The organism is Frateuria sp. YIM B11624 (assembly GCF_049727805.1).
Classification (GTDB): Bacteria; Pseudomonadota; Gammaproteobacteria; order Xanthomonadales; family Rhodanobacteraceae; genus Frateuria_A.
On sequence record NZ_JBCNYA010000019.1, the window covers coordinates 1 to 54,633 of the forward strand.

General features: G+C 68.6%; 56 protein-coding genes, 1 tRNA gene and 1 pseudogene (1 of these 58 only partly in view). 23 read left to right on the forward strand and 35 right to left on the reverse strand.

Annotation, left to right across the window (positions count from 1 at the left end; translation table 11 throughout):
• Positions 1-49: 49 nt before the first annotated feature.
• Complete coding sequence (gene nth / locus AAIL17_RS10920) at positions 50-691, reverse strand: endonuclease III (RefSeq protein ID WP_424682874.1); 642 nt, start codon at positions 689-691, stop codon at positions 50-52.
• Positions 688-1,302: an RnfABCDGE type electron transport complex subunit B gene (locus AAIL17_RS10925; RefSeq protein ID WP_424682875.1), complete on the reverse strand. Its 615-nt coding sequence runs from the start codon at positions 1,300-1,302 to the stop codon at positions 688-690. Before AAIL17_RS10925 ends, nth begins: the two co-directional genes overlap by 4 nt.
• Before the next feature lie 77 nt (positions 1,303-1,379).
• Here AAIL17_RS10925 and AAIL17_RS10930 point away from each other — a divergent pair, with 77 nt between their 5' ends.
• Positions 1,380-1,673 (forward strand): hypothetical protein, encoded by a 294-nt coding sequence (locus AAIL17_RS10930; RefSeq protein WP_424682876.1) that lies wholly within the window; start codon positions 1,380-1,382, stop codon positions 1,671-1,673.
• Positions 1,674-1,907: 234 nt separating this feature from the next.
• On the opposite strand, the gene metG is transcribed toward AAIL17_RS10930, so the two are convergent.
• Positions 1,908-3,995, reverse strand: a complete 2,088-nt coding sequence (metG, locus tag AAIL17_RS10935; RefSeq protein WP_424682877.1) for a methionine--tRNA ligase — start codon at positions 3,993-3,995, stop codon at positions 1,908-1,910.
• Positions 3,996-4,218: 223 nt separating this feature from the next.
• Here metG and panD point away from each other — a divergent pair, with 223 nt between their 5' ends.
• Both panD and pgi read left to right on the forward strand, forming a co-directional pair.
• The gene (gene panD / locus AAIL17_RS10940) at positions 4,219-4,605 is read left to right on the forward strand and encodes an aspartate 1-decarboxylase (protein WP_325165531.1); all 387 of its coding nucleotides are present in this window, start codon (positions 4,219-4,221) and stop codon (positions 4,603-4,605) included.
• A 275-nt stretch (positions 4,606-4,880) separates the two neighbouring features.
• Positions 4,881-6,509 carry a glucose-6-phosphate isomerase gene (gene pgi / locus AAIL17_RS10945; protein ID WP_424682878.1) on the forward strand — a complete coding sequence of 543 codons (1,629 nt, stop codon included), beginning with the start codon at positions 4,881-4,883 and terminating at the stop codon, positions 6,507-6,509.
• 65 nt (positions 6,510-6,574) lie between these two features.
• Here the strand turns inward: pgi and queG are convergent, their stop codons facing one another.
• Complete coding sequence (gene queG / locus AAIL17_RS10950; protein ID WP_424682879.1) at positions 6,575-7,648, reverse strand: tRNA epoxyqueuosine(34) reductase QueG; 1,074 nt, start codon at positions 7,646-7,648, stop codon at positions 6,575-6,577.
• 40 nt (positions 7,649-7,688) lie between these two features.
• On the opposite strand from queG, the gene AAIL17_RS10955 reads away from it, so the two are divergent.
• The 5 genes from AAIL17_RS10955 (at position 7,689) to AAIL17_RS10975 (ending at position 14,207) form a co-directional block, all read left to right on the forward strand.
• A complete protein-coding gene (locus AAIL17_RS10955) occupies positions 7,689-9,170 on the forward strand; it encodes an NAD(P)H-hydrate dehydratase (protein WP_424682880.1) in 1,482 nt (493 codons plus the stop codon).
• Positions 9,167-9,625: a tRNA (adenosine(37)-N6)-threonylcarbamoyltransferase complex ATPase subunit type 1 TsaE gene (tsaE, locus tag AAIL17_RS10960; protein WP_424682881.1), complete on the forward strand. Its 459-nt coding sequence runs from the start codon at positions 9,167-9,169 to the stop codon at positions 9,623-9,625. Before AAIL17_RS10955 ends, tsaE begins: the two co-directional genes overlap by 4 nt.
• A 161-nt stretch (positions 9,626-9,786) precedes the next feature.
• Entirely contained in the window at positions 9,787-11,256 is a 1,470-nt protein-coding gene (locus AAIL17_RS10965; RefSeq protein WP_424682882.1) for an N-acetylmuramoyl-L-alanine amidase, read from the forward strand.
• A 146-nt stretch (positions 11,257-11,402) separates the two neighbouring features.
• A complete protein-coding gene (mutL, locus tag AAIL17_RS10970) occupies positions 11,403-13,208 on the forward strand; it encodes a DNA mismatch repair endonuclease MutL (protein WP_424682883.1) in 1,806 nt (601 codons plus the stop codon).
• A gap of 84 nt (positions 13,209-13,292) precedes the next feature.
• A complete protein-coding gene (locus AAIL17_RS10975; RefSeq protein WP_424682884.1) occupies positions 13,293-14,207 on the forward strand; it encodes a DUF1684 domain-containing protein in 915 nt (304 codons plus the stop codon).
• 81 nt (positions 14,208-14,288) lie between these two features.
• Here the strand turns inward: AAIL17_RS10975 and AAIL17_RS10980 are convergent, their stop codons facing one another.
• Complete coding sequence (locus tag AAIL17_RS10980) at positions 14,289-15,071, reverse strand: enoyl-CoA hydratase/isomerase family protein (RefSeq protein ID WP_424682885.1); 783 nt, start codon at positions 15,069-15,071, stop codon at positions 14,289-14,291.
• A gap of 145 nt (positions 15,072-15,216) precedes the next feature.
• On the opposite strand from AAIL17_RS10980, the gene AAIL17_RS10985 reads away from it, so the two are divergent.
• From AAIL17_RS10985 to AAIL17_RS10995, 3 genes and pseudogenes are all read left to right on the forward strand, one after another.
• A complete protein-coding gene (locus AAIL17_RS10985) occupies positions 15,217-15,927 on the forward strand; it encodes an FKBP-type peptidyl-prolyl cis-trans isomerase (protein WP_424682886.1) in 711 nt (236 codons plus the stop codon).
• A 124-nt stretch (positions 15,928-16,051) separates the two neighbouring features.
• Positions 16,052-16,869: pseudogene (locus AAIL17_RS10990) on the forward strand (NUDIX hydrolase).
• Complete coding sequence (locus tag AAIL17_RS10995; protein ID WP_424682887.1) at positions 16,866-17,729, forward strand: sulfurtransferase; 864 nt, start codon at positions 16,866-16,868, stop codon at positions 17,727-17,729. Before AAIL17_RS10990 ends, AAIL17_RS10995 begins: the two are co-directional and overlap by 4 nt.
• A 15-nt stretch (positions 17,730-17,744) precedes the next feature.
• Here AAIL17_RS10995 and AAIL17_RS11000 read toward each other — a convergent pair whose 3' ends face one another.
• From AAIL17_RS11000 to uvrA, 4 genes are all read right to left on the reverse strand, one after another.
• Complete coding sequence (locus AAIL17_RS11000; protein ID WP_424682888.1) at positions 17,745-18,506, reverse strand: enoyl-CoA hydratase/isomerase family protein; 762 nt, start codon at positions 18,504-18,506, stop codon at positions 17,745-17,747.
• 230 nt (positions 18,507-18,736) lie between these two features.
• Positions 18,737-20,176: a DUF4139 domain-containing protein gene (locus tag AAIL17_RS11005; RefSeq protein WP_424682889.1), complete on the reverse strand. Its 1,440-nt coding sequence runs from the start codon at positions 20,174-20,176 to the stop codon at positions 18,737-18,739.
• Positions 20,177-20,292: 116 nt separating this feature from the next.
• Complete coding sequence (locus AAIL17_RS11010; RefSeq protein WP_424682890.1) at positions 20,293-20,763, reverse strand: acyl-CoA thioesterase; 471 nt, start codon at positions 20,761-20,763, stop codon at positions 20,293-20,295.
• Positions 20,760-23,696, reverse strand: coding sequence for an excinuclease ABC subunit UvrA (gene uvrA, locus AAIL17_RS11015; RefSeq protein ID WP_424682891.1), 2,937 nt, complete (start codon positions 23,694-23,696; stop codon positions 20,760-20,762). The genes AAIL17_RS11010 and uvrA overlap by 4 nt, the downstream gene beginning before the upstream one ends.
• Positions 23,697-23,828: 132 nt before the next feature.
• Here uvrA and AAIL17_RS11020 point away from each other — a divergent pair, with 132 nt between their 5' ends.
• The 5 genes from AAIL17_RS11020 to AAIL17_RS11040 all read left to right on the forward strand — a co-directional run bounded on the left by AAIL17_RS11020 (position 23,829) and on the right by AAIL17_RS11040 (position 27,569).
• The gene (locus tag AAIL17_RS11020; RefSeq protein WP_424682892.1) at positions 23,829-24,362 is read left to right on the forward strand and encodes a DUF2059 domain-containing protein; all 534 of its coding nucleotides are present in this window, start codon (positions 23,829-23,831) and stop codon (positions 24,360-24,362) included.
• Positions 24,363-24,476: 114 nt separating this feature from the next.
• Complete coding sequence (gene rplU / locus AAIL17_RS11025; protein WP_424682893.1) at positions 24,477-24,791, forward strand: 50S ribosomal protein L21; 315 nt, start codon at positions 24,477-24,479, stop codon at positions 24,789-24,791.
• A gap of 21 nt (positions 24,792-24,812) precedes the next feature.
• Complete coding sequence (rpmA, locus tag AAIL17_RS11030; RefSeq protein WP_291192566.1) at positions 24,813-25,070, forward strand: 50S ribosomal protein L27; 258 nt, start codon at positions 24,813-24,815, stop codon at positions 25,068-25,070.
• 171 nt (positions 25,071-25,241) lie between these two features.
• Positions 25,242-26,312, forward strand: coding sequence for an Obg family GTPase CgtA (gene cgtA, locus AAIL17_RS11035; protein WP_424682894.1), 1,071 nt, complete (start codon positions 25,242-25,244; stop codon positions 26,310-26,312).
• A gap of 216 nt (positions 26,313-26,528) precedes the next feature.
• Complete coding sequence (locus AAIL17_RS11040) at positions 26,529-27,569, forward strand: N(4)-(beta-N-acetylglucosaminyl)-L-asparaginase (protein WP_424682895.1); 1,041 nt, start codon at positions 26,529-26,531, stop codon at positions 27,567-27,569.
• A gap of 104 nt (positions 27,570-27,673) precedes the next feature.
• Here the strand turns inward: AAIL17_RS11040 and rpsT are convergent, their stop codons facing one another.
• Entirely contained in the window at positions 27,674-27,937 is a 264-nt protein-coding gene (rpsT, locus tag AAIL17_RS11045; RefSeq protein ID WP_008213299.1) for a 30S ribosomal protein S20, read from the reverse strand.
• Between the two features lie 198 nt (positions 27,938-28,135).
• Here rpsT and murJ point away from each other — a divergent pair, with 198 nt between their 5' ends.
• The 5 genes from murJ to ispH all read left to right on the forward strand — a co-directional run bounded on the left by murJ (position 28,136) and on the right by ispH (position 35,319).
• Positions 28,136-29,743 (forward strand): murein biosynthesis integral membrane protein MurJ, encoded by a 1,608-nt coding sequence (gene murJ, locus AAIL17_RS11050; protein ID WP_424682896.1) that lies wholly within the window; start codon positions 28,136-28,138, stop codon positions 29,741-29,743.
• Positions 29,744-29,813: 70 nt separating this feature from the next.
• Positions 29,814-30,767, forward strand: a complete 954-nt coding sequence (locus AAIL17_RS11055) for a bifunctional riboflavin kinase/FAD synthetase (protein ID WP_424682897.1) — start codon at positions 29,814-29,816, stop codon at positions 30,765-30,767.
• Between the two features lie 100 nt (positions 30,768-30,867).
• Positions 30,868-33,729 carry an isoleucine--tRNA ligase gene (gene ileS / locus AAIL17_RS11060; RefSeq protein ID WP_424682898.1) on the forward strand — a complete coding sequence of 954 codons (2,862 nt, stop codon included), beginning with the start codon at positions 30,868-30,870 and terminating at the stop codon, positions 33,727-33,729.
• Between the two features lie 113 nt (positions 33,730-33,842).
• The gene (gene lspA, locus AAIL17_RS11065; RefSeq protein ID WP_424682899.1) at positions 33,843-34,343 is read left to right on the forward strand and encodes a signal peptidase II; all 501 of its coding nucleotides are present in this window, start codon (positions 33,843-33,845) and stop codon (positions 34,341-34,343) included.
• Positions 34,344-34,356: 13 nt separating this feature from the next.
• Entirely contained in the window at positions 34,357-35,319 is a 963-nt protein-coding gene (gene ispH, locus AAIL17_RS11070; RefSeq protein ID WP_424682900.1) for a 4-hydroxy-3-methylbut-2-enyl diphosphate reductase, read from the forward strand.
• A gap of 55 nt (positions 35,320-35,374) precedes the next feature.
• Here the strand turns inward: ispH and AAIL17_RS11075 are convergent.
• The 4 genes from AAIL17_RS11075 to AAIL17_RS11090 form a co-directional block, all read right to left on the reverse strand.
• Positions 35,375-35,450: transfer RNA gene (locus AAIL17_RS11075), tRNA-Thr, on the reverse strand.
• A gap of 203 nt (positions 35,451-35,653) precedes the next feature.
• The gene (locus AAIL17_RS11080) at positions 35,654-35,950 is read right to left on the reverse strand and encodes a hypothetical protein (RefSeq protein ID WP_424682901.1); all 297 of its coding nucleotides are present in this window, start codon (positions 35,948-35,950) and stop codon (positions 35,654-35,656) included.
• A gap of 48 nt (positions 35,951-35,998) precedes the next feature.
• The gene (locus AAIL17_RS11085; protein ID WP_424682902.1) at positions 35,999-36,445 is read right to left on the reverse strand and encodes a hypothetical protein; all 447 of its coding nucleotides are present in this window, start codon (positions 36,443-36,445) and stop codon (positions 35,999-36,001) included.
• Between the two features lie 36 nt (positions 36,446-36,481).
• Positions 36,482-37,276, reverse strand: coding sequence for a DNA adenine methylase (locus AAIL17_RS11090; RefSeq protein WP_424682903.1), 795 nt, complete (start codon positions 37,274-37,276; stop codon positions 36,482-36,484).
• Positions 37,277-37,538: 262 nt separating this feature from the next.
• Between AAIL17_RS11090 and AAIL17_RS11095 the strand changes: the two genes are divergently transcribed.
• Positions 37,539-38,276: a 2OG-Fe(II) oxygenase gene (locus tag AAIL17_RS11095; RefSeq protein WP_424682904.1), complete on the forward strand. Its 738-nt coding sequence runs from the start codon at positions 37,539-37,541 to the stop codon at positions 38,274-38,276.
• Positions 38,277-38,298: 22 nt separating this feature from the next.
• Here the strand turns inward: AAIL17_RS11095 and AAIL17_RS11100 are convergent, their stop codons facing one another.
• From AAIL17_RS11100 to AAIL17_RS11135, 8 genes are read right to left on the reverse strand one after another with little or no spacing between them, the layout of a single operon-like run.
• The gene (locus AAIL17_RS11100; RefSeq protein WP_424682905.1) at positions 38,299-38,805 is read right to left on the reverse strand and encodes a hypothetical protein; all 507 of its coding nucleotides are present in this window, start codon (positions 38,803-38,805) and stop codon (positions 38,299-38,301) included.
• Between the two features lie 2 nt (positions 38,806-38,807).
• Entirely contained in the window at positions 38,808-39,410 is a 603-nt protein-coding gene (locus tag AAIL17_RS11105; RefSeq protein ID WP_424682906.1) for a gp53-like domain-containing protein, read from the reverse strand.
• A gap of 10 nt (positions 39,411-39,420) precedes the next feature.
• A complete protein-coding gene (locus AAIL17_RS11110) occupies positions 39,421-39,996 on the reverse strand; it encodes a YmfQ family protein (protein ID WP_424682907.1) in 576 nt (191 codons plus the stop codon).
• Positions 39,993-41,048: a baseplate J/gp47 family protein gene (locus AAIL17_RS11115; protein ID WP_424682908.1), complete on the reverse strand. Its 1,056-nt coding sequence runs from the start codon at positions 41,046-41,048 to the stop codon at positions 39,993-39,995. The genes AAIL17_RS11110 and AAIL17_RS11115 overlap by 4 nt, the downstream gene beginning before the upstream one ends.
• A complete protein-coding gene (locus tag AAIL17_RS11120) occupies positions 41,049-41,492 on the reverse strand; it encodes a phage GP46 family protein (protein ID WP_424682909.1) in 444 nt (147 codons plus the stop codon).
• The gene (locus AAIL17_RS11125; protein ID WP_424682910.1) at positions 41,489-42,031 is read right to left on the reverse strand and encodes a phage baseplate assembly protein V; all 543 of its coding nucleotides are present in this window, start codon (positions 42,029-42,031) and stop codon (positions 41,489-41,491) included. The genes AAIL17_RS11120 and AAIL17_RS11125 overlap by 4 nt, the downstream gene beginning before the upstream one ends.
• On the reverse strand, positions 42,028-43,068 hold the full coding sequence (locus AAIL17_RS11130; RefSeq protein WP_424682911.1) for a phage baseplate assembly protein: 1,041 nt from the start codon (positions 43,066-43,068) through the stop codon (positions 42,028-42,030). The genes AAIL17_RS11125 and AAIL17_RS11130 overlap by 4 nt, the downstream gene beginning before the upstream one ends.
• Entirely contained in the window at positions 43,061-44,320 is a 1,260-nt protein-coding gene (locus tag AAIL17_RS11135) for a DNA circularization protein (protein WP_424682912.1), read from the reverse strand. The genes AAIL17_RS11130 and AAIL17_RS11135 overlap by 8 nt, the downstream gene beginning before the upstream one ends.
• A gap of 52 nt (positions 44,321-44,372) precedes the next feature.
• Between AAIL17_RS11135 and AAIL17_RS11140 the strand changes: the two genes are divergently transcribed.
• Positions 44,373-44,744 carry a hypothetical protein gene (locus tag AAIL17_RS11140; RefSeq protein WP_424682913.1) on the forward strand — a complete coding sequence of 124 codons (372 nt, stop codon included), beginning with the start codon at positions 44,373-44,375 and terminating at the stop codon, positions 44,742-44,744.
• A gap of 2 nt (positions 44,745-44,746) precedes the next feature.
• Here the strand turns inward: AAIL17_RS11140 and AAIL17_RS11145 are convergent, their stop codons facing one another.
• The 13 genes from AAIL17_RS11145 to AAIL17_RS11205 form a co-directional block, all read right to left on the reverse strand.
• Entirely contained in the window at positions 44,747-46,672 is a 1,926-nt protein-coding gene (locus AAIL17_RS11145; RefSeq protein ID WP_424682914.1) for a phage tail tape measure protein, read from the reverse strand.
• 135 nt (positions 46,673-46,807) lie between these two features.
• A complete protein-coding gene (locus tag AAIL17_RS11150) occupies positions 46,808-47,107 on the reverse strand; it encodes a phage tail assembly protein (protein ID WP_424682915.1) in 300 nt (99 codons plus the stop codon).
• On the reverse strand, positions 47,104-47,466 hold the full coding sequence (locus AAIL17_RS11155) for a phage tail tube protein (RefSeq protein WP_424682916.1): 363 nt from the start codon (positions 47,464-47,466) through the stop codon (positions 47,104-47,106). Before AAIL17_RS11155 ends, AAIL17_RS11150 begins: the two co-directional genes overlap by 4 nt.
• A 15-nt stretch (positions 47,467-47,481) precedes the next feature.
• Positions 47,482-48,954 carry a phage tail sheath subtilisin-like domain-containing protein gene (locus AAIL17_RS11160; protein WP_424682917.1) on the reverse strand — a complete coding sequence of 491 codons (1,473 nt, stop codon included), beginning with the start codon at positions 48,952-48,954 and terminating at the stop codon, positions 47,482-47,484.
• Positions 48,954-49,157, reverse strand: coding sequence for a DUF2635 domain-containing protein (locus AAIL17_RS11165; RefSeq protein WP_424682918.1), 204 nt, complete (start codon positions 49,155-49,157; stop codon positions 48,954-48,956). Before AAIL17_RS11165 ends, AAIL17_RS11160 begins: the two co-directional genes overlap by 1 nt.
• Before the next feature lie 9 nt (positions 49,158-49,166).
• Positions 49,167-49,715 (reverse strand): phage protein Gp37, encoded by a 549-nt coding sequence (locus AAIL17_RS11170; RefSeq protein ID WP_424682919.1) that lies wholly within the window; start codon positions 49,713-49,715, stop codon positions 49,167-49,169.
• Positions 49,712-50,179: a phage virion morphogenesis protein gene (locus AAIL17_RS11175; protein WP_424682920.1), complete on the reverse strand. Its 468-nt coding sequence runs from the start codon at positions 50,177-50,179 to the stop codon at positions 49,712-49,714. Before AAIL17_RS11175 ends, AAIL17_RS11170 begins: the two co-directional genes overlap by 4 nt.
• Positions 50,176-50,586 carry a gp436 family protein gene (locus AAIL17_RS11180; protein WP_424682921.1) on the reverse strand — a complete coding sequence of 137 codons (411 nt, stop codon included), beginning with the start codon at positions 50,584-50,586 and terminating at the stop codon, positions 50,176-50,178. The genes AAIL17_RS11175 and AAIL17_RS11180 overlap by 4 nt, the downstream gene beginning before the upstream one ends.
• 9 nt (positions 50,587-50,595) lie before the next feature.
• Positions 50,596-50,925 (reverse strand): hypothetical protein, encoded by a 330-nt coding sequence (locus AAIL17_RS11185; protein ID WP_424682922.1) that lies wholly within the window; start codon positions 50,923-50,925, stop codon positions 50,596-50,598.
• Between the two features lie 115 nt (positions 50,926-51,040).
• Positions 51,041-51,961 carry a Mu-like prophage major head subunit gpT family protein gene (locus AAIL17_RS11190; RefSeq protein WP_424682923.1) on the reverse strand — a complete coding sequence of 307 codons (921 nt, stop codon included), beginning with the start codon at positions 51,959-51,961 and terminating at the stop codon, positions 51,041-51,043.
• Between the two features lie 11 nt (positions 51,962-51,972).
• Positions 51,973-52,374 (reverse strand): hypothetical protein, encoded by a 402-nt coding sequence (locus AAIL17_RS11195; protein ID WP_424682924.1) that lies wholly within the window; start codon positions 52,372-52,374, stop codon positions 51,973-51,975.
• A complete protein-coding gene (locus AAIL17_RS11200; RefSeq protein ID WP_424682925.1) occupies positions 52,374-53,390 on the reverse strand; it encodes a phage protease in 1,017 nt (338 codons plus the stop codon). The genes AAIL17_RS11195 and AAIL17_RS11200 overlap by 1 nt, the downstream gene beginning before the upstream one ends.
• 398 nt (positions 53,391-53,788) lie before the next feature.
• Positions 53,789-54,633, reverse strand: partial view of a phage minor head protein gene (locus AAIL17_RS11205; RefSeq protein ID WP_424682926.1) — the 3' portion only. It continues 529 nt past the right edge of the window; only the last 845 of its 1,374 coding nucleotides appear in the window; its start codon lies beyond the right edge, outside the window; the stop codon is at positions 53,789-53,791.

Consider the following 54,633-nt stretch of genomic DNA (forward strand, 5'->3'; position numbering starts at 1 on the left):
ACCGCTTCGACGGCACCCGAGAGCGGTGGGCTGAAGCCCACCCTACGTTTCACGCTGCCGGCGGCGTCTTGTGCTTGTAATGGCACAGGTCGCGAATCGGGCAGAGCGGGCAGTCGGGCTTGCGCGCCTTGCAAACGTAGCGGCCGTGCAGGATCAGCCAGTGGTGAGCGTCCTTCCTGAACTCGGCCGGCACCACTTTTTCCAGCTTGTCCTCGACCGCGCGCACGTCCTTGCCGGGCGCCAGGCCGGTGCGGTTGGCGACGCGGAAGATGTGCGTGTCCACCGCGATGGTGGGCTCGCCGAAGGCGGTGTTGAGCACGACGTTGGCGGTCTTGCGGCCCACGCCCGGCAGCGCTTCCAGCGCCTCGCGCGTACGCGGCACCTCGCCACCGTGCTGCTCGATGAGGATGCGGCACAGCGCGATCACGTTCTTCGCCTTGGCGTTGTACAGGCCGATGGTGCTGATGTAGCGCTTCAGGCCTTCCTCGCCCAGCGCCAGGATCGCCTGCGGCGTGCCGGCCTTGGGGAACAGCTTGCGCGTAGCCTTGTTGACGCCGACGTCGGTGGCCTGCGCCGAGAGCACCACGGCGACCAGCAACTGGAACGGCGTGCGGTATTCGAGCTCGGTGGTGGGATGCGGATTGAGTTCGCGCAGGCGCGTGAACAGTTCGACGATGTCGGCGCGCTTCATGCGGAGCCCTGTCTGGCGCGGGCGCGGGCGAGTGCGGCCAGCACCGGGTTCTGTGGGGTGGCGGTGGTGTCGACGGCCGCCTTGCGCGCGGCCAGCTCGGCCTCGCGTTCAGTGCGTTCGCGCGCCAGGCGGGCCTCGCGGCGCTGGAAGCGCGCGCGGGAGGCGTCGGCGTGCGCCGGGTCCTCTACCTGCGCCAGCGGCATGGGCTCGAGCACGATGCAGTCGACCGGGCAGGCCGGCACGCACAGCTCGCAGCCGGTGCAGTGGTCGGGCAGGACCGTGTGCATCAGCTTGGCGGCGCCGACGATCGCGTCCACCGGACAGGCCTGGATGCACTTGGTGCAGCCGATGCAGTCGGCCTCGACGATGCGCGCGAGCGTGCGCGGCTTCTCCACGCCATGCGCCGGATCGAGCGGCAAGGCGGGCGTGCCCAGCAGGGCCGCCAGCCTGGCGATGCCGGCCGTGCCGCCGGGTGGGCAGCGATTGATCGGCGCCTCGCCGCGCGCCATCGCTTCGGCGTACGGGCGGCAGCCGTGGAAGCCGCACTGCTCGCACTGCGTCTGCGGCAGCAGCGCATCGATGCGGGTGGCGAGATCGGTGACGTCGTTCATGGTGTTCCGGGCGCCGCGCCGGGAGGGCATCGGCATAATCGGCGCTCCATTGTCCCGCAACTCGACAGGAGCTTCACATGCCCTTCTTCCGCCCCTCCCTGCGCGCCGCCTCGCTGTTGCTGGCCGCGGCCGTCGGCATGGCCGGCACGCTGTTGCTCACCCATGCCACGCCGGCCCAGGCCGAGGCCGCGCCGGCCGACACCGTCACCGTGTTCGTCGACGCCACCCTGGGTTTCCGCAAGAACCACATGGCCCGCAAGCTGACCGAAACGCATGCCGAGTACGCCGCGCGCGGCTATCACGTGGTCGACCTGTCGGCGTACAACGAGAACGGCGACCTGGTGGGATTCTTCGTCACATACGCGCGCTGATGGTGGTTGCCCTCCTCCATCGGTGAAGGGAGCAGCACGATCAGGCCTTGGCGCGCGCCACTTGAGCCTTCCCCCGCGAATGCGGGGGAAGGTGCCGACAGGCGGATGGGGGCGCTCTGATGCGGGATGCCGGGCAGGCCCTTCGCAAGGTTTCCCCCATCCACCCTACGGGCACCTTCCCCCGCGAGCGGGGGAAGGACCACGATCACGGGCCCCGGGGGACGGTCCTGCGAATCAGCGCACGGTGGCGCCGGGTTTCGCGCCCTGGTCCGCGTCCAGCAGGAACAGGTCGCCGCCGCCTTCGCCGGCCGAGAGGATCATGCCCTCGGACAGACCGAAGCGCATCTTGCGCGGTGCCAGGTTGGCGATGAACACCACGTTGCGGCCGACCAGCTTTTGCGGCTCGCCGTAGGCGGCGCGGATGCCGGAGAAGATCTGCCGCGTACCCAGCGGGCCGGCATCCAGTTCGAAGCGCAGCAGCTTGTCCGAACCGTCCACGAATTCGCAGACGGTGACCTTGCCGATGCGCAGGTCGAGCTTCGAGAAGTCGTCGATGGAAATGGTGGCCGGAGTTTCGGTGGTGGATGCAGCAGGTTCGGTCATGGGCTTGCGGGCTTCCTTGGAAGGCTTGGGTGCGGCTGCCGGAGTGGGCGCGAGCGATTCCTTCGAGGCCTCGATCATCGCTTCGATACGCTTGGGATCGATGCGGCCGAGCAGCGGCTCGAACTGACCGATCGCGTGGTTGTGCAGTTCCGCGCGGGCGTCGTCGAAATCGGCGATTGGCGCGTTGAGGAACGCCTCGGCCGCGGCGACGGTGGCCGGCAGGATCGGCTTGAGCAAGCCGGCGAGCAGGCGGAACGCGGCGAGGGCGAACGAGCACACCTCGTGCAGTTCGGTGCGGCGCGCCTCGTCCTTGGCCATCGTCCAAGGCGCGGTGGCGGCGATGTGGCCGTTGACCAGGTCCGCCATCAGCACGAAGCGGCGCGTCACTTCGGCGAAGTCGCCGGCGTCGTAGAGCACATCGATGCCGTCGTAGTGCTCCAGCAGCGTGTTCCACAGCGCCTGCTCGGCGGTGCCGAAGCGCGTGGCCAGGCGGCCGTCGAAGAACTTGTGCACGAAGCCTGCGGTACGGCTGGCGATGTTCACCCACTTGCCGACCAGATGCGAGTTGACGCGCTCCTCGAAGGCCTTCAGGTCCAGGTCCACGTCGACCGGCGCGTCGTCCAGCATGCTGGCGAAGTAGTAGCGCAGAAACTCGGGATTGAGCCCCGCGTCGAGGTAGGTGCGCGCCTGGATGAAGGTGCCGCGCGACTTGGACATCTTCGCGCCATTGACGGTCAGGTAGCCGTTGACGTGCAGCGCGGTCGGCGTGCGGAAGCCCGCGCCGTGCAGCATCGCCGGCCAGAACAGGCCGTGGAAGTTGATGATGTCCTTGCCGATGAAGTGGTGCATCTCGGCGCGACTGGACGGCGCGAGGAAATCGTCGAACTTCAGGTTGGTGCGGTCGCACAGGGCCTTGAAGCTGGCCAGGTAGCCGACCGGCGCGTCCAGCCAGACGTAGAAGAACTTGCCCGGCGCGTCGGGGATCGGGAAACCGAAGTAGGGCGCGTCGCGCGAGATGTCCCAGTCCTTCAGGCCGCCGTCCAGCCACTCGCGCAGCTTGGCCGCGACGCCGGCGTTGGCCACCGGCCTGCCGTTGGTGTAGCGGCCGGCGAACCAGTCGCGCAGCAGCGCCTCGAACTTCGACAGCTCGAAGAAGTAATGCTCCGAATCGCGCAGCACGGGCGCGGCGCCGGAGACCACCGAGTAGGGCTCGAGCAGGTCGGTGGGCGCGTAGGTGGCACCGCAGTTCTCGCAGTTGTCGCCGTACTGGTCGGGCGTGCCGCAGCGCGGGCAGATGCCCTTGATGTAGCGGTCCGGCAGGAACATTTCCTTTTCCGGGTCGAACAGTTGCTTGATGTCGCGGCGCGCGATGAAGCCGCCGTCGCGCAGGCGCGTGTAGATCAGCGTCGCCAGCTCGCGGTTCTCTTCCGAATGGGTCGAGTGGTAGTGGTCGAAGTGCACGCCGAAGCCGGCGAAGTCCGCTTCGTGGCCCGCGCGGATGCCCTCGATGAAGGCCTCCGGCGTCATGCCGGCCTTCTGCGCAGCCAGCATGATGGGCGTGCCGTGGGCGTCGTCCGCGCAAACGTACGCGACCTCGCTGCCCGCCATGCGCTGCGCGCGCACCCAGATGTCGGCCTGGATGTAGCCCAGCAGGTGGCCCATGTGCAGCGGGCCGTTGGCGTAGGGCAGGGCGTTGGTGACGAGGAGACGGCGGGTCATGGGAGGCGGGCGCTGCGACGGGATCGCACATTATGGCATGCGATGGCCTTCGGCCCGGTGTTTGGATGGCCGAACGCAGACCCCATATGGAGAACGGCCCCGTGTGTGACGCGGTCCTGTGCGGAGTACCCCCTGAAGGGCCATCCGCGTTCATGTTGCGATGCAGCGTCAGGGGTTCGATAATTGGCAAACGCAGGCTGTTCCTGCCGGAAACACATCTGTCATGCACCTGAACATGCTCAAGGCCAAGATCCACCGCGCCACGGTGACCCACGCGGAGCTGCACTACGAGGGCTCGATCGCGATCGACGGCCTGCTGCTGGATGCCTCGGGCATCCGCGAGTACGAACAGATCCACGCGTGGAACATCAACAGCGGGCAGCGCTTCGTGACCTATGCGCTGCGCGCCGAGGAAGGCTCCGGGATCATCTCGGTCAACGGCAGCGCCGCGCGCAGCGCGCAGGCTGGCGACCTGATCATCATCGCCGCCTTCGTGCAGCTCAACGAGGCGGAGCTGGAGAAGTTCCAGCCGACGCTGGTGTACGTCGATGCGGCCAACCGCATCAGCCATACCAACCGCTCGATCCCCAAGCAGATGGCGGCGGCCTGACCGGATCCTTCCTCCGCGCTCGCGGAGCAGCCCAAGTCCTTCCCCCGCTTGCGGGGGAAGGTGCCCGAAGGGCGGATGGGGGAGGCCTTGCAAAAGACTGCCCCAAACATCCCGCCCCAAAAGCGCCCCCATCCGCCTGTCGGCACCTTCCCCCGCATTCGCGGGGGAAGGGTTCGTAGCTGGGCGCTGCGGCAGGAGTGTCTCCTGTGATCCGACGTGTTCGTAACGTTCGCTCGGCTTAAGATGCAAGGCTTCCCCAGCCGATGCGCCAGCCCATGCCCGCCAACGTCCCGACGTACGCCTCGCTGTTCGCCGACCATGCCCGTCGCCTGTCGCAGGCGCACCTGCGCACGCTGATCGCCGATCCGGCGCGCGGCGCGCGCCTGCGCCATCGTGCCGGGCCGCTGCTGCTCGACCTCAGCCGGCAGAAGCTGGACGTGCCGGGGCTCGATGCCTTGGGCGCGCAACTGGAAGCCAGCGGCTGGCAGGCGGCGCGCGACGCGATGTTCGCCGGTGAGCCGATCAACACGTCCGAAGGCCGCGCGGTGTTGCATACGGCGCTGCGTGCGGGCGGCTCGTCGCTGCCTTCGCCCGCGCCGGCCGAGGCGCAGCGCGAGATCGAGGCGACGCTCGCGCGCATCGGCGAACTGGTCGACGCCGTCCATGACGGCCGCCAGGAAGCGCTGGGCCTGCCCGGCACGGTCACCGACATCGTCAACATCGGCATCGGCGGCTCGGACCTGGGGCCGCGCCTGGCGGTCGCCGCGCTGGCGCCGTTCCGCACGCCGAAGGTGCGCAGCCACTTCCTCACCAACGTCGACGGCCAGGCCGCCTACGACCTGATCAACCGGCTCGATCCGAAGACCACGCTGGTGGTGATGGTCTCCAAGACCTTCACCACGCAGGAGACGCTGCTCAACGGCAACGTGCTGCGCGGCTGGATCTCGGACGCCTGCAACGGCGACGAGCGCGCGGTGGCGCGGCACTTCCTGGCGGTCAGCGCCAACACCGAGGTGGCCGGCAGCTGGGGCGTGCCGTTGAGGCAGATCTTCCCGATGTGGGATTTCGTTGGCGGGCGCTACTCGCTGTGGTCGGCGGTCGGGCTGTCGCTGGCGCTGGCGATCGGCATGGAAGGCTTTCGCGCGGTGCTGGCCGGCGGCGCGCGTATGGACGACCACTTCCGCAGCGCTCCCTGGCAGGAGAACCTGCCGGCGCTGCTGGCGCTCACCGAGATCTGGAACCGCGACGTGCTGGGTTTTCCCACGCGCGCCGTCGTGCCGTACGCCGACCTGCTCGGCGACCTGCCGAGCTACCTGCAGCAACTGGAGATGGAGAGCCTGGGCAAGTCGGTGACGCCAGAGGGCGCGGCCGTCGGCCAGCCGACCGTGCCGGTGGTGTGGGGCAGCGTAGGCACCAACGCCCAGCACGCCTACTTCCAGGCGCTGCACCAGGGTACCGAGGTGGTGCCGCTGGACCTGATCGGCATCGTCAACCCGGCGCATCCGCTGCACGGCAACCACGATGCGCTGCTGTCCAACCTGCTCGCGCAGGCGGCGGCGCTGGCACTGGGCAAGACCTTCGACGAGGCGCTGGCGGAGAATCCGGCCGGGGGCGACGTGCTGGCGGCGCAGCGCACCTTCCCGGGCGATCGCCCCAGTTCGGTGATCCTGCTCGACGCGCTCACGCCCGAGAGCCTGGGCGCGCTGATCGCGCTGTACGAGCACAAGGTGTTCCTGCTCGGCCACCTGTGGGGTATCAACGCGTTCGACCAGTGGGGCGTGGAACTGGGCAAGAGCATCGCCCGGCAGATCCTGCCGGCGCTGCGCGGCGAGTCGTCCGACGTGCCGCCGCTGGATGCGGCTACCTGTGCGTTGATCGGCGCGATCCGCGAACGCCGCAAGTAGCTGACGCAGGGTGGGCTTCAGCCCACCGCTCGTGGGTCCGATCGAGTGGTGGGCTGAAGCTCACCCTACAGGGACTGTTCGCCGTGCCGGGCCAGCGCCCAGGCCACGTGCTCGCGGACGATGGGCGAGGCGTGCCGTTCCCGCGCATGCAGGGCCGTCAGCACTTCCGCCGACGAAGGCGCATTGCCCAGCGCCACGGCGATGTTGCGCAGCCAGCCTTCGTAGCCGGTGCGCCGGATCGCCATGCCTTCGGTTCGCCGCAGGAAGTCCTCTTCGCTCCAGCTGAACAGCTCCACCAGCTTCGCCCCGTCCAGGCTGTGGCGCGGCGCGAAGTCCGGCTCCGTGGCGTCCTGCGCGAACTTGTTCCACGGGCACACCAGCTGGCAGTCGTCGCAGCCGAAGATGCGGTTGCCCATCGGCGCGCGCAGTTCCTCCGGGATCGAGCCCTTCAGCTCGATGGTGAGATAGGAAATGCAGCGCCGTGCGTCGAGCCGGTAGGGACCGAGGATCGCCTGCGTCGGGCAGACGTCGATGCAGCGCGTGCAACTGCCGCAGTGCGCGCTGGCCGGCGCGTCGACCGGTAGTGGCAGGTCGGTGTAGAGCTCGCCGAGGAAGAAGTAGGAGCCGGCGTCCTTGTTGATCAGCACGGTGTGCTTGCCGATCCAGCCCAGGCCTGCGTTGCGCGCCAGCGCCTTCTCCAGCACAGGAGCCGAATCGACGTAGGCGCGATAGCCGAACTCGCCGATGGCGCCGCGGATGCGCTCGGCCAGCTTCTGCAGGCGGTTGCGCATCAGCTTGTGGTAGTCGCGGCCCAGCGCGTAGCGCGCGACGTAGCCGGCCTCGCCGTCGCCGAGCACGTCCCAGGCGTGGCGCGTGCCGGGCGCGCGGTAGTCCATGCGCACGGAGATCACCCGCAACGTGCCCGGTTCCAGCTCCGCCGGGCGGCTGCGGCGCGTGCCGTGGCGGGCCATGTAGTCCATCTCGCCGTGCAGGCCTTCGCCCAGCCAATGCTCCAGGTGCGTCTCGTCCTCGCCCAGCTCCACGCCGCTGATCGCGGTTTCGGCGAAGCCGAATTCCCGCGCCCATTGCTTGATGTCGCGAGCCAGCGCAGCGTAGTCGGGAGAAGGAACGACGGACATGCCGCCATTGTAGGCGCCGGGCCGCTCCTATAATCGGCCGATGACCGCGCCGCATTGCCACGCCCTCTATACCGTCGCCCAGGTGCGCACGCTGGACCGGCGTGCGATCGAGACGCTGGGTATCCCCGGTTACGAGCTGATGCGCCGCGCGGCCGCCGCGGCCTTCGCCAGCCTGCGCCGGCGTTGGCCGGAGGCGCGCCGCGTCGCGGTGTATTGCGGGCCGGGCAACAACGGCGGCGACGGCTTCCTGCTGGCGCTGCTGGCGCATGAGGCAGGACTGGCTGCCGAAGTCCGGGCATTGGCCGAGGATGCGCGCGGGGACGCCGCGCAGGCGCGCGCGGCCTGCGAGCAGGGCGGCGTGCCGGTGCGGCGCTGGGACGAGACTTCCACCTTGCCGCCGGCCGACGTGCACGTGGACGCGCTCTACGGCACGGGTCTGAATCGCCCGCCGCCGCCGACGGTGGCGGCCCTGATCGAGCGCCTCGACGCCTGCGGCGCGCCCATCCTGTCGCTGGACGTGCCTTCGGGACTGAACGCCGACACGGGGCACTGCCCGGGCGCGGCGGTGCGCGCCAGCCTCACCGTGAGCTTCATCGCCGCCAAGCGGGGCCTGCACACCGGCCAGGCCGCTGCGCACACCGGACGCATCGAGCTGGCCACGCTGGGGCTGCCCGAAAGCCTGTGGCAGGAGGCGCCGGACGCGCGCCTGCTCGAGCCGGCCACGTTGCCGCCGCGCCCGCGCGATGTGCACAAGGGACGCAACGGCCATGTGCTCGCCATCGGCGGTGACCACGGCACCGCCGGCGCCATCCGCCTGTGCGGCGAGGCGGCGCTGCGCGGCGGCGGCGGCCTGGTCAGCGTGGCGACGCGCGCCGAGCACCTGGTCGCGCTCAACGCCGGCCGTCCCGAGCTGATGGCGCACGCGGTCAACGGCCCGCAGGCGCTGGAGCCACTGCTGGCCCGCGCCAGCGTGCTGGCGGTCGGCCCGGGCCTGGGGCAGGGCGCCTGGGGTCACGCCTTGTGGCTGACCGCGCTGGACAGCCCGCTGCCGCTGGTGCTGGATGCCGACGGGTTGAACCTGCTGGCGATCGAACCCAGGCGTTTCGATGCTTCGCGGCAGGTGGTGCTCACGCCTCACCCCGGCGAAGCCGCACGATTGCTGGGGTGCCCCGTTGCCGAAGTCGAACGCGACCGCTTCGCCGCCGTCCGCACGCTTGCGCAGCGCTTCGGCGCGGTCGTGGTGCTCAAGGGCGCCGGTTCGCTGGTAGCCGATCCGGATGGACGTCTGGACGTCTGTCCCTGGGGCAATCCCGGCATGGCCTCCGGCGGCATGGGCGACCTGCTCACCGGATTGATCGCCGCGCTGCTGGCGCAGGGTTGCCCTGCGCCGGACGCCGCGCGCCTGGGCGTGGGGCTGCACGCGCGCGCCGGCGACCGTGCCGCGCGCGAGGGCGAGCGGGGCATGATCGCCAGCGACCTGCTCGCCCCCCTGCGCCTCCTGCTCAACGGACCGGATGCATGAGCTACTGGACCCTTCCCGACGAAACCGCCACCACCGCACTGGCGCAACGCTTCGCGGCCGTGGTCGACGGCGGCCTGGTGCTTTACCTGCACGGCGACCTCGGTGCCGGCAAGACCAGTTTCGCCCGCGCGCTGCTTACCGCGCTGGGCGTGGGAGAGCGGGTCAAGAGCCCGACCTACAGCCTGGTCGAGTCCTATCGCGCCGGCGAGCTCGCCGCCTGGCACCTGGACCTCTACCGCATCGCCGATCCCGGCGAACTGGAATGGCTGGGGCTGGATGCGCTGGGCGATGCGTCCGCGCTCGTATTGGTGGAATGGCCCGAGCGCGGTGCCGGGGCGCTGCCGGCGCCGGACCTCGTCCTCGAGCTGGAACACGCCGGCAACGGCCGGCGCGCCCGTGCCGAACCGCGCAGTGATCGCGGCCGCGCCGTGCTGGATCGGTTGGGCGAATCCTAAGTTACGGTTCCGTAAGAAAAAACTTCGCCCGGCGTCGTTTTGCCGGCGGCGCGTGTCTGCCGACCAAACCTTGGGCCAGCATGACAAATGCGACGCAGGTTATGGATATCCAAGGAAAAAGCCCTTGCAATCGCGTTTTTGCTGGGTTTCAATGCGGCGCCATGACACGTACGTTCGCGCGCCTGGGTAGCCTCGGCCTGGTGGCTCTTGCCGCCGCGCTTCCGCTACGCCCCGCGCAGGCGGCCGACGTCAAGGCCGCGCGCGTCTGGGCCGGCCCCGAATACACCCGCGTGGTGTTCGACCTGTCCGGCCCGGCGAAGTACACGATCGGCCGCGACGGCAACGCCATCGAAGTCGAGCTCAGTGGCGGCGATCTCGCCGGCGGTTTCCGTGCGCCGGCAGCCCAAGGGCTCTTCAAGGGCCTGGACAGCCGCAAGAGCGGCGGTGACCTGCAGCTGCTTGCGCGCACCGCCGACGGCGCGCAGCCGAAGAGCTTCCTGCTCAAGCCGGCCGGCGAACATGGCTATCGCCTGGTGCTGGACCTCTACCCCGGCAAGGCTGCGGCGGTCGCGACCGAGGCGGATGACGACACGTCGCACGCGCTGGCCAGCATCAAGCCGACGCACAGCGTGGGCAAGGGTGCCAAACAGGCGGCGCTGCTGCTGGGCGGCGAGCGCAAGGTGATCGTCGCGGTCGACGCCGGCCACGGCGGCAAGGATCCCGGCTCGCACGGTCCCGGCGGTACCCAGGAAAAGAACGTCACCCTGGCGGTCGCGCGTGCCCTGGCCGACGAGATCAACAAGCAGCCCGGCATGAAGGCCGTGCTGACCCGCGACGGCGACTACTTCATTCCGCTCAAGCGCCGCTACCAGATCGCCCGCGAGCAGAACGCGGACATGTTCGTCTCGATCCATGCCGATGCGTTCACCAGCAGCGACGCCAAGGGCTCGTCGGTGTGGGTGCTGTCGCCGCGCGGCAAGACCTCCGAGGCGGCGCGCTGGCTGGCCGACCGCGAAAACCGCGCCGACCTGATCGGCGGCGTCTCGCTGGACGACAAGGATGACAGCCTCGCCGCGGTGTTGCTGGACCTGCAGCAGGGCTACGCCATCCAGGCCAGCGAGTCGATCGCCGGCAACGTGCTCAAGGCGCTGGCCCAGCTGGGGCCGACCCATCGCGGTTACGTCGAACACGCGAACTTCGTGGTGCTACGTTCGCCCGACGTGCCTTCGATCCTGGTCGAGACTGCCTTCATCAGCAATCCGACCGAGGAACGCAAGCTGCGCGATCCCGCGCACCAGCGCGAGCTGGCCGAGGCGGTGACGGGCGGCGTGCGCAACTACTTCGAGGCCACGCCGCCGCCGGGCACCTGGTTCGCCGCGCAGGCGATGCGCCGCAACGGCACGCTGGTGGCCGACGCACGGCCGGCGGCCAAGGCCACGTCGGCGACTGCGGACGCGCGCAGTGCGCGTGCCGACGCCGACGTGCGCGACCTGCACCGGGTCGAGCGTGGCGAGAGCCTGGGCAGCATCGCCCGCCAGTACGGCGTGAGCGTGAGTGCGCTCAAGAGCGCCAATCGCATGAGCAGCGATTCGGTGCAGGCGGGCGCGGTGCTGGCCATTCCGGCCGGCTGAGCAAGGTTTCCGACGAGCACCCCTGTAGGAACATACCCTGTGCGCGACTGCGCGCTCCGGATCACGCGTGCAGGTTGCACCCCTACAGTCGTCCACCTTCCGACGCGGCCTTGGGCATCCCGACCCGCACGCATTAAGCTTGCGCGATGCCCGTCATCCGCCAGCTTCCCCCCGACCTCATCAACCAGATCGCCGCCGGTGAGGTGATCGAGCGGCCATCGTCGGTGGTCAAGGAACTGGTCGAGAACAGCCTCGACGCCGGCGCCACCCGTATCGAGGTAGACATCGAGCAGGGCGGCGCGCGGCTGATCCGCGTGCGCGACGACGGCGGCGGCATCGGCGCGGACGACCTGCCGCTGGCGGTGGCCTCGCACGCCACCAGCAAGATCGGCAGCTTCGACGACCTCGAACACGTCGCCAGCATGGGTTTCCGCGGCGAGGCGCTGGCCTCGGTGGCGTCGGTCGCGCGCTTCGCGCTGACCTCGCGCCTGCGCGACGCCGACAGCTCGTTCCGGCTGGAAGTGGACGGCGGCCGCATGCAGCCGGTGCGGCCGGCGCAGCATCCGGTCGGCACCAGCGTCGAGGTGCGCGACCTGTTCTTCAACGTGCCGGCGCGGCGGAAATTCCTGCGCGCCGAGCGTACCGAATTCGCGCACATCGACGACCTGCTCAAGTCGCTTTCGCTGGCACGGCGCTCGGTGGAATTCCGCCTGAGCCACAACGGCAAGCCGCTGCGCCTGTTCAAGGCCTGCCAGGACCACGTGGCGGCGCTGGCGCGCGTGGCCGAGGTGCTGGGTGAAGCCTTCCCCGCGCAGAGCCTGCGCATCGAGCACGCGGCGGCCGGCATGCAGTTGTCCGGCTGGGTCGGCCTGCCGACCGCGTCGCGCGCGCAGGCGGACGGGCAGTACTTCTACGTCAACGGCCGGCTGGTGCGCGACCGCGTGGTCGCCCATGCCGTGCGCCAGGCCTATGCGGACGTGCTGTTCCACGGCCGCCATCCCGCCTTCGTGCTGTACCTGGAACTGGATCCCGCCGGCGTGGACGTGAACGTGCATCCGGCCAAGCACGAGGTCCGCTTCCGCGAGCAGCGGCTGGTGCACGACTTCCTGTTCCGCAGCCTGCACGAGGCGCTGGCGCAGACGCGCGCGGGGCAGGTGGGGCCCGAACCGCAGTCCGAGCCGGTGGCTGCATCCGCGCCGACGTACGCCTACCCGGGCATGGGCGCTTCGCGCTCGATGCCGTTCGCGCAGAGCCGGCTCAGCCTCGGCCTGCGCGACGAGCCGCTGGCCGACTATGCCGCGCTGCTGGGCGAGCCCTCCGCATCGGCCGCCGTCGCCACGGCGATGCCCGAAGCCGACGAGCGCGAAGCGCCGCCGCTGGGCTTCGCCATCGCCCAGCTCAAGAGCATCTACATCCTCGCCGAGAATGCGCACGGCCTGGTGCTGGTGGACATGCACGCGGCGCACGAGCGCATCACCTACGAGAAGCTCAAGGCCGGCCGTGCCTGCAGCAACCTGCGCTCGCAGTTGCTGCTGGTGCCGCTGAACCTGTCGGTCAGCGCCAAGGAGGCTGCCGCCGCCGAGGAACACGCCGAGGCGCTGGCCGAGTGGGGCCTGGAGCTCTCGCGCAGCGGCCCGTCGACCGTGGTGGTGCGGCGCATCCCCGCCTTGCTCGAAGGCGCCGACGTCAGCCAGCTCACCATCGACGTGCTGGCCGAACTGGCCCAGCACGGCAGTTCGCGCCGCCTGCAGGAGCTGGAGAACGAACTGCTCTCGACCATGGCCTGTCATGGCTCGGTGCGCGCGGGCCGCCGCCTGACCCATCCGGAGATGAACGCGCTGCTGCGCGAGATGGAAGCGACCGAGCGCTCCGGGCAATGCAATCACGGACGGCCGACCTGGGTGCAGCTGTCGCTCGGCGAGCTGGATCGGCTGTTCCTGCGCGGCCGCTGATCCCGCAAGCGTGCGCCATGTGCGCCGGCAAGGTGCGCATGCAGGCTCGTCTATACTCGACCGCTGTCCCCGCTGGAGAGCCCGATGCTTCGCGCCAGCCTGTTCCTCGCCGCCATCACCCTGGGAGCCGTTGCCGTGCACGCCGCCGATACCGATCCGTACACCCGCCAGATCGAGCAGTGGCGCGCCGACCGCGTGGCCCGGCTGACCGCACCGGATGGCTGGCTGAGCCTGATCGGGCTCGAGTGGCTACATGAGGGCGCCAACCGCATCGGCAGCGCCGCCGACAACGACATCGTGCTCATGGCCGGCCCTGCGTACCTGGGCACGATCACGCTCGCCGCGGACGGCAGCCTGCGCATCGCGCTGAACAAGGCGGCGGGTGCCACCGTCGATGGCAAGAGCGTCGCCGACGCGGTGCTGGTCGACGACATGCACGCCGGCGCCGACGGCCCGACCCTCGTGCGTTTCGGCAGCGCGGGCTTCTACGTGATCGACCGCGACGGCCGCAAGGCGCTGCGCGTGAAGGATCCGGAGGCGGCGACGCGCAAGGACTTCGCGGGCATCGACTATTTTCCGATCGACCCCTCGTGGCGAGTCGAAGCGGAATGGATTCCGTTCCAGCCGGCGCACAAGCTGGAAATCGGTTCGGTGATCGGCACCATCGACGCGGTCGACGTCCCCGGCAAGGCGGTGTTCCAGCGCGACGGCCATACCTTCGAGCTGCTGCCTTACCAGGAGGAGCCGGGTGGCGAGCTGTTCTTCGTGATCGCCGACCGCACCTCGGGCAAGGAAACCTACGGCGCCGCGCGTTTCTTCTACGCCGCGCTGCCTAAAGGCGGCCTGGCGCAGCCGGGCAAGGTGGAACTGGACTTCAACAAGGCCTACAACCCGCCGTGTGCCTTCACGCCGTTCGCCACCTGCCCGCTGGCGCCGCCGGAGAACCGACTGGACGTCGCCGTGACGGCGGGCGAGAAGAAATACCGCGGCGGGCACTGACCACGCAGGGTGGGCTTCAGCCCACCCGCCAGCTTGCGGGCGGGTTGCGGTGGGCTGAAGCCCAACCTATGCATTCGAGCTTCAGCGCCCCTTGAACTGCGCCTTGCGCTTCTCCAGGAACGCGCTCGTCCCCTCGCGCATGTCCTCGGTGGCGAAGGCCAGCGCGAACCCTTGCGTCTCGAATTCCAGGCCCTGGTCCAGCGCCGTCTCGCCGCCCAGCAGGATGGCATCGAGGATGCCTGCGGCCGCCAACGGCGCGGCCGCGGCCAACTGGTCGGCCAGTGCGTCGACCGCCTCGTCGAGCGCCTCGGGCGCCACCACGCGGTTGACGATGCCCAGTTCGTAGGCCCGCTGCGCGCCGATCGGCGCACCGGTCAGGCAAAGCTCCAGCGCGGCGCCGCGGCCGGCCAGTCGCAGCAGGCGCTGGGTGCCGCCGAAACCGGGAATCAGGCCAAGGTTGATCTCCGGCTGGCCGAACTTCGCCTTTTCGCTGGCCACGCGCAGGTGGCAGGCCATCGCCAGCTCCATGCCGCCGCCCAGCGCGAAGCCCTGCACACGCGCGATCACCGGCTTGCCCAGCCGCTCGATCGTGCTCATCAGGCGCTGCCCGGTACGCGAGAACGACTGCGCCTGCACACTCGTGTAGCCGTTCATCTCGGCGATGTCGGCGCCGGCCACGAAGGCCTTCTCGCCGGCGCCGGTGAGCACCACCGCGCGCACCGCGTCGTCCTGCGCCGCCTGGGTGAAGGCGATCGTCAATTCGTTGAGCGTGTCGCGGTTGAGCGCGTTGAGCTTGTCGGGGCGGTTGACGGTGATGGTGCGCACCGCGCCGCGGTTGGCGATTTCCAGGTTGCGATAGGCCATGGCAAGCGTTCCGGCAAGGGAAACGCGCATGGTAGCGCGGGAACCTTTGCCCCCGCGCGGGTTCGAAGCCAAGCGCCGGCAACGGCGCTGCAGGATGCCGCCAATGCGCTTAGCATGTCGGTTCGGTCGAGGATGGAGGCAAGGCATGACACGACTCGGTGGGCTGGCGCTTGGCATGCTGCTGCTGGGAAGCGTCGCGCATGCGCAGGACCGCGCTGCCGCGTCGTCGTCTCCGGCCAGGCTGGACAAGCACAAGCTGTCCTACGCGATCGGCTACCAGATCGGTTCCCAGTTCGCCGGCGGCGATCCGGACGTGGACCTGGCCACCGTGCAGAAGGCGATGGCCGATGCCTACGCCAAGCGTCATCCGGCCGTCTCGATGCAGGACATGCATGCCCAGCTCGAGCGCCTGGAACAGCAGATGCACACCAACGCGGTGGCCGAGTTCAAGCGCATCGCCGCGGCCAATGCGCGCAAGAGCGCCGACTACCTGGCGCAGAACCGCAAGCGCCCCGGCGTGGTGCAGCTGCCCTCGGGCATTCAGTACGCGGTGATCGAATCGGGCAAGGGCAAGGACAGCCCCACGGTGACCAGCACCGTGACGGTCAACTACCGCGGCATGCTGGTCGACGGCACCGAGTTCGACAGTTCGTGGGCGCACGGCGCGCCGGTCACCTTCCAGGTCAACAAGGTCATCCCCGGCTGGCAGGACGTGATCCCGCGCATGCACGTGGGCGACCGCTGGAAGGTGGTGATTCCGCCGCAGCTGGCCTACGGCGAACGCGGCCAGTTGCCGCGCATCGGCCCGAACGAGGCGCTGGTGTTCGAGATCGAGTTGCTCGATATCGCCAAGTGAGCGGCGTGCGGTCGTTCGGCTGCGGCGTGGACGCTCGCGCTGGCGCGACCCGCTGGACGAATCCCGGGCGCCTGGGGCGCCAACTCACAATCGCACGCCCCCTGCATCGGCTAAAATCGTGCGAATGCCGCACGACCCCGCCGCCGTACCCGTCGCTCCGCTCACGCCCTGCATCGGCATCTGCCGGCTGGATGCGCGCGGCTGGTGCGAGGGCTGCCTGCGCAGCGGCGAGGAGATCGCACGCTGGCGCAGCATGGACGACGCGGAGCGCCTGCGCTACATGCGCGAGATCCTGCCTGCGCGCGCGAGGGCGTGATGGACGGCGTGCCCGACCGACCCGTCCAGCGCGTGTTCGACGCGCTGCCGCGCGCCCTGCGGCCGCTCTCCGATCCGCCCGCCGGTCCCGGTTGGAACCACGCCCAGATGGCCGACCTGCTCGGCGATGTGCCACGGCGTCCCGCGGCCGTGCTGATCGGCCTGCGCGAAGGCGTGCAGCCGCGGCTGGTGTTCACGGTGCGTACGGCGCACCTGCAGGCGCATGCCGGGCAGGTGGCTTTTCCCGGCGGCCGCAAGGATCCAGAGGACGCCGACGCGGTCGACACCGCCCTGCGCGAGAGCGAAGAAGAGATCGGACTGGAGCGCGTGCAGGTGCAGCCGCTGGGATTCCTCGACAATTTCGAGACGATCAGCGGCTACTGCGTCACGCCGGTGGTCGCGCGCATCGATGAACAGGCCGTGCTCTACCCGACGCCGGCGGAGGTCGCGGAAGTGTTCGAGGTGCCGTTCGCCTTCTTCCTTGAACCGACCAACCTCCGGCGCTATGTGATGGACTACCGCGGCCACCGTCGCCCGATGGTCGAATTCGTCCACGGCGGCCACCGCATCTGGGGCGCCACCGCCGCGATGCTGCTCAATCTGCTCGAACGGATGGGACACGCATGAGCCTGCACACCACGTTGATCGATCCGGCCGCACTGGCTGCGCTGCCGCCGGACCAGGTGCTGATCGTCGACTGCCGCGCCGACCCGGCCGGCGCCGGCGCCGCCGATCCGGACAAGCCCGAGCGCGAATACCGCGAGGCGCACATTCCCGGCGCAGTGCACGCCAGCCTGGAACACGATCTGTCCGACCTCGACCGCAAGGGCCAGGGCCTGGGCCGCCATCCGCTGCCGCTGGAGCAGGCGTTCTCCGCCGTGCTGGGCCGCTGGGGCTGGCGTCCGGGCCTGCAGGTGGTGGCCTACGATGCGGGCAGCAGCGCGCTGGCCGCGGCGCGGCTGTGGTGGCTGCTGCGACTGGCCGGCGTGCGCGAGGTGGCGGTGCTCGACGGCGGCCTTGCCGCCTGGCGGGCGGCCGGGCTGCCTGTCGAAGCCGGAGCGGAGCAGCGCGCACCGACGCAGGTCGACCTGCATTTCGACGCCAACCAGGCGATCACCGACCACGCCGCGCTGCATGCCGAACCGGCGCCGGTGCTGGTCGATGCGCGCGCCGCCGCGCGCTATCGCGGCGATACCGAACCGCTGGACCGCGCCGCTGGCCACGTGCCCGGCGCGCTGAACCGCCCCTATGCCGACAACCTCGGCGGGGATGGCCGTTTCAAGCCGGCGGCGCAACTGCGCACGGAGTTCGCCGCCGTGCTGGGCGAGACGCCGCCCGAGCGGGTGGTGCACATGTGCGGCTCAGGCGTCACTGCCTGCCACAACCTGCTGGCGATGGAATACGCCGGGCTGCACGGCTCGCGGCTGTACGCGCCCTCATGGAGCGGCTGGGTGAGCGACCCGTCGCGGCCGATCGCCACCGGCTGAACGGCCGGCAGGTCCTCAGGCGCTCTTGGCCTTCAACCGGGCGACCAGCGCGTGCAGCGTCGCCTGCGTCTCGTCGTTGAAGAACGCATCGGTGAAGCTGTCCAGCGGTAGCGCGTCGACGTCCTGCCAGGCGGCACGCAGGTCGGCGCGGGCCAGTTCGCGGGTGGCCAGCATCGCCTGGCGCGGCAGCGCCAGCAGTTCGCCGAGCCAGTGCACCGCGCGGGTGACCACCTGGTCCACGCCGGTCAGCTCGTCCACGAAGCCGCAGGCCAGCGCCTGCTCGGCCTCGATCATGGCGCCAGCGACCAGCAGCCGCTCGGCGCGGTAAGTGCCGACCACGCGGCGCAGCGCGAGCTGGATGCAATCGGGCACCAGCAGGCCCACCTGCACCTCGTTCAGGCCGATCCGGAACGGTCCCTGCGCCATCACGCGATAGTCGCAGAACAGCGCCAGCACGGCGCCGCCCGCGGGGCTGTGGCCGGTGATCGCCGCCACCGCAGGAACCGGCAGGTAGGCCAGGTCCGCGCACAGGGCGAACAGCGCGCGCCAGTAGTCGCGCACGCCGGCGCGGTCGCGTTGCAGCAATTCGGGTACGTCCACGCCTGCGGAAAACAGGCCCGGCGCGCCGGAGATCACCAGTCCGCGCGCGCCGTCGCGCGGCGCCTGTGCGAGGGCGTCGCGCAGGGCGACGATCAGGTCCATGTTCAACGCATTGACCGGCGGGCGGGCCAGGCGGATCTCGGCGATGTCGCCGTCGTGCGGGAGGATGTCGAGCATGGCGCGGTTCCTTGGGTTCTTCAGGGGCAAGCGGTGAGTGTGTCGCAAATTGCCCCCATCCGCCCTTCGGGCACCTTCCCCCGCTGAGCGGGGGAAGATTCGTAGCTGTGCCGCGCGCTGATCTCTTCTGCTTGGAGGGTTCGATACCGGATGCTGCGTTCCAGTCCTTCCCCCGCTTGCGGGGGAAGGTGCCCGAAGGGCGGACGGGGGAGGCCTTGCCTCAGCCCAGCCTATTCAGACCAACGGTAATGCACCGCGTAGTCCAGCGTCGCCTTGCCGCCGCCGGGCACATTCACCTTGAACTCCAGCACGTCCGGCGATTGCTTGCTCGGCTTGGTCGACGAAGACGCCAGGGTCCATTCGCGCCAGCGGCTGGGATGTTCGCGAACGGTCACCACGCGCGCCGATTCGCCGGCATTGGTGAGCGTGATGCGGAAGGCCTCGTCCATCGTGTGCGCACCCTTGTCCAGCTTGAACGACGTGCGCTCGCGCTCGGCACGCAGGTCGAAGGCGGTGCCGAGCGTAAGGGTGGCATCGCTGCCCTTGGGCGTGTCGTCGAGCCGGCCCTCGCCGAGGAATTGCGGCGTGCCGGCGTTGTCGCTGCCCAGCACGCGCAGGAAGCCGGCCGGCAGGCTGTCGAAGGCGGTGAAGCGCAGCGTGCTTTCGATCGTGTTGCCGCCGCCGGTGTTGAAGTCGGGAGCGAGCATCGGTTCCGGCGGCGTCCAGCTGTTGCCGTTCTCGTACAGCGCGGTGCGTTCGCAGGCGAGCGTGCGGGTGGCATAGAGCGGGACCTGGCTGACGCTGCCGTCGGGCAGGTCGACCGGCTGCGGCAGGGTGTAGAGGCGGTAATCGCCGAGCGAGGACTGCTGCGGCATGTCAGTCGACGAGGCCTTCCCGAAGCCGCGCGCCATGGCCATCATCGGCTGCGGCGCCGCGGGCTTGGCGAAGCGCGGCTCGCCCGCGACCAGTTTCAGCGTGGCGTCGTGCCAGTCGCGCCCGCTCCGGTTGGCGATGCTGGCGCGTGATTCGAACTGCATGCGGCAAGCATTGCCCGGCTGCATCGTGGCCACGTAGGCGGCACGCCAGCCCAGGCCGGCGGTGGGGTAGCTGAGCGTCGCGGTGGCGTCGCCGGCACGCGCGGCATCCACGCGCAGGCGCAGGCTGGCGCCGGTGGGGAAGTCGCCTGCGGACGAACGCACGGCGGCGTAGTCGCGCACCAGCGTGGTGCCCAGCGTGCCCTTCACCAGCAGACCGTTGCCGGCGCGCTGCAGGATGCCCTGCGCCAGCGTTTCGCCGTTGCTGCCGAGCACGGTGATCTGCTGTCCGACCAGGCCTGCCAGCGCGGCCTCGTTGCCCTGGCCGAGCAGCAGGCGCTGGGAAACCACCTTGGCGCGGTCGTTGGCGAAGGCGAGGGCGATCGCTTCGGGATCGAGGTAAAGCGGCAGGTCGCCCAGGCTGACGTCCTGCGTGCCGGTCTTCAATTGCAGCGTGCGCTGTTCGCGCACCACGGCATGACCTTCGCCCACGCTGCCGTCGCCCGCGGCCGTGTACAGCGCAGGGCTGTCGCTGCGGTAGAGGGTCAGTTCGGTGGCATCGGCCGCCTGTACGGCGGGCGCAAGGCACGCGGCGAGGCAAGCGAAGGCGAGGGCGCGGCGAGGGGGCAGAGGCATGGTCAGGCTCCTTCGTGGGGAAGGGCCATCATAGAGGCAGACCATCGTGCGACCGTAGGGTGGGCTTCAGTCCACCGTGCCCTCGGTCTCAAGGCGATGGTGGGCTGAAGCCCGCCCTACGGGGTGCCGGCGGCTTCGCGGATCGCCTCGGGTAGCGGCACCGGCTTGCCGGTGGCGGGGTCCATCCACACCATCACCACGTTGCCGTCGCCGTACAGGCGGTCGGCGTGTTCCGCGTCCAGGATGCGATGGCCGACGGTCATCGAGCTGGTGCCCAGCCGCTCGCAGAACAGCTCGACGTGCAATTGCGCCGGCCACTCGATCGGGCGGCGATAGTTGAGCTGCACGGCGGCCATCACCGGCATGGCGTGGTCGTCGAACCACGGGCCGGGCACGTGGCTGAGCCACTGCAGCCGCGCCTCCTCCAGGTAGGTCAGGTAGTTGGAGTTGTTGACGTGGTTGAAGGCGTCCAGGTCGCGCCAGCGCACCGGCAGCACCGCGGTGAACAGCGGTGTGGGCGCGGCTGGCGGCAGTTGCTCGGCGGGCGATTCGACCGACGCCTTCTTCGTCGACTTGCGCGGGCTCACGGGGCCTTCTTCTTGCGCGGCATGGGCCGGTGCTTGTCGGCCGAGGCGATGTGCTTGAGCGTGTTCTTGGTGCGCTTGGCCGCCGGCTTCTTCTCCGCTGGAGCCGGGGCCTTCATGTGCGGCAGCAGGAAGCGGCCGGTGTGCGATTCGGGCGTGCCGGCCACTTCTTCCGGCGTACCGGCGACCAGGATGCGGCCGCCGCCGGCGCCGCCTTCGGGGCCGAGGTCGACGATCCAGTCGGCGGTCTTGATCACGTCGAGGTTGTGCTCGATCACCACCACGGTGTTGCCCTGGTCGACCAACTGATGCAGCACGTCGAGCAACTGCTCGATGTCGTGGAAGTGCAGGCCGGTGGTCGGCTCGTCCAGGATGTAGAGCGTGCGGCCGGTGTCGCGCTTGGAAAGCTCCTTGGAGAGCTTCACGCGCTGCGCCTCGCCTCCGGAGAGCGTGGTCGCGCTCTGGCCGAGCTTGATGTAGTCCAGGCCCACGGCGCGCAGCGTGTCGAGCTTGCGCGCGATGGTCGGCACGTTCTCGAACAGCTTCAGCGCGTCCTCCACCGTCATGTCGAGCACGTCGGCAATCGTGTTGCCCTTGTAGTGGATCTCCAGCGTCTCGCGGTTGTAGCGCTTGCCGTGGCAGACGTCGCAGGGCACGTAGACGTCCGGCAGGAAGTGCATCTCCACCTTGATCATGCCGTCGCCTTCGCAGGCCTCGCAGCGGCCGCCGCGCACGTTGAAGCTGAAACGGCCCGGCGTGTAGCCGCGCGCGCGCGCCTCGGGCACCTGCGCGAACAGCTCGCGCAGCGGCGTGAACAGGCCGGTGTAGGTGGCCGGGTTGGAGCGCGGCGTGCGGCCGATCGGCGACTGGTCGATGTCGACCACCTTGTCGAACAGGTCCATGCCCTGTACCGACTCGAATGGCGCCGGCTGCGCGCTGGCGCCGTTCAACTCGGAAGCGGCCAGGCGGAACAGCGTGTCGTTGACCAGCGTGGACTTGCCCGAGCCGGAGACGCCGGTGACGCAGGTGAACAGCTTGGCCGGGATCGCCAGGTCGACGTGCTTGAGGTTGTTGCCGCGGGCGCCCTTCAGGCGCAGCCAGGATTCCTCGTCGAGCGGCTTGCGCCGCTCGGTCGGCACCTCGATGCTGCGCGTGCCCGACAGGTACTGGCCGGTGAGCGAGCGCTCGGAGCCGAGGATGTCCTTCAGCGTGCCCTGCGCCACCACCTCGCCGCCATGCACGCCGGCGCCGGGGCCGATGTCGAGCACGTGGTCGGCCATGCGGATGGCGTCCTCGTCGTGCTCGACCACGATCACCGTGTTGCCCAGGTCGCGCAGGCGCGTGAGCGTGCCCAGCAGGCGCTCGTTGTCGCGCTGGTGCAGGCCGATCGAGGGCTCGTCCAGCACGTACATCACGCCGACCAGGCCGGCGCCGATCTGGCTGGCCAGGCGGATGCGCTGGGCTTCGCCGCCGGAGAGCGTGTCGGCCTGGCGATCAAGCGTGAGGTAGTTGAGGCCCACGTCGTTCAGGAAGGTCAGCCGCTCGCGGATCTCCTTGACGATCTTCGCCGCGATGTCGCCGCGCCAGCCGGTCAGCTTGAGCTCGTCGAAGAAGGCCAGAGCATCGTCGATCGAGCGGTTGGTCAGCGCCGGCAGTGCGTGGTCGGCGACGAACACGTTGCGCGCCGAGCGGTTCAGGCGCTGGCCCTCGCAGGTGGGGCAGGGATGGTCGCTGATGTACTTGGACAGCTCCTCGCGCACCGCGGTCGATTCGGTTTCCTTGTAGCGCCGCTCTAGGTTGGGGAGGATGCCTTCGAACGCGTGCTCGCGGGTGACCCGGCCGCCGCGCTCGGTGAGGTAGCGGAAGGCGATCTTCTCCTTGCCGCTGCCGTACAGGATCGCCTGCTGGATGTGCGCCGGCAGGTCGCGCCAGCGCGTGTCCGCGTCGAAGCCGTAGTGCGCGGCCAGCGACTGCAGCATCTGGAAGTAGTGCGGGTTGCGCCGGTCCCAGCCGCGGATCGCGCCGTTGGACAGCGGCAGCTCGGGATGGCCGACCACCCGCGCCGGGTCGAACACCTGGGTCACGCCCAGGCCGTCACAGCTCGGGCAGGCGCCGATCGGCGAGTTGAACGAGAACAGGCGCGGCTCCAGTTCCGGCAGCGAGTAGTCGCAGACCGGGCAGGAGTAGCGCGAGGAGAACAGCTGCTCGGGCGCCTTGTCGTCGTCCATGTCGACCACGATCGCCAGGCCGTCGCCCAGCCGCAGTGCGGTCTCGAACGACTCGGCCAGGCGCTGCTTCAGGTCCTCTCGCGGACGGAACCGGTCGATCACCACCTCGATGGTGTGCTTCTGGCGCAGGGTCAGGGGCGGCACCGCGTCGAGCTCGTACACCACGCCGTCGACGCGGGCGCGCACGAAGCCCTGCGCGCGCAGCTGGTCGAACACCTGCACGTGCTCGCCCTTGCGCTCGCGGACCACCGGCGCGAGCAGCATCCAGCGCTTGTCGGGATCGAGCGCCAGCGTGCCGTCGACCATCTGGCTGACCGTCTGCGCCTCCAGCGGGATGGCGTGGTCCGGGCAGCGCGGCGTGCCGACGCGGGCGTACAGCAGGCGCAGGTAATCGTAGACCTCGGTGATCGTGCCCACGGTCGAGCGCGGGTTGTGCGAGGTCGACTTCTGCTCGATCGAGATCGCCGGCGAGAGGCCCTCGATGTGGTCGACGTCGGGCTTTTCCATCATCGACAGGAACTGCCGCGCGTACGCCGAGAGCGACTCGACGTAGCGGCGCTGGCCTTCGGCGTAGATGGTGTCGAAGGCGAGCGAGGATTTGCCCGAGCCGGACAGGCCGGTGATCACGATCAGGCGATCGCGCGGCAGGTCCAGGTCGATGTTCTTGAGGTTGTGCGTGCGGGCGCCGCGGATGCGTATGGTTTCCATGCGCGCAGGGATATGGGGGAGACCGGCCACTATAGCAACCTGCCTGGATCAGAAATTGAGATTCCGCCTGCCGCCCGGCTGTGGCTAAATGCGGGGCTTTCGCGGCTGGCCGCGGGCGATCGGGAGACAGGCATGCGCAAGTGGAGCGGACGGGTCATGGGCGTGCTGCTGGCGACGAGCGCCGGCCTGGCCACCGCGGCGACGACCAAGCCGCCCAGCGAGGCGCAGGTGCGCCAGCTGATGGAGGTGTTCGGCGTCGACCGCATGCTGGGCCAGATGAACACCCAGATGGCGGCCATGATGCAGCAGCAGATTCCCTGCGTGCCGGCCAGCTACTGGCAGGGCTTCGTCGACGCCAAGGGCGTGCGGGAGCTGACCGAGCGCATGGTGCCGATCTACCAGCGGCACTTCAGTGCGGCGGACATCCAGGGCCTGCTCAAGTTTTACCGCTCGCCGCTGGGCCGGAAGGTCGTCACCGAAATGCCCGCGACCATGGCCGAGGGCATGCAATTGGGGCAGGAATGGGGCCGCCAGCGGGCCCAGGCGATGCTGGCCGAGCTGCAGAAGAGCGGCCGCATCGATGCCCAGGGCCGCTGCCCGGCTGCGCTGGCCGTGCCCGGCCCGAAGCTGGGCGCCCCGGCGGCGGGCTCCTCCGCAGGCCATTGATCCGGCTGCTCAAAGATTGACCACGCCCTGACGGGGTCGCTATAATCCGCCGTTCACCACGGCCGGTACGCGCGTGGCGAAACCCAAGAGAATAACGACAGAAGGGACAATCCCATGAGTTATGCAGTCATCAAGACCGGCGGCAAGCAGTACCGCGTCCAGCAGGGCGACGTGCTGCGCGTGGAGCTGCTGGATGCCGAGGAAGGCGCCAACGTGAGCTTCGACCAGGTGCTGCTGGTCGGCTCGGGCGATTCGGTCAACGTCGGCGCGCCGACCGTTGCCGGCGCCACCGTTTCGGCCACCGTGCGCAAGCATGGCCGCGCCGACAAGGTGCGCATCATCAAGTTCCGCCGCCGCAAGCACCACAAGAAGCAGATGGGGCATCGGCAGCATTTCACCGAAGTCGAGATCACGGGCATCAACGCCTGATAAAGCCGGAGGAATCAAGTCATGGCACATAAAAAAGGCGTAGGTTCGTCCCGCAACGGTCGCGACTCGAACCCGAAGTACCTGGGCGTGAAGGTGTACGGCGGCCAGGCCATCGAGGCCGGCAACATCATCGTCCGCCAGCGCGGCACCAAGTTCCATGCCGGCACCGGCGTGGGCCTGGGCCGTGACCACACCCTGTTCGCGCTGACCGACGGCGTGGTCGAGTTCAAGACCCGCGGCGAGAACAACCGCAAGTTCGTCAGCGTCGTCAAGGGCTGATCGCCCCTGAAGCTGCAGCGAAAGCCCCGCTTCGGCGGGGCTTTTGTTTTTTGTGAGGCAGGAAACGGGGAACAGGGAACGGGGAACATGCAGCTTCCCGGTTAACCTTGGACCACGCTCTGCTCGTTCCCCGTTCCCCGTTCCCCGTTCCCCGTTCCCAGGCCCCAAGCCATGAAATTCGTCGACGAAGCGATCATCAAAGTCCAGGCCGGTGACGGCGGCAACGGCTGCGTTAGCTTCCGTCGCGAGAAGTTCATCCCGTTCGGCGGCCCCAACGGTGGCGACGGCGGCCATGGCGGCTCGGTCTGGCTGGTGGCCGACGAAGGCCTCAACACGCTGATCGACTTTCGCCACCAGCGCAGCTTCAAGGCCCAGCGCGGCGAGAATGGCATGGGCTCGGACATGTACGGCAAGGGTGGCGAGGACACCACCATTCGCGTGCCGGTCGGCACCGTGGTCACCAATGTCGATACCGACGAGGTGATCGGCGATCTCACCCAGCACGGCCAGCGCCTGCTGGTGGCCGAGGGCGGCAAGGGCGGGCTGGGCAATATCCACTTCAAGAGTTCGGTGAACCGGGCGCCGCGCAAATCCACCCCTGGCACGCCGGGCGACGTGCGCGAGCTCAAGCTCGAGCTCAAGCTGCTGGCGGACGTGGGCTTGCTCGGCTTCCCCAATGCCGGCAAGTCGACCTTCATCCGCGCCGTTTCCGCGGCGACGCCGCGCGTGGCCGACTATCCGTTCACCACGCTGCACCCGAACCTGGGGGTCGTCAGCCTGGGTACCGACCAGAGCTTCGTGATCGCCGATATTCCCGGCCTGATCGAAGGGGCGGCCGAGGGCGCGGGCCTGGGTATCCAGTTCCTGCGCCATGTCTCGCGCACGCGCCTGCTGCTGCACCTGGTGGACATCGCACCGATCGACGGCACCGACCCGGTCGAGCAGGTGCGCGCGATCGAGCAGGAGCTGGCCAAGTTCGATCCCGAGCTGCTGGAGCGCCCGCGCTGGCTGGTGCTCAACAAGGCCGACGTGCTGCCGGAAGACGAGCGCCAGGCGGTGGCCGAGGACATCGTGCAGCGGCTGGAATGGAAGGAATCGTGGTTCCTAGTGTCGGCGATCGCGCGCGACAACACCATGGCGGTGTGCCAGCAGGTGCAGCGCTTCTTCGAGTCACAGCGCCAGGTGCGCGAGGAGCGCACCGACATGCAGCCGGGCGACGTGCGGCTGCGAGGCGAGCCGTAGGCGGCTTCCTCGCAAGGCTTCTCCATCCGCCCTTCGGGCACCTTTCCCCGTCAACGGGGAAGGGCACAGGCGCCACAGCCCTCATCATCGAGCCTTCCCCCGTCCCACGGGGGAAGGTGCCGATAGGCGGATGGGGGAAGTCTTGCCGGAACCCGCATTCGCCTGCCCAGCCCGATTCGCGCATCATGCGGAGCTTCTGTCCGAGGAGTTTCCGCCATGCCTTCCCGCCGCGATTTCCTGAAGTCCTCCATGCTGGCCGCCGGCGCGCTGGCCGCGCCGCGCTTCGCGGCCGCTGCCGCCGCGCCGTCGAAGGGCGCGCTGCCCGGCACCGGCGGCGCCCGCGTGATCTCCACCTGGGACTTCGGCGTGCCCGCCAACCAGGCGGCCTGGACCGTACTCGGCCAGGGCGGCAAGGCGCTCGATGCGGTGGAGCGCGGCGCCCAGGTGCCCGAATCGGACCTGTCCAACCACAGCGTCGGCAAGGGCGGCTATCCCGACCGCGACGGTCACGTCACCCTGGACGCCAGCATCATGGACCACGACGGCCGCTGCGGCGCGGTCGCGTGCATCGAACACATCGCCCATCCGATCCGCGTGGCGCGGCGGGTGATGGAGGCCACGCCGCACGTGCTGCTGGTCGGCGAGGGTGCGCTGCAGTTCGCCCGCGAGCAGGGATTCCACGAGGAAAACCTGCTGACGCCGGAGGCCGAAAAGGCCTGGCACGAGTGGCTGAAGACGGCGAAGTACAAGCCGGTCGCCAACAGCGAGAACCTCGACTACCACCGCAGCCTGCCCGGCGGGCACGACAACCACGACACCATCGGCATGCTCGCCGTCGATGCGCACGGCCACCTGGCCGGCGCCTGCACCACCAGCGGCATGGCGTGGAAGATGCGCGGCCGCGTCGGCGACAGCCCGATCATCGGCGCCGGCCTCTACGTGGACGGCGAGGTGGGCGGCGCCACCTCCACCGGCGTGGGCGAGGAGGTGATCCGCAACGCCGGCAGCTTCCTGGTGGTCGAGCTGATGCGCCAAGGGCGCAGCCCGCAGGAGGCCTGCGAGGAGGCGGTGCGGCGCATCGTGAAGAAGCGCCCGGACGGGGCGAAGGAAATCCAGGTGGGCTTCATCGCCTTGCGGCGCGATGGCGCGGTGGGCGCCCATGCGATCCAGCGCGGCTTCACCTATGCCGTATGCGACGCGAAGAAGCAGGACGGCCTGTTCGCCTCGCCCAGCGTGTACACCACCAGCTTCTCGTGACCATGGCAGGCAGCCGGGTGGCTGCCTGCCTTTCTTGCGCGCACACGAAAAGGCCGGCTAGCGCCGGCCTTTCCACCAACCCTTGATTGATGTGCGAAGCCGGCTTACGCCAGCTCGTGGATCTTCGCGTTGAGGCGGCTCTTGTGACGAGCGGCCTTGTTCTTGTGGATCAGACCACGCGCGGCGTAGCGGTCCATGACCGGCTGGGCGGCGGCGAAGGCTTCCACGGCGGCGGCCTTGTCCTTCGCCTCGATGGCCTTGACGACCTTCTTCAGGGCGGTGCGCACCATGGAACGGGCGCTGACGTTGCGCAGACGGCGCTGCTCGGACTGGCGCGCGCGCTTCTTCGCGGACTTGATGTTGGCCAAGGTAGAACTCCAGGGAAGGCAAGGGGTTGGAAAAAGACGGGCAATTATGCGGGCAATGGGTTGCTGCGTCAACCGCTTAGGCTGGCCCCGGAATGCCCTTCCGCCGCCCCTTGCCGGCTACCTAAGCGCCGCCGGGGCCTGTCAGACTATGCGCTTTGGCCGCGTCGGCGCGGCTGCCAGTCAGGTTTTGCCCAGGCAATGAAATCCCCCAGCATGTTCCGCGGGCTGCTCTCGTTCAGCAGCATGACGATGATCTCCCGCGTACTCGGCCTGGTGCGCGACATGGCGATCAACTCGGCCTTCGGCGCCAATGCGGCGACCGACGCCTTCTGGGTCGCCTTCCGCATTCCCAACTTCATGCGCCGATTGTTCGCCGAGGGCTCGTTCTCCACCGCCTTCGTGCCGGTGTTCACCGAGGTGAAGGAGAAGGGCAGCCACGCGGACCTCAAGGACCTGATGGCGCGCGTCTCCGGCACGCTCGGCGGCGTGCTGCTGGTGGTCACGGCGATCGGGCTGATCTTCGCGCCCGAGGTGACCATGCTGTTTTCGCCGGGCGCGCTGGACGAGCCGAAGAAGTTCACGCTGACGGTGGAGCTGCTGCGGCTGACCTTCCCGTTCCTATTGTTCGTCTCGCTGACGGCGCTGTGTGGCGGCGCGCTCAACAGTTTCCACCGCTTCGGCCTGCCCGCGCTGACGCCGGTGATCCTCAACCTGTGCATGATCGCCGGCGCACTGTGGCTGTCGAAGTGGCTGCAGACGCCGATCCTGGCGCTGGGCTGGGCGATCCTGGCCGCCGGCATCCTGCAGCTCCTGTTCCAGTTGCCGGCGCTGCGCGGGCTGGATCTGCTCGCGATGCCGCGCTGGGGCTGGAGCCATCCACAGGTGCGCCGGATCATGCGGCTGATGGTGCCGACGCTGTTCGGCTCCTCGGTGGCGCAGATCAACCTGCTGCTGGACACCGTGATCGCCTCGCTGCTGATCGCCGGCTCGCAGAGCTGGCTGTCGCAGGCGGACCGTTTCCTGGAACTGCCGCTGGGCGTGTTCGGCGTGGCGTTGGGCACGGTCATCCTGCCTTCGCTGTCGCGCCATCACGTCACCACCGATCGCACCGGCTTTTCCAGCGCGCTCGACTGGGGCCTGCGCACCACGCTGCTGATCGCCGTGCCGGCGATGTTCGGCCTGATGCTGCTGGCCGAACCGCTGGTAGCGACGCTGTTCCAGCATGGCCGCTTCAACGCCTTCGACACGCGCATGGCCACGCTGTCGATCACCGCACTGAGCTTCGGCCTGCCGGCGTTCGCGCTGGTCAAGGTGCTGCTGCCGGCGTTCTACGCGCGGCAGGACACGCGCACGCCGGTGCGCGCGGGCGTCGCTTCGCTGGTCGCCAACATGGCGCTGAACGTGCTGTTCGTGGCGCTGCTGTTCGCGCTGTGGGCCACGCCGGCGCAGAAGCAGGCGCCTTGGCTGCAGGCGCTGGCGGAAGTGCCTGGCCTGCACATGGCGCTGGGCATGGCCAGCGCGCTGGCGAGCTATATCAACCTGGGCCTGTTGTGGCGCTGGCTCAAGCAGGCCGGGGTGTACGAGCGCCAGCGCGGCTGGGCGCGGCATTTCGTGCGGCTGGCGGTGGCCTGCGCAGCGATGGTGGCGGTGCTGCTGCTGGGACGCTGGCTGTGGCAGGACTGGACGTCCGTACCGACGTTCACGCGCGTGTGGCACCTGGCAGTGCTGGTCGCGGCTGGCGGGCTGACCTACGTGGTGGCCCTGTTCGCGATGGGCTTCCGGGTGCGCGAGCTGCGCGGGGTGTGAGGCCTGCTGCCTCCGGCGCGAACAGCGGGGGCTGCACGGGCCGGCTGCACGGCTCTCGTATACTGCCCGGATGACGACACTATCCCGGGACCTTGCAGGCCCCTGCCTGGCGCCCGAAGGCAGCGTGGTGGCCATCGGCGCCTTCGACGGCCTGCATCGCGGACACCAGGCCCTGCTGGCCGAGGTGCGCGTCCGCGCCCAGGCACTCGACGCGGTGCCGGCGGTGGTCAGTTTCGAACCCTTGCCGCGGGCATACTTCTCGCCCGAGCCGGTTCCGCGGCTTTCCAGCGTACGCGAGAAGCTCAGGGGCTTTGCCGCCGCCGGCGTGGCGCAGGCGCTGTTGCTGCGTTTCAACGCGGCGCTGACCGCGATGTCCGCGGAGGATTTCGTGCAGCGCGTGCTGCTCACTCGGCTGGCGGCGCGGGAGGTCTGGGTCGGCGAGGATTTCCGTTTCGGCCACAAGCGTGCTGGCGACGTCGCGCTGCTCGAGCGTATGGGCGCGGAACGGGGTTTCATCACGCGGGTGATGCCGCCCGTGCTGCTGGATGGCGCGCGCGTATCGGCGACGCGCGTGCGCGCGCTGCTGGCCGCCGGTGAGTTTGCCGGGGCCGCGCCGCTGCTGGGCCGGCCGTTCGTGATCGACGGACGGGTCGAGCGCGGCAACCAGCTCGGCCGCGCGCTGGGTTTCCCGACCGCCAACATCCACCTGCGCGGGCGGGTCAGCCCCATCCAGGGGATCTTTGCCGTGCGCGTCGGGCTCGGCGAGGCGCCGTGCAGCTGGCCGGGCGTGGCGTCGCTGGGCCTGCGGCCTACGGTCAACCAGGTCGCCCAGCCGGTGCTGGAGGTGTGCCTGTTCGACTTCGAGGGCGACCTGTACGGCCGGCGCATGGCCGTGGAGTTCGTCGCCAAGCTGCGTGACGAACAGAAGTTCGACGGCCTGGAGGCGCTGACCGCGCAGATGCACGAGGATGCCCGCCAGGCGCGCGAACTGCTGGGCATGAATCCGCGGCTGGCCGAGGCCTGACGCCGCTCGTTCCCCTACCGCATCGCAGCAATTTCCACTATTTTCAGAGGTTCGCCGGCGCGTTTCGCGCCTTCCGGCGTCGCCCCACGGACAGCCCCACATGACGCACGACTACAAGAGCACGATCAACCTGCCGCAGACGGATTTCCCGATGCGCGGCGACCTGCCCAAGCGCGAGCCGCACTGGCTGGCCGAATGGGAGAAGGTCGACCGCTACGCGCAGATCCAGCAGAAGGCGGCCGGCCGCGACAAGGCCTTCGTGCTGCACGACGGCCCGCCGTACGCCAACGGGGCGATCCACATCGGCCACGCGGTCAACAAGATCCTCAAGGACATGGTGGTCAAGTCCAAGCTGCTGGCCGGTTGCCGCTCGCCGTACGTGCCGGGCTGGGACTGCCACGGCCTGCCGATCGAGATCGCGGTGGAGAAGAAGTTCGGCAAGCCGGGCGAGAAACTCGACGCGCGGGCGTTCCGCCAGAAGTGCCGCGAATACGCGCAGGAGCAGATCGACGGCCAGCGCGCCGATTTCAAGCGTCTGGGCGTGCTGGGCGACTGGTCGAACCCCTACAAGACGATGGATTTCCGCTACGAAGCGGACATGCTGCGCGCGCTGGCGCGCATCGTCGCCAACGGACACGTGGTGCGTGGCGCCAAGCCGGTGTACTGGTGCTTCGACTGCGGCTCGGCGCTGGCCGAGGCGGAGATCGAATACGGCGACAAGCAGTCGCCGGCGGTGGACGTGGCCTACGACGCGCTCGATCCGAAGGCGCTCGCGGCCAGGTTCGGCGTCGACCCGGGCGATGCGATCGTCGCCGTGCCGATCTGGACCACCACGCCGTGGACGCTGCCGTCCAGCCAGGCGGTGGCGCTCGGTGCGGACTTCGAGTACGCGCTGGTCGAGGGACCGTCACGTGACGGCCGACGCGTGCTGCTGGCGGTCGCCAGTGCGCTGGTCGAGCCGGCGCTCAAGCGCTACGGCGTCGAGCCGTCGCGGGTGCTCGGCCACGCCAAGGGCGCGGACCTCGGGGGCCTCAGGCTGCAGCACCCGTTCTATCCGCGCGAAGTGCCCATCCTGCTCGGCGAACACGTTTCCGCCGAGGATGGCACCGGCGCCGTGCACACGGCCCCGGACCACGGCATGGAGGACTTCGTCGTCGGCCGCGAGAACGGCCTGGGCACGCTCAACTACGTCGGTCCGCGCGGCGCCTATCGCGAGGACGTGCCGGCGGCCGATGGGCTCACGCTGGCCGGCATGCACATCTGGAAAGCCAACGACGCCATCGTGGAGCTGCTGCGCAACCGCGGCGTGCTGCTCGCCCACGCGAAGATCGAGCACAGCTACCCCAACTGCTGGCGTCACAAGACGCCGGTGATCTTCCGCGCCACGCCGCAATGGTTCATCGGCATGGAGCAGGCGGACCTGCGCGCGACCGCGCTCAAGTCCATCAAGGACGTGCGCTGGGTGCCGACCTGGGGCGAGGAGCGCATCGCCGGCATGGTGGCGGGGCGTCCGGACTGGTGCATCAGCCGCCAGCGCACCTGGGGCGTGCCGATCGCACTGTTCGTGCACAAGGGCACGCAGGAGCCGCATCCCGATTCCGTCGCGCTGCTGGAGCAGGTGGCGAAGCGCGTCGAGCAGGGCGGCGTCGATGCCTGGTACGAACTGGACGCGGCCGAACTGCTGGGCGAGCAGGCGGGCGACTACGAGAAGGTCACCGACATCCTCGACGTCTGGTTCGACTCCGGCGTCACCCACTTCTGCGTGGTCGGCCAGCGGCCCGAACTGCAGCAGGGCGGCGCCGCGCAGTACAAGGTGATGTACTTGGAAGGCTCGGACCAGCACCGCGGCTGGTTCCAGTCCTCGCTGCTGACTTCTTCGGCGATCCACGGCCGCGCGCCGTACGACGAGGTGCTCACGCACGGCTTCACCGTCGACGCGGCCGGCCGCAAGATGTCCAAGTCGCTGGGCAACGTGGTGGCGCCGCAGAAGGTGATGGATACGCTCGGCGCGGACGTGCTGCGCCTGTGGGTGGCTTCGGCCGACTACCGCAACGAGATGACCGTTTCGGACGAGATCCTCAAGCGCGTTTCGGACAGCTACCGTCGCATCCGCAACACCGCCAGGTTCCTGCTCGGCAACCTGGATGGCTTCGATCCGGACAGGCATCTGCTGCCTGTGGAGCAGAGCCTGCCGCTGGACCAGTGGGCGGTGCAGCAGGCGTACGACGTGCAGCAGGCGGTGATCGCCGCCTACGAGCGCTACGACTTCCCCGACGTGGTCGCGCGCGTGCAGAACTTCTGCACCAACGAGATGGGCGCGTTGTACCTGGACATCACCAAGGATCGGCTCTACACCATGCCGACCGACAGCCACGGCCGCCGCAGCGCGCAGAGCGCGATGTTCCGCATCGCGCAGGCGCTGGTGCGCTGGCTGGCGCCGATCCTGGCCTTCACCGCCGAGGAGATCTGGCAGCAGTTGCCCGGCGAGCGCGGCGAGAGCGTGTTGTTCGAGACCTGGTACGACGGCCTCGCTGCCACGCAGGGTTCGCCCGAGCAGCGCCGCTGGTGGGCCGATCTGCTGGCGATCCGCGAAGCGGGCGCGCGCGTGCTCGAGGGCATGCGCAAGGACGGCCGGATCGGCGCCTCGCTGGAGGCGAAGCTGGCGATCCATGCCGACCCTGCGCTGGTCGAACGCTACGCCCCGGCACGGGAGGAGTTGCGCTTCTTCTTCATCACCTCCGAGGCCTCATTGGCGCCCCTGTCGCCGCACTCCGACGAGGCGGCCAAGGTGGAACTGGCCGGCGGCGAAGCCTGGGTTTCGGCGACGGCAAGCGATGCGGCCAAGTGCGTGCGCTGCTGGCACCTCCGTCCCGACGTGGGCAGCCATCCGGAGCATCCGGAGTTGTGCGGCCGCTGCGTGGAGAACGTGGCGGGGCAGGGCGAGACGCGCCGCTGGTTCTAGCTTCCATAAAAAACTCCGTTCGCCCTGGCGTCTGGGCGCCTGCCGCGCATGCCCTTCGGCTTCGCCGCTGCGCCAAGGTGAACGATGTCGGATAACCCGCTTCGGACTGGCCCATGCACCCCAAACCCAACGCCTTGCCCTGGTTGCTGCTTTCCCTGCTGGTCATCGGCCTCGATCAGCTCACCAAGCTGTGGGCGCTGCACGCGTTGCAGCCGGCCGGCATGCCGCACCCGGTGATTCCCGGGTTCCTCAACTGGACGCTGGCCTTCAACACCGGCGCGGCCTTCAACTTCCTGGCCGACAGCACCGGCTGGCAGCGCTGGTTTTTCGTGGTGCTGGCGCTGGTGATCAGCAGCACGCTGGTCGTATGGCTGGCGCGCACCCCACGCCGCGACTGGCGCACCGCCTTGCCGCTGGCTTTCATCGTCGGCGGCGCGCTGGGCAACCTGGTCGACCGCCTGCATGCGGCGCAGGTGACCGACTTCATCCAGGTCTACTACCGGCAGTGGAGCTTTCCGGTGTTCAACGTGGCCGACTGCGGCATTACCGTCGGCGCGGTGCTGCTGATCCTGTTCGGCCTGCGGAGCGGGAAGGTCGCCGGCGACGTGCGATAATCCAGCGATGCCCATGGACATCCTTCTCGCCAATCCCCGCGGCTTCTGTGCCGGCGTCGACCGCGCCATCGCGATCGTCGAACGTGCGCTGGAGTCCTACGGCGCGCCGATCTACGTGCGCCACGAAGTGGTGCACAACCGCTACGTGGTGGAGAAGCTGCGCGCCGACGGCGCCATCTTCGTCGAGGAACTGCACGAGGTGCCCGATGGCGCCACGGTGATCTTCAGCGCTCACGGCGTCTCGCAGGCGGTGCGCGAGGAGGCCGGCCAGCGTGCGCTGAAGGTGTTCGACGCCACCTGTCCGCTGGTCACCAAGGTGCATATGGAAGTCGCTCGACTGGGCCGCACCGGGCGTAGCGTGGTGCTGATCGGGCATGCCGGCCACCCGGAGGTAGAAGGCACCATGGGGCAGTGGAATCCCGCCAACAGCGGCGAGATCCTGCTGGTTGAATCGGTCGAGGACGTGGCCTCGCTGGCACCGCGCTTCCCGCACGAGCTCTCCTACGTCACCCAGACCACGCTTTCGGTGGACGACACCAAGGCGATCATCGCCGCGCTGCGCGAACGCTTCCCCGACGTCGAGGGACCGCGCAAGGACGACATCTGCTACGCCACGCAGAACCGCCAGGATGCCGTGCGCCGGCTGGCCGCGGCGGTCGACCTGGTGCTGGTGGTCGGCTCGGTCAACAGCTCCAACTCCAACCGCCTGCGTGAGCTGGCCGAGAAGCAGGGCGTACGCGCCTTCCTGATCGACGGCGCCGAGCACATCGAGCGAAGCTGGCTCGAGGGCGTCGCGCGCATCGGCATCACCGCCGGCGCCTCGGCGCCGGACAAGCTGGTACGCGACGTGATCGCCCGGCTGCAATCCTGGGGCGCCGGCGACGTGCGCGAGCTGCAGGGCGAGGCCGAAACGATCACCTTCGCGCTGCCCCGCGAGCTGCGCCTGGACGGCGGCAGCGTGCCCGCCAGCCTCTGACGCGAGGCGGTACCAGGAAAGCAAAAGGCCCGCTCGCGCGGGCCTTTTTCGTGTCTGGTGCCGGAAATAGGATTCGAACCTACGACCTACGCATTACGAATGCGCCGCTCTACCAACTGAGCTATTCCGGCTAAAGAGGCGGAAATTCTACGGATCGACCCCGGTGCACGCAAGCGCGCGTGGCATGGCAAGCTTCGGGGCCGGGTGGGGGCGCATGGATGGAAGGGGACGCCGCCCGCTGTAAGCGGCCACTTAGTTTGCAAAACCGGGACACTTGCTTTGCAGGGTCGCGCGCGGGGTGCTTAAAGGGCGTTTGAAGGCCATCGAAAGGGGCTCAGTCGGTGGCCCAAACGCCGCGTCGGCGATCATCCGATCGGGCGACCAACTCCTGGAGCCTGGCCAGCGTGTCGTCCTCATAGTCCGGCACCCTGATCCACAGCGTCGGGAGGGCCTTGGTGACCTCAGGCTCCGTGTCCCGGTGGTACAGCCGGCCGATGCGCCGATCGGGCCTCAACGGCACGTAGGAGCGGTCACCGGCGGTGGCTGAAACGACCGGGTAGCGATCCAAGAGCTCGGAGGTAACCTCCTCTTCCCTGACGTCGAGATCCTGCTGGCTAACGTGGTTCTGCATGGTTCCCTCCCTTGTGGTCCAGGGGCGAAGGATACGCCAACAGCGCGATCAGGCCCCGGCGCGTGGCCGGCGCGGAAGCGCCGCGTCAAGCAGGCTGGTGCCGTTGGTCTCGTCCCACGGTCTGCTGCCCAGCTTGATGCCGAAGCGGCTCGCCAGGCGCAGGACCGCCGCGCTCCAGTAGCCCTGGCTGTGTGCCAGGTGCTGCAGCACCACGCAGGCCCATCGCCGGTCAATCTGTTCTTCAGCCAGCAGCCCCAGCAGGTGAACCTGGACCAGGGCGATGCGCGGCAGCACGTGAGAGAGCGGCTCGCCTGGCGCCACCCGGTCAAGCCAAGGCGACGGAGGTGTCAACTCGCCGACCTTCCACTCCGCGTCCCGGCCACCCCAGACGACACCGTTCGGCATCCGCCTGGCCTCGGCCAGCTTGGCATGCACGCGCAGCTGCAGCCGCGCAAGGCTCGCCACGGTGGCGAGGATGACAGCCCGATCTTCCATCGCTGGGATGATACGAGCATCGGCGGCGCAACCTGGTCAAAACAGGCCGGCAGGCTCGGCCTGGACGTCCCAGCTGAAGATCAGCACCTCGCCCACGTCCTTGGCCTTGGCGCCGCCGGCGACGGTGTAGGAGTGCTCCGCACGCTCGATGTGGAAGCAACCGAACAGTTCGCGGATGGCGGGATGGTCATTGGGGGTCAGGATCGCCCGGCCTTTGATGCTGCCTAGGGTGGCGGCCAGCGCCTGGTACTGCTCCCAGCCGAAGTCTACGCCGTAGCCCTCGGTCTGCCAGTAGGGCGGGTCCATGAAGAACAGCGTGTGCGGCCGATCGTACTTGGCCACGCAGTCTGCCCACGGCAGGTGTTCGATGTAGGCGTTGGCCAGGCGAAGGTGCGCGGCCGAGAGCGTCTCCTCCAGCCGGAGCAGATTCAGGCCTGGCGGCGCGGTGGTAGCCGTGCCGTAGGTCTGTCCCTCGATCTTGCCGCCGAAGGCACTCTGTTGGAGGTAGTAGAAGCGCGCCGCGCGCTGGATGTCCGTCAGCGTCTCGGGCCGGGTCATCTTGAGCCACTCGAACACCTTGCGGCTGGAGAGCGCCCATTTGAACTGGCGCACGAACTCCTCGAGGTGGTTCTGCACCACCCGGTAGAGGTTGATCAGCTCACCGTTGATGTCGTTGAGTACCTCGACATCGCTGGGTGCCTTCAAGAAGAACAACGCAGCGCCGCCCGCGAAGGGCTCGACGTAGCAGGTATGCGTGTTGTCAAAGAACTTGAAGATTCGGTCGGCCAGTCGGCGCTTTCCGCCGAGCCAGGGAATGATGGGTAGAGCCACACGCGTCTCCGCTTCTGAGATCAAGGTTGCGTAGCCTTGTCTTCGCCGGTACCGGCTAGGGGCTTCGCTTGATCCACGGCACACGTGGAGAGGGGTCGCGCTGTTGGCGCAGCGCGATGCCCCGAAACTTCTAGATCGCGACGCGGAAGCGGCCAGCGCTTCGCGCGCGCGCGGGAACTTGGCGACGGTAATGGCGCGACGCCGCTCCGGCGTGAGAAGCTCCCGTGCCAGACCAATCGGAGCGCCATCCCTTATGGACAGCATGATCGACTACGAGCGGCTTGAAGCGGCAGTCGCGCGGGGCCATCAGGAATACGTCACCGCGGATCCATTCCCGCACATCGCCATGCCCGACTTCTTGCCCGAGGCGTCGCTGCGGCGTGTGATCGACGATTTCCCCACCCCCGAAGCCATCAGCGACTGGCGCCGCGCCGACGCGTTGGACGACGCCGGCCGCATCGCTCAAGTGAAAAAGCTCGGATATAGCAACGTCCTTAAGCTCGCGCCGTCGCTGCGCGCGCTGATCGCCGAATTGAACAGCGCACCATTCCTTATTCATCTCTCGAAGTTGACAGGAATACATCACCTGCTGCCCGATCCGATGTTGTCCGGTGGCGGCATCCACCAGTACCTGCCGGGCGCCGTCTTGCGGGTGCACGCAGACTTCAACCGTCTCGGCGGCTACGAGTTGGACCGCCGACTCAACCTGCTGTTGTACCTCAACGAAAGCTGGCAACCCGAATGGGGCGGCGACCTGGAACTGTGGGATCGCGACATGCGCCGGTGCGTAAGGAAGATTGCGCCCCGGAGCAATACCTGCGTGGTCTTTTCTACGACCAGCGATTCCTACCACGGCATGCCAGATCCTCTCACCTGCCCGGAAGGCGTGACCCGCAAGTCCCTCGCCCTGTACTACTACACGAATGGGCGCCCGGATCATGAGCGCACACCGAGGCACTCAACGCTCTGGCAGGAGCGGCCCGACGAAGTCGCATCCTGAGGATGTCCGTCAGGCCGCTGCATCAGGCAGTCGCGCCAGGCGAATGAACCACCCAACCGAATTGTTCGGGCTTCGGAAGCTGGGCGATAACGTCCTGTGAGGTAGGGATGGTGCTGGGCGGGTTGGCAAGAGCGTCCTGCTGCCATTGGTAGCAGGCTGGCCAGACCGCGTCTCGCCATGCCAGCGCCGCCGCCGCGTCGTTGGCGTACTGCTGCACGGAGCTGCTCAGGTACGAAATGCAGGTGAATAGCGAGTCGTAGCCGTTGCCCCGAGCGGTCTCGTCGAGCCACGCCTGCACGTCTCCCATCAGCGCCGCCGCCGCGGTCGCCAGGACCTCGCTAAGGGATGGCGCACCAGGAGGCGACAAAACACCATCGACGACCGTATAGCCGGGCGTGGCGATGCAGTCCAGCCACTGCGTGTCGGTAATTTGGAGCGCCGACACGCCGTCCGGCGGCGGGCTGTCCTCGGAATCGTAGAACGCGATGATCTGGCCGTTCGAATTATAGGCTGCGAGTTTCTGTCCCATGCTTAGTGTCCCAGTGCCAAGTAGTAATAGGTGCCCGATCCGCTGCTGCTCTTCGCGGTGAACCCGGTGTTCGAAAGCGCGGTGTAACTGAGCATGATTGACAGGCCCGACGTGCCGGAGTTGCCGGTCAGCGGCACAAAGGCCGCGTTCGGGAAGGCAATCGGGAACAGGTTTGCCGCACCTGTTGAGCTGAAGCTCGCGCCACCCCACTGCAGGATCACACCGCCCGGAAAAATCTGATAGCCGCCGGCCGCGACGAGTGATTGGTTCGACCCTTGGAAAGCGCTATTGAGCGTGGCGGCTGTAAGTGCCTTCGTCGCCTCGGACAAACCTTGCGCCTCGGAAGCAGTGGCCAGTTTGGATACGCCCGCCAGCGCCGTGGTCGAGGCTCGCAAGCCGAGCGCTTGCAGCGCTTGGAGCAATTGGTTGTCGGCGGCCTCGTCTGGCTCGATGCCGGCTGCAATCAGCACGTTGATCAATTCGTCGGTGACGAGGTTCGCCCAGCTTGCCGGATCGCGGCTCGCCGGCACGCCTGCGCCTGGGTTGCCGTCACTGAACTTGCCTCCGACCAGGCCAACGGTCGCGTCGCTTTTGGGGTAATCCATCGATCGTTCCTCAGCTGTAGATGAAGTTGACTTGCAGGTCGGCCGGGTTGTGCTGGCGCATCACGCACTCCAGGACATCGTTCTGCCAGCTCGCGTAGGCCTCGCCGTAGGTGGAATTGCCGAAGCGCCGGTAGGTGACGGTGTTGAGCGGCGCGTGGACCTCCCATACGAACTGCCAATCGTTGCCGCCGTACACGTCGCCCAGCGCAGCGCGGTAGCGGCGCGCATAGCGCTTCACGATCTGCACCGTGTAGCCGAGGGAGGCAGCCAGCGAGAGCAGGAACGGTATGGAGGGGCCGCTGTTCGCGGTGAGGCGCGCGATCAGAGCCGTGCGCCGCGCTTCGACCGTCTGGCCAGCCGGAGTGCAGTCGTCCGGCAAGTCGGCCACGCGCTCCCAGTCGGGGAGCAGCTCCAGCGTGCTGTCGGGCAGCGATTCGGCGATCAGCGCATCGCCGCGCCCGTCGACCCGCGCCAGCTCCTCGGCCATGCCTTCGAGCAGCTGCGTCAGCAGGCCGTCGCCGTCCTCCAGCGCGCGACCCGGCGGCAGCAGCGCCCGAAGGTGTTCGCGATACTGGGCGACGGTCATGCCCACGTGATCACCCCCAGCGTGGTCATGTTGCCGGTGGTTTCGACCACGTCGGCGACCGGCGATACCAAGAGGTGATCCGTCTCGCCCGCGGCGATGCTGATTGCCTCGTCAATGTGCGTCAGCAGGATGGTGCCGCCCGGTTCGGCCTCGCGCGCCAGCAGGTCGGCCAGCTCAGCCGTGACGGCATCGCGCACGGCCTGCGTGTCGGGCACCAGGTGAATGGTCGGGTTGAGCGGCGCAGCGGTCGGGGCGAAGACGGACACGTCCGGGCGCACCGGGCAAACGGCATCGATGTGCGCTTGCACCGCTGCAACGGTGGCCTCGTCGGGAATCAGTCCGCCCGGCGCATCGTCGGTCACGAATCGCACGGTCACGGTGCCCAGTCCCAACTCCTTGGGATAGACCCACGCGCGCGTCACACCGGGCACTGCCAACGCCCAGCCTTTGTAGTCGGCGCTGGTACCGCCCTTGGGCGGTGCCTGGATGCGGGCGATAACGCGGATGCGCCATGCCTCGACATCTTCCACGTCGGCACCGCCGCCGATGCCCGCGGCGTCGACCGTGGCCGCGCTGCTGACGCCGGCGACGGGCGCAACGAACGAGAGCGCGGTGTTGGCCACCGCGTCGGCGGCCGAACCGGCGATCAGGGCGGTCACCGTCGCGGTCGCGGTGCCTGCATCGATCGTCGCGTCGGCGTCGGTCGAGTACTCGCTGCCATCAGCGCGGGTCAGCAGGGTGCCAGCAGGCACCACGCTGCCGTCATTGCCGGTGAACACCACCGGGCCGGTGGCCGCGCTGGCCGGCTTACGCGGGATCTTCCAGATCGCCGCATGGCGGGCGAGCATGTCCTCGCCACAGGTGTCGGGCAGGATCTGCTTGGCGATCCACTCCTGGTGGCCGTAGAGGCCGTGCACGGCGCCCGCGAAGGCGCGTGCCAGGATGGTGGTCAGGGCACGGCGCAGGCGCGCCAGGGCGCCCAGCAGACGCGAGCCGATGTCGCTGTCGATGCGGTCGATCAGCGTGGCGAGGGGTGGGCGGTTGAACGGCATTTACAGGGCGCTCCACACGTACTGGTACTGGCGGTTGAATGGCGGTGCCTGTGGCCGCTGGATGGCGATCGCCAGCGTCAGTCGGCCGGCGGCGACGAAGGTGGCCTGCACGTCGATCTCGGAGGCGACGCCTTCCTCCACCAGCCAGGCCAGCGCCTCGGTGGCGTAGGTCTGCGCGCGCTTGGCCACCTGCGCCAGCTGCTTCTCGCGGCCCAGCAGCCAGAGCTTCGATCCCACCTGGTCGCCGGCGACGGACGCGAACGTGTCGCCCCACCAGCCGCGCGGGTCCTGGTCGAGCGGCACGCCGTCGTCGGCGTCGGCCCGTCGATCGAGAAACAGGCTGAGGATCACCGCGGTTTCCAGTCCCTCGTCGGCGACCAGGTCGGCGGCACCCATCGCCACGTCGGCGTGGTCGGTATCCCACTGCAGGGCGATGTCGGTCATGCGGGCGCCCTCGATGTCAGCGTGATGCCGTGAGCGGTGACCTCGGTGTCCGCCGTGACGTTCTGCGCGGTGATATCGCCGGCCACCGTGAGCTTCTGCGTGCAGTGGACCTCGGGCGAGTCGAGCGTCACCTTGGTGCTTGCGGTCACGGTCACCTCCGGGGCGGTCACCTTCACCGAGCCACCCGAGGTGATCTCGATCGCCTTGCCGCGCTTGAACTGGATGACGTCGCCCTCGTCGGTGTAGAGCGCCACCTCGCCGTTCTGCAGGCCCTTCAGGCGGTAGCGGCCGTCATCCACGGCGATCGCCACCAGGTGCGATCGCACGCCCGCCATTGCAGCGACGATGGCCTCAGCGCCAGGCAGCGGCGCGCTGGTGAAGCCGTATTCCTGAAAGCGCTGCACCTGGGCGACTTCGTCCTGCAGCACGGTGATCTGCAAGCCCTGCACCTTGAGGGCGTCGTTGACCATCGTGACCACGCTGCGCGCAGCCAGCATGCGCACGCGGCGGGCCAGGGCACGGAGGGCAGCGGCGCTCACCACAGGCCTCCATCCGGCTCGGGCTCCGGCAGCTTGATCGGGTCGTAGGCATGGCGGCCCACCACCGTCAGCTCGGTGCGCTCGCCCTGCTCGTCCAGGGTGAAGTCCACCTGCGAGATCAGGCGCGTCTCGTCGATGTCCAGGAAGCGATCGCGCACGTCGACCAGCGCGTTGGGCTGCCACAACTGCCCGTTGGCCAGCCAGCCCACGACGGTGTAGACCACCTGGTCGCTGCGCGCCGCGGCGACCGTGCGCTGCCACAGCGCACGGGTCTTGCAGGTGCCTGCGTTCGCCTGATCCTCGGCGAGGATGATCGTGGGGCGATAGCGCGCGATCGCCGTGTCCAGGGCCGTGCCCGAAGGGGCGGCAGCCTCGTCGCCGAACATCAGGTCCGTGCCGGCCTGCTGCGCCTTGACGATGTACTCGGCGAAGCGCTGCTGCTGGCTGGAATGACCGTTCGCCTTCAGGATGTTCTTACCCAGTTCGAGCGCGGCCGGTGCCTTCAGCTCGGCCGGCTGCGTGATGACCAGGTTGCCCTGGCCATCGGACATCAGCAGCACGCCGCGGTAGCGCGCAGCGCGCTCCAGGTTCTCCATGACGGTTTCGCCCGGCTCGATGCGCCACTCGGCGAACGGCGCCCCTACGTTGGTGCGCACGATCACCGGCACCTTGAAGGGCGCCGCGAGATCCTGGGCGATCTGCGCGAGGGTGCGGTTGTGGTAGGTGCCGGCCTTGCAGATGGCGGCGCAGTCGACCAGGTCGCCGGTGGCGTCGCGACCGCTCACGCCGAGCGTATGCGTTTCCGCGTCGTAGTCCGGTGCGACCACGTCAATCCATCCCTGGATGATGCGCTGGCCGTCGATCGACACGGAGCACTTCTGCCCCTTGCGGATAGGCCGCGGCTTGGAGAGGCCGTCGAAGCGCTCCGTCACGGTCAGCTCGAAGCCACCCGCCACCTGCTCGACGCCGCGGCTGAGCCGCAGGCTTTGCCAGCCGGCATAGCGCTGGCCATCCACCGTCAGCACCAGGTCACTCACCCAGCACCTCCAGCGCCTGGCCACCCGTGGCAAACCCGGGATAGCGAAGATCGTTGCGAGCAACGATCTCCTCTGCGCGGCCTGCATCGCCGTACAGGCGATAAGCCACCACCAGCGCCGGCAGCGTGGTGCCCGGCGTGAACGTGATCAGGTTCGGCAGGCCCGCCACCCGGGCGCCGATGTCACGCACTACGGCCGCGCGTAGATCCACCAGCTGCGGGTACAGATCGTCGTCGGCGGTCAGCGATTGATCGTCGAGCGCGTCCGTCAGCGCATCGCGGACGGCTACGGCCTGGTCGGCCGTGCCATAGCCAGCCGTCGCCGGCGTGGTCGGATCGTTGGCCAGCTGCACGGCCGTGGGTGGGACGGTCTGCGCGGGCACCCTGGACGCCGCTGCTGCCGCCTGCGCCACCGCCGAGCCGCGGACCAGCGCCTGCAGGGCGGCGCGATTGGTTGCCTGCTGCTGGCGCGCCGGCGTGCTGCCGGTGACCGGCGCCTGGTCGGCGCCGAAGTCCAGCAAGTTGCGGTAGAGCCCCAGCGCGTCGATCGGCTGGCGGGCGATGGTGCCAAGGCCCAGCACCAGGTCGACCACGCTGGCGCCCAGGTTGAAGGGCGTGCGGATCAGGCTGGACAGTTCGTTGGAGAACGCCTGCAGCTGGGCGTTGAACACGGTGACCGAATCCGGCAGGCCCGGGATGCTGTCGCGCAGCGCCTGCAGCTGGTCGGTCAGCCCGACCAGATCGCTGCTGCCGGCGTCGCTCACCCATTGCGGCGTTCCTTCGACACTCCACTGGCTGGCGAAGCTGTTGGCCAGCACCGCGCCCGTGGCGTCCGCCTGGCCCTGCACCTGGGTCGCGGTGTCGGCCGTGGCTTCCGGCTCCAGCTTCTCGCCTGCCTCGGCGAACGGGATGCGGAAGCGCGCCACGCCGCCCTCGCGGGTGCTTTCGTTGACGCTGGCCGGCTGCGCCACCACGACACGGCGCGTGCCCAGGTACGGGTGCACCAGGGTGCCAGCGCCGGGCGCCTCGAGCGCGGCGATCAGGCGATCGCGCGCGGCCATGTAGTCCGGCCCCAGCACCAGGCACTCGATCGAGAACTGGCGTGCGCGGCGGCCCAAGTCCTCGCCATAAGGCGTATCGCGCAGCGGGTACTCATGCAGCGACACGCGACGGCCGAAGTCGGCCGAGGAAGCGTCAATCAGGAACGGTACGCCGCGGAAGGAGCCCGGCTGCAATTCGTCACGCCACGCCATTTGCTAAGCTCCTGGGCCGGCGAATCGGACGCGACGAATTAGGGGAACGGAAATGGCTGATAAGCGCCTCAATAACCCACGCTCGCTTTTTATCTTGGCGGTCGGCTTGATCGCTGTATTGAGCGTGGCAGGTTGCAGCGATACGGCATCGAGTGGGACGACGGCCCCGAGCCATATGGCGGTGACCACGTTCGGCTGTCAGTCCGAAGCGACGGCCGAGCGCATCGGCCAGCTCAACGCACAGAACGATCGCGCCGCGGCCGTGCAATTCGTCGCCGGGAATATATCCACCGGCGAATGCGCTTCCTTCAACAAGGGCGCCGCGGTTTTTGTCGAGGCAAGAACGCTCACGGGCCTGATAAAAATCAGGCCGCAGGGTACGGCCATCGCCTACTGGACCGTGTCGGAAGCAGTCGGTCCGTAGCATCACGGCAGCATCATCATCATGCCGACGTCCAGCGGCACGCGCGGGTTGTCGCTTTTGACTTGCTTGACCTTGGCGCGCCCGTCCTGGTCGATCTGGATCTTGATGGTGCCGCCCACCTGGGTCTGCGCCGCGAGGCGGCGATAGCTCGCCTGGCTCTCGGGCGTGCCCATCAGTTCCTTCACTCGCTTGTCGATCTCCGCGGCACTGGCCGAGCCACCGCGCCACCAGTGATCCAGTTGCATGTGCGCCAGCCTGATCGCCGCGGCGCGATCGCCACCGGCCGCCGCCCCTTGCAGTTCCCGCGCGCTGCGCGCATCGCTGCCCTCGGCCGAGGTCTGCGATAGCGCCGCAAGCACGGGAGTGATGCGCGCCAGCGCGGGCATCGCATACGTGAACCACCGGGCGCCGCCACGCTTGGCCGCCGCCTTCTCCGCGGCCTTCTCGGCCGCCGTCGCGGCTTCCGCGCCAGCCGCGCCCGTCATGCCGCCTGCAGGAAAGTTCGTCACGAACACCGGCACCACGCCGGTCGCAGCCTCTACGGCCTTGCCCTCGGCGATGCCGGCCGCCACACCACCGCCCCGCTTCAGGAGGTTCTTGAAGAGGCGCCCGCCCGGGCCGGCCGCTCGGCCCAGGCGGTAGACGCCATACAGGCCCGCGGCGCCCACCAGCGCAGCGCTGCCATAAGACACCCCCTTGGCCACGCCGCGATGCTCGGTCGCCAGCTTGCCGATCGCGGCGCTGAGTTCGTCGGTCTTCTTGATCGCGCTGGTGAGGTCGCCGAGCAACGGATCGAACAGCGTGGCCAGCGTGCCCTCGTTCGTCGACGCGAGCTTCTGCACCTGGGCGTTGAAGCCCTTGGCCCAGGTGTCATTCTGCTGCTCCAGGCTCGCCTGCTGGCTGTAGGAATCCTTGATCTCCCAGTAGCTCTTCACGCCCGGCATGCTCGGCGCGATCAGCTGCGTCACCGCCTTGCCGCCCGTCTGGCCGAACAGCAGGCCCAGCATCTTGTTCCGCTGTTCCTCCGTCATGCTCTCGGTGCGCTTCTGGATCAGGCGGATCGACTCGTCAAGGCCGATGAAGTGGCCCTTCTTGTCGTAGAAGTCGAAGCCCGATTCCTTCATCCACTTGCGGCCGCGGTAGCTGCCGCCGGTGATACGCGAGAGGAACTCGCCCAGGTCCGAGCCGGCCTCCTCGCCGAGCGGCGCCAGCGCCTTGAGCGCGATCGCCGTGGACTTCAGATCCATGTTGCCGTACATGTGCGCACGGCTGCCCACCTGGTCCAGGTTATGGAACAACTGCGCCAGGCTGCCCGAGCTGGTCACGCTGGCCTTGGCGATGATGTCCGCCGCCTCGCCGTACTGGTCGGGGCGCAGCTGGAAGCTGTGGCCCAGGTTGGCGATGTTCATCGCCACCGTCGCCGGATCTTCGTGCTTGGTCTCGGCCAGGACCTCGGTCATGTAGGCCGCGCCGTGGCGCACCAGCCGGCCCTTGCTGTCGTACTTCTCCAGGATCGCTTCGAGCGGCACGCCGCCCTGGAACAGCTCGCGCGTGACGTCGGTGACCGCCGTCGCGCTGTACTTCATGTGGCTGGCCACCTCGATCGAGTTGGCGCGCACGCGCTCCATCTGATCGGCCAGCAGCTTGGCGTTCGGATGGGCACCCTGCAGGATGCCCTCCACGCTCAGCAACGCTTCCTGCAGCTCGGCCGCCTTCTGCACGGCCGGCTTGAGCTTGTTGTACCCGTAGTCGGCCACCGCCAACGACTTGAGGCCGGCCGAGGCGTGCCGGATCATCGAGTCGTAATCACGCTGCATGGCCTTCGCCTGCGCGCCAGCGCCGCCGATCTCGGAGCGGAAGCGCCGTAGCACTCCGCTGAAGAGATCGACGGCGCTGATGCGCATGGCTAGCTTCAGGGTGTCGCTCATTGCCTCAGTCGTCGGTGTCGGTGTTCGTCAGGATGCGCACGAAGAGGTCGAAAACGCTGCGCGGCAGCTCGGTGATTTCCCGGTGGCTCCAGCCCGTGCGAGAGCCAAGCATCAGCACCTTGCGGTGTTCCGCCTTTAGCCGCCGGGTTCGGCGTTTCCCTGCTTGTCGGCTTTGTCCATGTCCTCGCAGAGCTGGTCGAAGTCCGCCGGGTGCAGCTTGCCGAGCACTTTCAGGTCGATCGGGCCGGACAACTCACCCAGGCGCACCAGCTGCTGGCCGAGCATGGCGGCCTTGAACGTCAGGCGCTTGCTCACCGGTGCGTGTTCCTCGGCGGCGAACAGGTCGGCCGTGGTCGCCTCGCGGATCTCGTAGTCCTTGTAGGTGGCTTCGCCTACCTTCAGGCCATGCTTGAGCGTGTTTTTGATCGTGCTCATGCCACGCGCTCCGCCTTCGCCGAACAGAACTTCAGCGTGGTCTTGCCGCCGTTGGTTGCGGCACCGGCCTCGACCGTCGTGGCGTTCCAGGCATGCGGCAGCACGTAGCACTGGCCGCTGTCGCACTTGAAGGTGATCGTGGCGTCGCTGATGTTGTTGAGCGCGTCCAGGTCGGTATCCGCGCCGATGAACACGCTGACGTCGACGGTCGACTCCATCGTCTCCTCGGCGAAGCCGTATACCTCGGTGCCCTTGACCACGTTGCGGTTCACGCCGCCCAGGTTGAGCTTGCTGGAGTCGTCGACCAACAGGCGCTGCCCGTCGACTGATACCTCCGCCTTTCCGAACATCTTTGCCATTGCGGGTTACCTCTCTTAGTCGATGAACTGGATCTGCTCGGCGAAGATCCGCAGCTGGTTGATCAGGTTCGGGCTCGTCGACGCGTTGGCGCGGTCCGGGTTGCTGGGATCGATCTCCACCACCAGGTCGCGCTTGAACTGCTCGATGTCTTCGATCAATCCCTTGTCGTCGCGCAGCTCGACGGCCAGCGCGATCAGCTCGGCGCGAAGGATGGTCGGGGTGACGATCTTCTGGCTCGGCGCCGGCTTGACCGTATCGCCGGCGAGCTTGTGGCGCGGGTACTTGCTGGTGATTCGCGAGCGAGAGGCAAAGCGGATGTAGCTCAGCGTCGCGATCTTCTCGACGTCCAGATAGCTGGTATCGGCGATGTCGTACGCGTTCTTCTGGTACATCGTCACCTGGCGCTCGATCAGCACATTGCCGCCGGCGTCGACCTTGTGCGTGGCGATACCGCTATGCAATTGCAGGTTGCGCTCGGCGAACGTGAACTGGTCCGCCTGCGCCGGCGGCAGGATGCCGGGCAGCGCCAACGTCTGCAGCGGCTGCGCCGGATCGTTTGCCAGCGAGGCGGCCGCCACCGCCGCGTTCACTGCCGCCCACAGGTAGGGCGGGTGCGGTGCGATCGACGTGCCCATGCAGGTCACCCAAAGGCCGTTACGGCCCAGGCCGAAGGTGTCCGTGGCGGCGGCGGTACCGCGAAAGGCGGTGAAGGCCTCGCCATCGATCTGACGGACACCGCCGAAGCGATCGGCCAGCTCGGTCTCCAGCGCGGTCAGGTTGGCCGCGTCGGTGTAGGGCATCACGATCGTCTGGTACCAGGCATCGCCCATTGCGGCGATCGCATCGGACACATCCGGATTGGTGGTGCCGCCGCTCATCGCGGTGATCGCCACCTGCAGGCCGGCGGGTGTCAGCTGGCCGGTGTAGTAGTTCAGCCGCAGGTCCAGCGTGTTACCGGCCTCGCCCTTGTGGCGCGCGGTCACGTCGACCTGGCCAGCTGTCACACCGTTCACGGCAGCGGTGACCGGCAACGCGGTATTCGCGTTGATCGCCGCAACGGTCGCCGCAGCGACGGCCTCGGCATCGTCGCCGGCGCTCACGCCGACCGGCACCTGCGTGCCGGCCACCATCAGGTTGAGCGTGCCGTTCTGCGTGGCGGCGCCGGTAAAGACCAGCTTGCCGGTGGAAGCGGCGCCCGCCTCGGCGTCGTCCAGCGCGATAGCCACCACACGGGTGTACGCGTTGGCCTTCTTCATCGCCGCCAGCATGCTGGCCAGCATCGAGCCGCGGCCGAAGTACTGCTCGGCTTGGGCAGCGCCCAGGATCTCGGTCGGCACACCCGCCAGCACCGTGCCGGTGGCCAGGCGCTGGCCCAGCACCAGGATGGTATAGCTGTCGGCGGGAAGCCCGGCCTGCGCGCGCGTGTTGTTGAACTCGATGTACGCGAGCGGGACGCGGATGTCGTTCGGAATGGTGTCGAAGTCCATTACTTGCCCTCACCGGTGGAAGTGGTCGACGCCTTCGCGGCCTTGGGCGGTTTGCCCTCGGACACGTCCCCGTCGCGCAGGCGGCGCAGCCAGTAGCTGGAGCGCGGCTTGTTGGCGCCAGCCTCCGGCAGCGGTTTGCCGGTGGCCGGGTCACGCACGGTCACGCCGGACTTGGGAATCAGGTAGAAATCGGGAAGAGGCATCGCTCGCTCCTACTGCGGCAGGGTGTCGGTTTCGGTGATCTCGATCTGGCCATCTGCAGGCGCCACATCGATGTCCTGGTGGAAGGTGGCGAACACACCCATCGCGTCGAGCGTGGCCTGGTCCACCGCGGGGCTGCTGTCCACCTGGTCGAACGTGACGGCCCACAGCGCCACGCCGAGCTTGTCGATCTGCCCCGCGTACAGGTTGCGGGCGTCGATGTCCGTTGGCGCCGAGAGACTGTCCAGGCCCCAGGTGTTGTCCTCGATGCGCCGCTCGATGGTTTCGACCAGGGCCAGCGCGCCGGCGTCGCGCTCGAGCTTGGGTGCATCCTTGGTAATCACGAACACCAGCCAGCGGCCGCGCAGCTGCACCATGCCGCTGCTGGTGCCCGTCGACTTGAAGCCCACGCACGCCACCAGCACCTGCGGTGCCTTGATCGCAAAGCGCTGGATCTCGGCCGCGCTGTCGAAGCGGCCACGGTGGGCGGCAACGGTCACACCCGGCAGCACGGCCTTCAGGTCGTCCACGATCGCCTGGCGCTGGGCAAGCAGGCTCATGCCGCGCGTCCCTGCAGGTGCTGGTCGAGCCAATCGCTGGCCACCATCGCCAGGTCCATGCGGTTCTCCTCGGACAGGCCGATGAACTCACGCGCGGGCAGCTGCGGCTTGCCGACCTCGGCGCCGCCGAAGTTCTGGATGGCGGCGTAGATCAGGTTGGAGCCCACGTCGACGTCCTTGCCCGTCATCTCGACCACGTGCGTCATGCTCTGCAGCAGGTGGTGCTCGGACACCAGCAGGCTTTGCCCGGCGTGGCGGGTGGCGGCGTAGTCGTCCGACCACTGTGGCCAGGCAACGCCCGCCGGCGAGGTCTTCTCGTCCGTGATGCGCCGCTGGATCTGCGTGACCCCCTCCGCGCCCAGGCTGTCCATCAGCTGGCGCTTGTCCATGTCGATCACCGCGCTGACGCGCCGCTGCACCTCAGCGAAGTGATCGAGCGAGAACTGGAGGCCGACGCCGCTCACCAGTTGCGCACCTGGTTGCGACCGAACTTGCGGTCCGGGCCGACGAACGTGGCCGCCTGGCCGGTGGTGCTCGGCGGCGGCGCCAGGCCCAGCTGCTGCACGCCGGTGGCGATGTTCTTCAGGGCCTTGAGCGCATCGTTGTACCGGTTGCGCATCTCGTCCGTGGGCAGCTCCGCCAGGTTGTAGACGGCCAGGTCCACCGCCGCCTTCACCAGGAGCGGCGGCACGGTGGCCAGCGGCAGCTGGTAGCGCTCGGCCAGGTGCGAGTTGATGACGTCGTCGGCGTCGGCCAGCGCCAGCAGCACGGCGTCCGTGTCGACCACGCCGTCGCCATCGCGGTCGGCGATGGTGAGCAGCAGGTTGCTGCCGTAGCGGCTGTCGATGTCGGCCTGGATGGCGTAGCTCATGGCCGTGGCTTACTCGTCGGTCTCGACCGGCACGGCCGCGTCGGCCACCGGCACCAGGACCAGCGACTCCGGCGCGCCCTCGGTCACCGCCACGTTGATCTTGGCGCCGATGATGCGCAGCGAGGATTCGCTCTTCAGGGTTTCCACCTGCGCCTGGCTGAGCGCCGCCGGGTTGAGGTAGGTCGGCTGGTCCTGCGTGAAGCCCAGGCCCAGGCGGCGGAAGCTCTTGCCCACCGAGCGCACGTCCAGGGCGCTGACCTCGCGGATCTCCATTTTGGGAGGCGCCGGCGGGGCCTGGTCGTCGCCCTTGGGCGGGTTGGTGTTCTGGTTCTTGGCCATGTGCTGTCCTCTTGGCTGTCGATCGCACGGCGCCCGGGCTCACCCGGGCGCCGGCTTACTCAGGCCTCGCGGCCTCTCGATATGCCCCTGCGGGGGCGCGTGTCCTTGGGTGCTATCAGCCGGCGCCGGTCGAGCCGTAGCTCATCTGCCAGAAGCTGTAGCCACCGGCCGCGCGCGCCTCGGCGCCGTACTTGTATTCAGCACGGCTGAACACGTCGTCGGAGTCCGGGTTGATCTGCTGCACGAACACCGGCGCCTTGCGCTGCTGGTAGATGAAGGGCTTCACCGGCCGGCTGGTGCAGTGCAGGAACCACGCGGTACCGCTGGTCAGCCGCGGGTTCACGATCACCTTGGCGGTGCCGCGGTACGGGTTCGGACTGTTGTCGTTGAGCTTCTCGTTCTCGCACAGCACCTTCGCGATCGCTTCCAGCGCCGGCGGCACCTCCAGAACATCGGGTACCAAGGCCAGAGGGCGGCCTTCGTTGTCGGTCATGCTCATGATCGCGATGCGTGCAGTGCCGTAGCTGGCCAGGGCGAGTGCAGGCGTATCGCACGAGAGCGCGGCGGTGCCCTTGTTGCTCACGCTCGTCGTGTTGCCCTTTCCGTCCTCGACCGGGTGATCGGTGTCGTAGAAGTACTGGCCGTCGTAGCACTTGTTCACGAAGGCGTTGTTCTTCAGGTCGGCAACGATCTCGTCGGGCAGCGTCTTGGCGCTGTAGCCGGCGTCCTGCGCCATCGGCGCGTAGATGCCCAGGTTGTCGTCGTCGATATCGTTGCGACGAACCGCGACGGTGGCCTCCCAGTCGTCGTTGACGATCGTGTAGGTGTTGGCCTTGAGGGCCTTGATCACCTTCTCGCCGATCCACTTGCGCATCTTCGGGAAGCGGTCGAGCCAGTCATAGTTGTTCTGGCTGCTGCCCGATGGCACGAGCATGGCGGTCAGCGACCACTGGCTGGGCGCCGCTTCGAACGCCTTGTTGAAGGTGGTCTTGAGGTTGACGAAGACCAGCGACAGGGTTTCTTTGTTGATCAGCATCGCTGCGCTCCTTAGACGATCCAGACGCCGCTGGCGTCGACACCGATGACGATGCCGGCCGCGGATTGGGTGTTGCCGCCGGCGTTCGTCTTGGAGACGGTCTCGTCGTCGACGATGTAGGCGAGCTTGCCGAGGCTGGCCTGGGTGACGGGGTCGGTGCCCGAGTTCTTCCAGAGGAACGCCTGGGCACGGCGCACCATGACCTGGACATCACCGTCCGCGCCGTTGGTGTTGTCCGCGAACTCCTCGGCGCGGCCGAGGTAGGTCAGCGTGGTGGCGGTGGCGCCGCGGGTGGCGTAGCCGGTGGCGTTGGCCGCCACCAGGGCACCGGCGAAGATCTTCGCGCCAGCTGCGACCGGGACGGCAATCAGCTTGCCGTCCTTGCTCGGGGTATTGCGATCGGCGGCGAGCATTACGCGTTCTCCTTGCCGTACTTGGCGATGTCTTCGGCGCTGTTGCCGAACATTGCGTTGATGGACTTGGCGGTGGCGTTGAGCGCCTTGCCGTCACCGCCGGCCGGGTTCTTGCCGTCCAGGTTCGAATCGCCAGCCACCGCGGGGGCGACCTGCACGAACGCGCGGAACCGCTCCAGGCCGCCTTCGGTCGCGCACTGCGCCTTGTGGTAGTCGACCGTCGCCGGCGTGATCTTTCCGGCCTTGAGGGCCGCGTCGACCTCGGCATCGATCGAAGCCTGCAGCTGCGCCTTGGCCTGCTCGGCGAGCTTGTTCTCGGCGGTCTGCGCGCGATTGATGGCGGTGTCGTAGTCGCCGCGGGGGACGTACTTGTCCAGCGACGGCGTGACATTGCTGGCTGCCTTGGTCTGCAGCGCATTGATCGCGGTCACCGCCTCGGCGGGGGTGGCCGTCTCGGGCAAGCCGAGGGCCTTGCGGATGGCTTCATCCACGGGGGGGTTCTCCTGGTCGGCGGCGCGGTTGAGCGCCAGGGGGAAGTTCGGATCGTTGACCAGCGCCACGCTGGTCAAGCGGAAGATCTGCCGGGTATCCGGGTCGAACTTGAACACCGGCGACAGAAAGCGGTACTTGCGGCCCGCCACGACCTGGCGCCCGTCGTCGTTCCAGGCGATGCGACCCCACACGGCACCATTGCGAGCCTCCAGGGCGTCGACCCAGCCTTGCGCCGGGGCTTCCTCGCCCTTGGGGGCCTTCAGCTCGCTGGCGTGGTTGATGTCCACCGCCAGATCCAGGTCGAACTGGTCGACCACAGCCTGGGCGTTCGGCATCCGCCACCAACGGCCGTCCCGGCCCTGGACCAGGCCGTTGGCGTTCGGGGCGGGGATCAGCTCACGCCATTGCGGCGCGGCGAGGTCCGCGGCGTCGACGTCGCCCAGTGCGAAGCACAGCGCTGCACGCTCGGCTACGTCGAGAGCCGCGCAGAGCGCGGTGGAAAGGGGGTGCTGGGTGGCGAGCATGGGACCATGCTGCCGATCGCCGGTCGGGGCCGGCAGACTGAAGCGCTTCAGTCAGACGACTGGGGCTTCGAGCGGGGTGGTCAGCATGCCGTCGGGGCGATCCGGTGGCAAGTCCGGAGGCAGAGGTACGCGTGAACGTGCTGTGAGGGCATTTGAAACCCGTTTAAAAGCTTCTGTAGCGGCCAGGTAGGCGGGGGGCCGCTAGATCGGGTGGCACCAGGGGGCTGCACGGGCCTCTGAGGGCCGTTTTGCCGAAGTCCGTTTCTGCAGGGTTCCCGGCACGGGTCTATACTCGGTCCCGCTGTAGCCGCGAAGACTGGAAAATCGCCGGGCCAGTGGTTGCTTCCGAGCTTCCATGTGGGGGTGCCAGGTTCGACCTGGAGGGCGTCCCACCACGGCTACAGTGCATCACCCTCGTCCAGGCGCACCATGCCGGGCTGTTCCAGGTTCGCCCGCGCCACGATCGCGCCGCTGCGGATCGCGTTGATCGCCCCGCCATCCTTCGCAAAGTCGATACGCACCGCCAGGCGCCCATGCTGGCCGTCCTCGCGTAGCCACGGCTCGAACACGTACAGCAACGCCGGCTGCCGCCCGGCGCCGTCCCAGATCACCGCGCGCGGGTTGGCCAGGTGGCGTACCAGGTTGCGCACGTCGGCAACGGACATCGCCTTGTGCCCCTTGCGCGCCTCGGCCATCAGGTGGGTGACCTCGCGCTGTTCGATCGTCAGCCCGGCCGTCGCCGGCGTCACGCCCACCTTGCGCTTCAGTGCGTCGACGATCTGCGGGCTGAGCGCGCCGATCGTGCGCCGCCCGCCGGCGCCCTGCAGCTCGCCGGCCTTGATCGCGTCCACCCATTCCCGGAACGCGCCCTCCAGATCGTCCTGGATCACCGGCAGCGTCTGCGCCATCGCCTGGGCACCGGCGGCCGCCGGCGCGCGGTTTACCGACTGCATGAACTCCTGGGCCACCTGGCGGCGCCGGGCCACCTGGCCGGGGTTGGTGTCCCATCCGGGGTCGATGCCATCCGGCACGCGCTCGATCTCGCCCGTGCGCTTGTTCACCCAGGAGCGGAACTCCAACCGCGGCGTCTCCAGCTTCACCGGCAGCAGCTGCTGCACGCGACGGCCGGTGGGCAGGCCCGTGCGATCGTCCAGCTCCTGCGGCGCCAGCGGGTCCTGGTAGCCGCGATCGCGCAGCCGGCCGTACTCGATGCGGCTCACCTGGCGCACCCAGCATTTGCAGC

Coding starts and splice junctions, on each gene's coding strand:
- AAIL17_RS11100 (WP_424682905.1), bottom strand. CDS start 38,805: ATGGGACAGAAACTCGCAGCCTATAATTCGAACGGCCAGATCATCGCG.
- AAIL17_RS11115 (WP_424682908.1), bottom strand. CDS start 41,048: ATGCCGTTCAACCGCCCACCCCTCGCCACGCTGATCGACCGCATCGAC.
- AAIL17_RS11155 (WP_424682916.1), bottom strand. CDS start 47,466: ATGGCAAAGATGTTCGGAAAGGCGGAGGTATCAGTCGACGGGCAGCGC.
- AAIL17_RS11150 (WP_424682915.1), bottom strand. CDS start 47,107: ATGAGCACGATCAAAAACACGCTCAAGCATGGCCTGAAGGTAGGCGAA.
- uvrA (WP_424682891.1), bottom strand. CDS start 23,696: ATGGAAACCATACGCATCCGCGGCGCCCGCACGCACAACCTCAAGAAC.
- AAIL17_RS11135 (WP_424682912.1), bottom strand. CDS start 44,320: ATGGCGTGGCGTGACGAATTGCAGCCGGGCTCCTTCCGCGGCGTACCG.
- rpmA (WP_291192566.1), top strand. CDS start 24,813: ATGGCACATAAAAAAGGCGTAGGTTCGTCCCGCAACGGTCGCGACTCG.
- AAIL17_RS10975 (WP_424682884.1), top strand. CDS start 13,293: ATGCTTCGCGCCAGCCTGTTCCTCGCCGCCATCACCCTGGGAGCCGTT.
- AAIL17_RS10955 (WP_424682880.1), top strand. CDS start 7,689: ATGACCGCGCCGCATTGCCACGCCCTCTATACCGTCGCCCAGGTGCGC.
- cgtA (WP_424682894.1), top strand. CDS start 25,242: ATGAAATTCGTCGACGAAGCGATCATCAAAGTCCAGGCCGGTGACGGC.
- AAIL17_RS11040 (WP_424682895.1), top strand. CDS start 26,529: ATGCCTTCCCGCCGCGATTTCCTGAAGTCCTCCATGCTGGCCGCCGGC.
- AAIL17_RS10930 (WP_424682876.1), top strand. CDS start 1,380: ATGCCCTTCTTCCGCCCCTCCCTGCGCGCCGCCTCGCTGTTGCTGGCC.
- murJ (WP_424682896.1), top strand. CDS start 28,136: ATGAAATCCCCCAGCATGTTCCGCGGGCTGCTCTCGTTCAGCAGCATG.
- AAIL17_RS11020 (WP_424682892.1), top strand. CDS start 23,829: ATGCGCAAGTGGAGCGGACGGGTCATGGGCGTGCTGCTGGCGACGAGC.
- AAIL17_RS11120 (WP_424682909.1), bottom strand. CDS start 41,492: ATGACCGACATCGCCCTGCAGTGGGATACCGACCACGCCGACGTGGCG.
- ileS (WP_424682898.1), top strand. CDS start 30,868: ATGACGCACGACTACAAGAGCACGATCAACCTGCCGCAGACGGATTTC.
- AAIL17_RS10985 (WP_424682886.1), top strand. CDS start 15,217: ATGACACGACTCGGTGGGCTGGCGCTTGGCATGCTGCTGCTGGGAAGC.
- AAIL17_RS11190 (WP_424682923.1), bottom strand. CDS start 51,961: ATGCTGATCAACAAAGAAACCCTGTCGCTGGTCTTCGTCAACCTCAAG.
- queG (WP_424682879.1), bottom strand. CDS start 7,648: ATGTCCGTCGTTCCTTCTCCCGACTACGCTGCGCTGGCTCGCGACATC.
- AAIL17_RS11055 (WP_424682897.1), top strand. CDS start 29,814: ATGACGACACTATCCCGGGACCTTGCAGGCCCCTGCCTGGCGCCCGAA.
- AAIL17_RS11195 (WP_424682924.1), bottom strand. CDS start 52,374: ATGCTCGCCGCCGATCGCAATACCCCGAGCAAGGACGGCAAGCTGATT.
- AAIL17_RS11000 (WP_424682888.1), bottom strand. CDS start 18,506: ATGCTCGACATCCTCCCGCACGACGGCGACATCGCCGAGATCCGCCTG.
- AAIL17_RS11085 (WP_424682902.1), bottom strand. CDS start 36,445: ATGGAAGATCGGGCTGTCATCCTCGCCACCGTGGCGAGCCTTGCGCGG.
- rplU (WP_424682893.1), top strand. CDS start 24,477: ATGAGTTATGCAGTCATCAAGACCGGCGGCAAGCAGTACCGCGTCCAG.
- AAIL17_RS11140 (WP_424682913.1), top strand. CDS start 44,373: ATGGCTGATAAGCGCCTCAATAACCCACGCTCGCTTTTTATCTTGGCG.
- lspA (WP_424682899.1), top strand. CDS start 33,843: ATGCACCCCAAACCCAACGCCTTGCCCTGGTTGCTGCTTTCCCTGCTG.
- AAIL17_RS11165 (WP_424682918.1), bottom strand. CDS start 49,157: ATGCCTCTTCCCGATTTCTACCTGATTCCCAAGTCCGGCGTGACCGTG.
- AAIL17_RS11200 (WP_424682925.1), bottom strand. CDS start 53,390: ATGCTCGCCACCCAGCACCCCCTTTCCACCGCGCTCTGCGCGGCTCTC.
- AAIL17_RS11170 (WP_424682919.1), bottom strand. CDS start 49,715: ATGAGCCTGCTTGCCCAGCGCCAGGCGATCGTGGACGACCTGAAGGCC.
- AAIL17_RS10965 (WP_424682882.1), top strand. CDS start 9,787: ATGACACGTACGTTCGCGCGCCTGGGTAGCCTCGGCCTGGTGGCTCTT.
- AAIL17_RS11080 (WP_424682901.1), bottom strand. CDS start 35,950: ATGCAGAACCACGTTAGCCAGCAGGATCTCGACGTCAGGGAAGAGGAG.
- AAIL17_RS11145 (WP_424682914.1), bottom strand. CDS start 46,672: ATGAGCGACACCCTGAAGCTAGCCATGCGCATCAGCGCCGTCGATCTC.
- AAIL17_RS11005 (WP_424682889.1), bottom strand. CDS start 20,176: ATGCCTCTGCCCCCTCGCCGCGCCCTCGCCTTCGCTTGCCTCGCCGCG.
- AAIL17_RS11110 (WP_424682907.1), bottom strand. CDS start 39,996: ATGACCGTCGCCCAGTATCGCGAACACCTTCGGGCGCTGCTGCCGCCG.
- mutL (WP_424682883.1), top strand. CDS start 11,403: ATGCCCGTCATCCGCCAGCTTCCCCCCGACCTCATCAACCAGATCGCC.
- tsaE (WP_424682881.1), top strand. CDS start 9,167: ATGAGCTACTGGACCCTTCCCGACGAAACCGCCACCACCGCACTGGCG.
- AAIL17_RS10980 (WP_424682885.1), bottom strand. CDS start 15,071: ATGGCCTATCGCAACCTGGAAATCGCCAACCGCGGCGCGGTGCGCACC.
- AAIL17_RS10925 (WP_424682875.1), bottom strand. CDS start 1,302: ATGAACGACGTCACCGATCTCGCCACCCGCATCGATGCGCTGCTGCCG.
- AAIL17_RS10995 (WP_424682887.1), top strand. CDS start 16,866: ATGAGCCTGCACACCACGTTGATCGATCCGGCCGCACTGGCTGCGCTG.
- metG (WP_424682877.1), bottom strand. CDS start 3,995: ATGACCCGCCGTCTCCTCGTCACCAACGCCCTGCCCTACGCCAACGGC.
- panD (WP_325165531.1), top strand. CDS start 4,219: ATGCACCTGAACATGCTCAAGGCCAAGATCCACCGCGCCACGGTGACC.
- AAIL17_RS11105 (WP_424682906.1), bottom strand. CDS start 39,410: ATGGATTACCCCAAAAGCGACGCGACCGTTGGCCTGGTCGGAGGCAAG.
- pgi (WP_424682878.1), top strand. CDS start 4,881: ATGCCCGCCAACGTCCCGACGTACGCCTCGCTGTTCGCCGACCATGCC.
- AAIL17_RS11185 (WP_424682922.1), bottom strand. CDS start 50,925: ATGGCCAAGAACCAGAACACCAACCCGCCCAAGGGCGACGACCAGGCC.
- nth (WP_424682874.1), bottom strand. CDS start 691: ATGAAGCGCGCCGACATCGTCGAACTGTTCACGCGCCTGCGCGAACTC.
- AAIL17_RS11095 (WP_424682904.1), top strand. CDS start 37,539: ATGATCGACTACGAGCGGCTTGAAGCGGCAGTCGCGCGGGGCCATCAG.
- AAIL17_RS11180 (WP_424682921.1), bottom strand. CDS start 50,586: ATGAGCTACGCCATCCAGGCCGACATCGACAGCCGCTACGGCAGCAAC.
- AAIL17_RS11160 (WP_424682917.1), bottom strand. CDS start 48,954: ATGGACTTCGACACCATTCCGAACGACATCCGCGTCCCGCTCGCGTAC.
- ispH (WP_424682900.1), top strand. CDS start 34,357: ATGGACATCCTTCTCGCCAATCCCCGCGGCTTCTGTGCCGGCGTCGAC.